The 57671-nt window shown below is 40.2% G+C and carries 51 protein-coding genes (2 of these 51 only partly in view); 35 read left to right on the top strand and 16 right to left on the bottom strand.

The annotated features are described in order from the left end of the window. The 6 genes in view from msbA to tcdA are tightly spaced (at most 2 nt apart) and all read left to right on the top strand, a layout consistent with a single transcriptional unit that may run on beyond the window. A protein-coding gene (gene msbA, locus AC1HJP_RS05705) for a lipid A export permease/ATP-binding protein MsbA (protein ID WP_480360941.1) crosses the window boundary here: on the top strand, positions 1-1715 show its 3' portion. The gene continues 34 nt to the left of window position 1, outside the view; 1715 of the gene's 1749 nt are visible here — the last part of the coding sequence; its start codon lies off the left edge, out of view; its stop codon occupies positions 1713-1715. Between the two features lie 2 nt (positions 1716-1717). Next, positions 1718-2698 carry a tetraacyldisaccharide 4'-kinase gene (gene lpxK, locus AC1HJP_RS05700; protein WP_480360939.1) on the top strand — a complete coding sequence of 327 codons (981 nt, stop codon included), beginning with the start codon at positions 1718-1720 and terminating at the stop codon, positions 2696-2698. Beyond that, a complete protein-coding gene (locus AC1HJP_RS05695; protein WP_130253800.1) occupies positions 2688-2885 on the top strand; it encodes a Trm112 family protein in 198 nt (65 codons plus the stop codon). The genes lpxK and AC1HJP_RS05695 overlap by 11 nt, the downstream gene beginning before the upstream one ends. Next, positions 2873-3631 (top strand): 3-deoxy-manno-octulosonate cytidylyltransferase, encoded by a 759-nt coding sequence (gene kdsB / locus AC1HJP_RS05690; protein WP_480360937.1) that lies wholly within the window; start codon positions 2873-2875, stop codon positions 3629-3631. The genes AC1HJP_RS05695 and kdsB overlap by 13 nt, the downstream gene beginning before the upstream one ends. Further along, on the top strand, positions 3624-4283 hold the full coding sequence (locus tag AC1HJP_RS05685; protein ID WP_480360935.1) for a pseudouridine synthase: 660 nt from the start codon (positions 3624-3626) through the stop codon (positions 4281-4283). Before kdsB ends, AC1HJP_RS05685 begins: the two co-directional genes overlap by 8 nt. Before the next feature lies 1 nt (position 4284). Beyond that, a complete protein-coding gene (tcdA, locus tag AC1HJP_RS05680; RefSeq protein ID WP_480360933.1) occupies positions 4285-5082 on the top strand; it encodes a tRNA cyclic N6-threonylcarbamoyladenosine(37) synthase TcdA in 798 nt (265 codons plus the stop codon). On the opposite strand, the gene AC1HJP_RS05675 is transcribed toward tcdA, so the two are convergent. The 3 genes from AC1HJP_RS05675 to AC1HJP_RS05665 all read right to left on the bottom strand — a co-directional run bounded on the left by AC1HJP_RS05675 (position 5079) and on the right by AC1HJP_RS05665 (position 8068). Then, a complete protein-coding gene (locus tag AC1HJP_RS05675; protein WP_480360931.1) occupies positions 5079-5483 on the bottom strand; it encodes a SufE family protein in 405 nt (134 codons plus the stop codon). The two genes, tcdA and AC1HJP_RS05675, sit on opposite strands and share 4 nt — an antisense overlap. A gap of 3 nt (positions 5484-5486) precedes the next feature. Further along, positions 5487-6701 carry an aminotransferase class V-fold PLP-dependent enzyme gene (locus AC1HJP_RS05670; RefSeq protein WP_480360929.1) on the bottom strand — a complete coding sequence of 405 codons (1215 nt, stop codon included), beginning with the start codon at positions 6699-6701 and terminating at the stop codon, positions 5487-5489. Positions 6702-6781: 80 nt separating this feature from the next. After that, entirely contained in the window at positions 6782-8068 is a 1287-nt protein-coding gene (locus tag AC1HJP_RS05665) for a citrate synthase (RefSeq protein WP_480360927.1), read from the bottom strand. Between the two features lie 400 nt (positions 8069-8468). On the opposite strand from AC1HJP_RS05665, the gene sdhC reads away from it, so the two are divergent. From sdhC to sucD, 8 genes are all read left to right on the top strand, one after another. Further along, on the top strand, positions 8469-8846 hold the full coding sequence (gene sdhC, locus AC1HJP_RS05660) for a succinate dehydrogenase, cytochrome b556 subunit (protein ID WP_404394853.1): 378 nt from the start codon (positions 8469-8471) through the stop codon (positions 8844-8846). Then, on the top strand, positions 8837-9184 hold the full coding sequence (gene sdhD / locus AC1HJP_RS05655) for a succinate dehydrogenase, hydrophobic membrane anchor protein (protein ID WP_480360925.1): 348 nt from the start codon (positions 8837-8839) through the stop codon (positions 9182-9184). Before sdhC ends, sdhD begins: the two co-directional genes overlap by 10 nt. Next, positions 9185-10957, top strand: coding sequence for a succinate dehydrogenase flavoprotein subunit (sdhA, locus tag AC1HJP_RS05650; protein ID WP_480360923.1), 1773 nt, complete (start codon positions 9185-9187; stop codon positions 10955-10957). Positions 10958-10966: 9 nt separating this feature from the next. Next, on the top strand, positions 10967-11677 hold the full coding sequence (locus tag AC1HJP_RS05645) for a succinate dehydrogenase iron-sulfur subunit (RefSeq protein WP_138478605.1): 711 nt from the start codon (positions 10967-10969) through the stop codon (positions 11675-11677). Between the two features lie 84 nt (positions 11678-11761). After that, complete coding sequence (locus AC1HJP_RS05640) at positions 11762-14575, top strand: 2-oxoglutarate dehydrogenase E1 component (protein WP_480360921.1); 2814 nt, start codon at positions 11762-11764, stop codon at positions 14573-14575. 10 nt (positions 14576-14585) lie between these two features. Next, complete coding sequence (gene odhB / locus AC1HJP_RS05635) at positions 14586-16073, top strand: 2-oxoglutarate dehydrogenase complex dihydrolipoyllysine-residue succinyltransferase (RefSeq protein WP_480360919.1); 1488 nt, start codon at positions 14586-14588, stop codon at positions 16071-16073. Between the two features lie 175 nt (positions 16074-16248). Continuing rightward, the gene (sucC, locus tag AC1HJP_RS05630; RefSeq protein ID WP_058029927.1) at positions 16249-17415 is read left to right on the top strand and encodes an ADP-forming succinate--CoA ligase subunit beta; all 1167 of its coding nucleotides are present in this window, start codon (positions 16249-16251) and stop codon (positions 17413-17415) included. After that, entirely contained in the window at positions 17415-18287 is an 873-nt protein-coding gene (gene sucD / locus AC1HJP_RS05625; protein WP_058029926.1) for a succinate--CoA ligase subunit alpha, read from the top strand. Before sucC ends, sucD begins: the two co-directional genes overlap by 1 nt. 108 nt (positions 18288-18395) lie before the next feature. Here the strand turns inward: sucD and map are convergent, their stop codons facing one another. The 4 genes from map to AC1HJP_RS05605 all read right to left on the bottom strand — a co-directional run bounded on the left by map (position 18396) and on the right by AC1HJP_RS05605 (position 21954). Then, the gene (gene map, locus AC1HJP_RS05620; protein WP_480360916.1) at positions 18396-19169 is read right to left on the bottom strand and encodes a type I methionyl aminopeptidase; all 774 of its coding nucleotides are present in this window, start codon (positions 19167-19169) and stop codon (positions 18396-18398) included. Then, positions 19162-19365: a ParD-like family protein gene (locus AC1HJP_RS05615; protein ID WP_138478613.1), complete on the bottom strand. Its 204-nt coding sequence runs from the start codon at positions 19363-19365 to the stop codon at positions 19162-19164. The genes map and AC1HJP_RS05615 overlap by 8 nt, the downstream gene beginning before the upstream one ends. Positions 19366-19479: 114 nt before the next feature. Next, a complete protein-coding gene (locus tag AC1HJP_RS05610) occupies positions 19480-20703 on the bottom strand; it encodes a M24 family metallopeptidase (protein ID WP_480360913.1) in 1224 nt (407 codons plus the stop codon). 9 nt (positions 20704-20712) lie between these two features. Beyond that, a complete protein-coding gene (locus AC1HJP_RS05605; protein ID WP_480360911.1) occupies positions 20713-21954 on the bottom strand; it encodes an NAD(P)/FAD-dependent oxidoreductase in 1242 nt (413 codons plus the stop codon). 377 nt (positions 21955-22331) lie between these two features. On the opposite strand from AC1HJP_RS05605, the gene AC1HJP_RS05600 reads away from it, so the two are divergent. Both AC1HJP_RS05600 and AC1HJP_RS05595 read left to right on the top strand, forming a co-directional pair. Then, positions 22332-23333 carry a 4-hydroxyproline epimerase gene (locus tag AC1HJP_RS05600; RefSeq protein WP_480360909.1) on the top strand — a complete coding sequence of 334 codons (1002 nt, stop codon included), beginning with the start codon at positions 22332-22334 and terminating at the stop codon, positions 23331-23333. A gap of 61 nt (positions 23334-23394) precedes the next feature. Then, positions 23395-24897, top strand: a complete 1503-nt coding sequence (locus AC1HJP_RS05595) for an aldehyde dehydrogenase (NADP(+)) (RefSeq protein WP_480360907.1) — start codon at positions 23395-23397, stop codon at positions 24895-24897. A gap of 261 nt (positions 24898-25158) precedes the next feature. Here AC1HJP_RS05595 and rsmF read toward each other — a convergent pair whose 3' ends face one another. Beyond that, positions 25159-26601, bottom strand: coding sequence for a 16S rRNA (cytosine(1407)-C(5))-methyltransferase RsmF (gene rsmF, locus AC1HJP_RS05590; RefSeq protein WP_480361084.1), 1443 nt, complete (start codon positions 26599-26601; stop codon positions 25159-25161). 172 nt (positions 26602-26773) lie between these two features. Here rsmF and AC1HJP_RS05585 point away from each other — a divergent pair, with 172 nt between their 5' ends. The 4 genes from AC1HJP_RS05585 to lhpI all read left to right on the top strand — a co-directional run bounded on the left by AC1HJP_RS05585 (position 26774) and on the right by lhpI (position 32236). Further along, positions 26774-28801, top strand: a complete 2028-nt coding sequence (locus tag AC1HJP_RS05585; protein ID WP_480360905.1) for a DUF1800 domain-containing protein — start codon at positions 26774-26776, stop codon at positions 28799-28801. Positions 28802-28810: 9 nt separating this feature from the next. Next, positions 28811-30145 (top strand): DUF1501 domain-containing protein, encoded by a 1335-nt coding sequence (locus AC1HJP_RS05580; RefSeq protein ID WP_480360903.1) that lies wholly within the window; start codon positions 28811-28813, stop codon positions 30143-30145. Between the two features lie 69 nt (positions 30146-30214). Next, entirely contained in the window at positions 30215-31294 is a 1080-nt protein-coding gene (locus tag AC1HJP_RS05575; RefSeq protein ID WP_480360901.1) for a M24 family metallopeptidase, read from the top strand. A 9-nt stretch (positions 31295-31303) separates the two neighbouring features. Continuing rightward, entirely contained in the window at positions 31304-32236 is a 933-nt protein-coding gene (lhpI, locus tag AC1HJP_RS05570) for a bifunctional Delta(1)-pyrroline-2-carboxylate/Delta(1)-piperideine-2-carboxylate reductase (protein ID WP_480360899.1), read from the top strand. Positions 32237-32740: 504 nt separating this feature from the next. On the opposite strand, the gene fur is transcribed toward lhpI, so the two are convergent. From fur to AC1HJP_RS05545, 5 genes are all read right to left on the bottom strand, one after another. Then, a complete protein-coding gene (gene fur, locus AC1HJP_RS05565; RefSeq protein ID WP_480360897.1) occupies positions 32741-33184 on the bottom strand; it encodes a ferric iron uptake transcriptional regulator in 444 nt (147 codons plus the stop codon). Between the two features lie 102 nt (positions 33185-33286). After that, positions 33287-33814 (bottom strand): flavodoxin FldA, encoded by a 528-nt coding sequence (fldA, locus tag AC1HJP_RS05560; RefSeq protein ID WP_058029914.1) that lies wholly within the window; start codon positions 33812-33814, stop codon positions 33287-33289. A 14-nt stretch (positions 33815-33828) separates the two neighbouring features. Next, positions 33829-34107, bottom strand: a complete 279-nt coding sequence (gene ybfE / locus AC1HJP_RS05555; protein WP_058029913.1) for a LexA regulated protein — start codon at positions 34105-34107, stop codon at positions 33829-33831. Between the two features lie 2 nt (positions 34108-34109). After that, positions 34110-34331, bottom strand: a complete 222-nt coding sequence (locus tag AC1HJP_RS05550; protein ID WP_058029912.1) for a DUF2788 domain-containing protein — start codon at positions 34329-34331, stop codon at positions 34110-34112. An 85-nt stretch (positions 34332-34416) separates the two neighbouring features. After that, positions 34417-35175, bottom strand: coding sequence for an alpha/beta fold hydrolase (locus tag AC1HJP_RS05545; RefSeq protein WP_480360894.1), 759 nt, complete (start codon positions 35173-35175; stop codon positions 34417-34419). Between the two features lie 126 nt (positions 35176-35301). Here AC1HJP_RS05545 and seqA point away from each other — a divergent pair, with 126 nt between their 5' ends. The 11 genes from seqA (at position 35302) to AC1HJP_RS05490 (ending at position 50219) form a co-directional block, all read left to right on the top strand. After that, positions 35302-35844 carry a replication initiation negative regulator SeqA gene (gene seqA / locus AC1HJP_RS05540; protein ID WP_480360892.1) on the top strand — a complete coding sequence of 181 codons (543 nt, stop codon included), beginning with the start codon at positions 35302-35304 and terminating at the stop codon, positions 35842-35844. Between the two features lie 9 nt (positions 35845-35853). Continuing rightward, positions 35854-37491, top strand: a complete 1638-nt coding sequence (gene pgm / locus AC1HJP_RS05535; RefSeq protein ID WP_480360890.1) for a phosphoglucomutase (alpha-D-glucose-1,6-bisphosphate-dependent) — start codon at positions 35854-35856, stop codon at positions 37489-37491. Positions 37492-37562: 71 nt separating this feature from the next. Further along, a complete protein-coding gene (gene astE, locus AC1HJP_RS05530) occupies positions 37563-38597 on the top strand; it encodes a succinylglutamate desuccinylase (protein ID WP_480360888.1) in 1035 nt (344 codons plus the stop codon). 247 nt (positions 38598-38844) lie between these two features. Further along, the gene (locus tag AC1HJP_RS05525) at positions 38845-40062 is read left to right on the top strand and encodes a thiamine pyrophosphate-dependent dehydrogenase E1 component subunit alpha (protein WP_475160719.1); all 1218 of its coding nucleotides are present in this window, start codon (positions 38845-38847) and stop codon (positions 40060-40062) included. Next, positions 40062-41039, top strand: a complete 978-nt coding sequence (locus AC1HJP_RS05520) for a transketolase C-terminal domain-containing protein (RefSeq protein ID WP_058029906.1) — start codon at positions 40062-40064, stop codon at positions 41037-41039. Before AC1HJP_RS05525 ends, AC1HJP_RS05520 begins: the two co-directional genes overlap by 1 nt. A gap of 9 nt (positions 41040-41048) precedes the next feature. Then, positions 41049-42608: a dihydrolipoyllysine-residue acetyltransferase gene (locus tag AC1HJP_RS05515; protein ID WP_480360885.1), complete on the top strand. Its 1560-nt coding sequence runs from the start codon at positions 41049-41051 to the stop codon at positions 42606-42608. Positions 42609-42868: 260 nt separating this feature from the next. Beyond that, a complete protein-coding gene (locus tag AC1HJP_RS05510; RefSeq protein WP_480360883.1) occupies positions 42869-45856 on the top strand; it encodes a TonB-dependent receptor in 2988 nt (995 codons plus the stop codon). A gap of 98 nt (positions 45857-45954) precedes the next feature. Next, on the top strand, positions 45955-46980 hold the full coding sequence (locus tag AC1HJP_RS05505) for a proline racemase family protein (protein WP_480360881.1): 1026 nt from the start codon (positions 45955-45957) through the stop codon (positions 46978-46980). Between the two features lie 168 nt (positions 46981-47148). Beyond that, on the top strand, positions 47149-48159 hold the full coding sequence (locus AC1HJP_RS05500; protein WP_480360878.1) for an ArsJ-associated glyceraldehyde-3-phosphate dehydrogenase: 1011 nt from the start codon (positions 47149-47151) through the stop codon (positions 48157-48159). A gap of 5 nt (positions 48160-48164) precedes the next feature. Beyond that, positions 48165-49358 carry an organoarsenical effux MFS transporter ArsJ gene (gene arsJ, locus AC1HJP_RS05495; RefSeq protein ID WP_480360876.1) on the top strand — a complete coding sequence of 398 codons (1194 nt, stop codon included), beginning with the start codon at positions 48165-48167 and terminating at the stop codon, positions 49356-49358. 105 nt (positions 49359-49463) lie between these two features. Beyond that, positions 49464-50219 carry a substrate-binding periplasmic protein gene (locus AC1HJP_RS05490; RefSeq protein WP_480360874.1) on the top strand — a complete coding sequence of 252 codons (756 nt, stop codon included), beginning with the start codon at positions 49464-49466 and terminating at the stop codon, positions 50217-50219. A gap of 37 nt (positions 50220-50256) precedes the next feature. Here the strand turns inward: AC1HJP_RS05490 and AC1HJP_RS05485 are convergent, their stop codons facing one another. Next, the gene (locus AC1HJP_RS05485) at positions 50257-50778 is read right to left on the bottom strand and encodes an NADPH-dependent FMN reductase (protein WP_480360871.1); all 522 of its coding nucleotides are present in this window, start codon (positions 50776-50778) and stop codon (positions 50257-50259) included. Between the two features lie 170 nt (positions 50779-50948). On the opposite strand from AC1HJP_RS05485, the gene AC1HJP_RS05480 reads away from it, so the two are divergent. After that, complete coding sequence (locus AC1HJP_RS05480) at positions 50949-51677, top strand: energy transducer TonB (protein ID WP_480360869.1); 729 nt, start codon at positions 50949-50951, stop codon at positions 51675-51677. Between the two features lie 34 nt (positions 51678-51711). Further along, complete coding sequence (locus tag AC1HJP_RS05475) at positions 51712-52608, top strand: LysR family transcriptional regulator (protein WP_480360867.1); 897 nt, start codon at positions 51712-51714, stop codon at positions 52606-52608. A gap of 28 nt (positions 52609-52636) precedes the next feature. Here AC1HJP_RS05475 and AC1HJP_RS05470 read toward each other — a convergent pair whose 3' ends face one another. Both AC1HJP_RS05470 and AC1HJP_RS05465 read right to left on the bottom strand, forming a co-directional pair. Continuing rightward, a complete protein-coding gene (locus AC1HJP_RS05470; protein WP_138478653.1) occupies positions 52637-53287 on the bottom strand; it encodes an outer membrane protein in 651 nt (216 codons plus the stop codon). A 102-nt stretch (positions 53288-53389) separates the two neighbouring features. Beyond that, the gene (locus AC1HJP_RS05465) at positions 53390-54724 is read right to left on the bottom strand and encodes a serine hydrolase domain-containing protein (protein ID WP_480360865.1); all 1335 of its coding nucleotides are present in this window, start codon (positions 54722-54724) and stop codon (positions 53390-53392) included. Between the two features lie 142 nt (positions 54725-54866). Here AC1HJP_RS05465 and AC1HJP_RS05460 point away from each other — a divergent pair, with 142 nt between their 5' ends. Continuing rightward, positions 54867-56453: a winged helix-turn-helix domain-containing protein gene (locus AC1HJP_RS05460; protein WP_480360863.1), complete on the top strand. Its 1587-nt coding sequence runs from the start codon at positions 54867-54869 to the stop codon at positions 56451-56453. Between the two features lie 246 nt (positions 56454-56699). Next, positions 56700-57671, top strand: partial view of a S41 family peptidase gene (locus AC1HJP_RS05455; RefSeq protein ID WP_480360861.1) — the 5' portion only. The gene runs 459 nt beyond the window's last position; only the first 972 of its 1431 coding nucleotides appear in the window; the start codon lies at positions 56700-56702; the stop codon falls past the right edge of the window.

Raw genomic sequence — 57671 nt, 5'->3', positions numbered from 1 at the left:
TTTATAAACGTCTTTTTTCATATACCTATGATTTCAAATTAGCAGCCATATTCTCAGTCATTGGTATGCTTGGTTACGCGGCGATGGATGCCCAGTTTATTCGCTTAATGCAGCCGTTTATTGATGATGGCTTAACATCAAGAAATACAGAAGTATTAACTTGGGCCCCAGTGGTTGTAATTGTGCTTGTGCTAGGTCGTGGTGTATTTAATTACATGGCTTCTTATTGTTTAAGCTATGTCGGCTCAAGGGTAGTACAAAAACTAAGACAACAATTATTTGAGCATATGCTTTTCTTACCAGTTTCATTTCATGATCAGCATTCCAATGGAGAACTAATTTCTAAGATTACTTTTGACACTGAACAAGTTCAGCAAGCGATTACTAGAGCTCTGCAAGTTATTATTAGAGAGGGCGCGTTTGTTGTTTTCTTGTTGTACGTTATGTTCGAAGCGAACTGGAAACTATCATCTATATTCTTAACCGTCATTCCAGTTGTTGCTGTAATTGTGGGTGTGGTCGCAAAACGTTTTAGAAAAATATCAAAAAATATTCAAGACGCGATGGGTGGGGTAACGCGTGGCTCAGAACAAATGTTGGCAGGCCATAAAGTGATCCACGGTTATGGTGGTCAAGATAAAGAAATTGCCAATTTCGCCCAAGTAAATAACCAAAACCGTCAGCAACGAGTGAAAATGGATGCAACAAGAGCCATTAGTGTGTCTATCATTCAGTTTTTAGCGGCAGGTGCGATGGCATTAATTTTAGCCATTATCGCAATGCCAAGTGTTATCGATACGATCACTTCTGGCACGTTTGTGGTTCTGCTTTCATCAATGATGATGATGTTAAAGCCATTAAAACAACTGGCTAATGTGAACGTCGAATTGCAACGCGGTATAACAGCAGCACAAAGTATCTTTGAAATTTTAGATTTAGACATTGAAAAAGATACAGGCACACGTAAGCTCGAAAAAGCGCAGGGTAATATTGAAGTTAACAACATAACATTTACTTACCCTACGAAGGATGAGCCTGTTTTAAGCAATTTGTCGTTAAAGATAAAAGCAGGTGAAAATATCGCGTTAGTTGGTCGTTCTGGCTCTGGTAAATCTACACTGTCATCTCTACTTCCTCGTTTCTACGATTTTAAAGAGGGTGAAATCTTATTAGATGCTCACAATATTTCAGATTACCCGCTTAAAGATCTAAGGGCTCAATTTGCGATTGTTTCTCAGCAAGTGGTGTTGTTCAACGATACGCTGGCAAACAATATCTGTTATGGTGCAGATAGGGTTTTATCTGAACAAGACGTTATCGAAATAGCTAAAAAAGCCCATGTTTGGGAATTTGTAAAAGACTTACCGCAGGGCCTTAACACGGTAGTCGGAGAAAATGGCGTGATGTTGTCTGGTGGTCAAAGACAGCGTATTGCAATAGCACGTGCAATCGTAAAAGATGCACCGATTTTAATTCTAGACGAAGCAACTTCAGCACTCGATACTGAGTCTGAGCGTTTAATTCAAGCAGCCCTTGATGAACTGATGAAAGAAAAAACCTCAATTGTGATCGCTCATAGATTATCGACGATAGAAAATGCAGACTGTATCTATGTCCTTGATAAAGGCAAAGTGATTGAGCAGGGCGATCATAAATCGTTACTTGCACAAAAAGGCACCTATGCAGCGCTTTGCCAAATGCAGTATGGCGAATAATCATGAGCTATATTGAATCATCTTGGTATAAAAAAAAGTCATTGCTCACTTGGCTGCTTTCGCCATTCAGTGGCCTTTTTTTTATTTTATCAAGTTTTAGAAAATTGCTGTTTAAACTCGGTATTGCAAAATCTTTTAAGGCTGATATTCCAATCATCGTAGTTGGTAATATAGGTATTGGCGGCAATGGTAAAACTCCATTTGTATTATGGTTAGTACCGCATTTAGAGAGTATGGGGTTCAAAGTCGGTGTGATCAGCCGTGGGTATGGCGCTAAAGCACTGACTTACCCATATGAGTTATCAAGTGCATCAAGTGTAGAAGAAGCCGGAGATGAACCCTTCTTAATTTATAACCGCTTACAATGCCCGTTAGTGATAGGCGCAGATAGAGAAGCGAGTTATAAAGTACTCAAAGAAAAATACAAAGTAGATGTGATTGTTTCTGATGATGGCATGCAGCATTATAAAATGCCAAGAGCCATTGAGTTTTGTATTATCGACTCAAAAAGACGCTTTGGTAACGGTTTTTTAATTCCCGCGGGGCCATTACGAGAGTTACCTTCGCGTATTAACAGTGTTGATTTGGCTATAGAGAATGGCGGAGATTGCCTTTTCTCTTATCAGTTAGCGGCTTCAGGTTTCTATAGCGTAAAAGATAAAGTGTTCGCTGAGGACACACCGAGCGAAGGGGTTGCAGTCAGTGCTATTGGCTCTCCGCAACGATTTGAAAAAAGCCTTGAAGCGCTGGGTAAAAAGCTTGTTGAATGTAAGCATTTTCGTGATCATCACGCATATACTGAACAAGATTTTACAGACACAGAATCAAACGCTGTATTTATGACGGAAAAAGATGCCGTAAAATGTCAGCAGTTTGCTAAAAATAATTGGTATTACTTAAAAGTAGACGCCACACCAACCAAAGAATTGATTGATCAGATTAATCAATTATTAAAAGAAAAGGGTATTACACATGGCATTTGATAGAAAATTACTTGAGATCATTGCGTGTCCGGTAACAAAAGGAAAGTTACAGTACGATGCAGAAAATAAAGAATTGATCAGCACAGCGGCTAAGCTTGCATACCCTATAAATGATGATATTCCAGTACTATTAGAAAATGAAGCGCGTGAGCTTTCTGCTGATGAGGTAGAGCAGTGGAATTCGTAGTCGTTATTCCTGCGCGTTACGCATCGACTCGTTTACCGGGAAAACCTTTGGCCGATATCTGTGGTAAGCCAATGATCCAAAGAGTTTATGAGCAAGCGTGCAAATCAAAAGCTGCTGAGGTTTATATCGCTACAGATCATCAAGCAGTGTTTGAAAGCGCAAAAAGCTTTACAGACAATGTATTAATGACTAGAGAAGACCATCAGTCAGGTACTGAGCGTTTGTCGGAAGTGGTTGAGAAATTATCACTAGATAAAGATACAATCATCGTCAATGTTCAAGGCGATGAACCGCTATTAGAAGCTGAAAATATTGACCAAGTTGCAGAGTTATTATTTAACTCTCCAGCGCCAATGGCAACGCTAAGCGTTGATATTGTAGACGAAGAAGAGGTTTACAACCCGAATGCGGTAAAGGTTGTTCAAGATGTTAATAACAACGCTTTATACTTTTCTCGTGCGTCAATACCGTTTCAAAGAGACAGCATGTTAGCGAAAAAAGAAGCCATTCCTTTGCCGCATTTTCAAAGACATGTTGGTATTTACGCTTACAGAGCGGGTTTTATCTCTGAGTATCTTAATCTTGCTGTATCGCCATTAGAAGTTCAAGAGTCACTTGAGCAGTTACGCGTTTTGTACCATGGTTATCAAATAAAAATCACCAAAGCGTGTAAACCTGTTTATGCAGGCGTTGATACACCAGAAGACCTGGTTCGAGTTAATAACATTCTGAGTGGCAATGCTTAAAGTTATCTCTGACGAAGCTGATTTTATCGTTGCGGTGAAACCTGCTGGGCTGAGTTTTCATTCTGAGCAAGGTGCAGGTTTTGTTGCACTTTTAGAAGCACAGCAAGCATGCAAATTATATCCAGTTCATAGGTTAGATAAAGTCACCTCAGGTCTAATTGTTTTAGGGAAATCTAGCCAAGCAGCGGCTATGCTAACTGAGTTATTTTCGAATCGATTGATAGATAAGTTTTATCTGGCGATCACTGAAGGCAAGCCCAAGAAGAAGCAAGGTTGGATAAAAGGCGATATGTCAGCGTCAAGGCGTGGTACCTATAAGCTCGAGAAAACATCGAAGAACCCAGCTGTCACGAGATTTTACTCAACCAGTCTAGGTGAAGGTTTGAGAGGGGTGATATTAAAACCGTACTCCGGTAAAACGCATCAGCTGAGAGTAGCGATGAAAAGTATCTCAAGCCCAATATTGGGCGATACTGCTTATTCGGCCTCGTCTTCCGATAGGGTATATTTACATGCCTTAGCTTTGTCGTTTCAATGGCAAGGACAAGACAAGTATTTTTCTTATTTACCTGATACAGGTAAAGAGTTTAGTAAACTAGTAACAACAGATGCTTTTCAACAATGGAAAGCGCCTTTGAACTTAGATTGGTAACATGACAGAAGAGCAACAATTACGATTTGGTGGCATCGGCCGTTTATATGGTGCACAAGCCTTAACTTGGCTAGGTGAAGCACATTTTTGTGTTATAGGCATTGGCGGTGTCGGGAGCTGGGTTGCAGAGTCTCTAGCGCGTACAGGTGTTGGTAAAATCACCTTGATTGATATGGATGATATTTGTGTGACCAATATTAACCGACAGATCCATGCACTAACTGACTCTGTGGGTGAGCAAAAAATTGAGGCTATGGCTGCGCGTATTAAACAAATCAATCCAGAATGCGATGTTCAACTGATTGATGATTTTTTAACGCTGGAGAACATTCGTGAATATATTACTGGCTTTGATTATGTTATTGACTGTATCGATGCGGTAAATGAAAAAGCAGCGTTGATCGCGCACTGCAAAAGAAACAAGATCCCAGTTATCACTACGGGTGGCGCAGGTGGCCAAATCGATCCAAGTCAGATTTTATATGGTGATGTGGCAAAAACGACACAAGACCCGTTACTAGCTAAAGTACGTTACTTATTGCGCAAGAAGTATAACTTCACCACGAATCCTAAGCGTAAGTTTGCGGTGGACTGTGTATATTCAACTGAGCAATTGGCTTATCCCACAGCTGATGGTGAAGTTTGTTTAGCAAAGCAGGGCACTGAAGGCGCAAAGAACATGGACTGCGCGACAGGGTTTGGCTCTGCGACTATGGTCACAGCCAGTTTTGGCTTTTTCGCTTCATCCAAAGCGATAAAAAAATATTTAGAAAAAAAGAAAAAAACAGTGGCGGCTTAATGCCACTGTTTTACTTTCTCTTGAATGGTATCAGCAATGGCTTTGATACCATTGCCTCTTGATGGGCTTAAATGTTTGATCAAGCCTAATTGTTCGAATTCATCATATGTATTAATACTTAAGCTTTGCTCAGGCGTTTTACCTTGGTGCATAAGCATAATTAGTCCCATCAGACCTTTGACGATGCGCGTGTCAGAATCACCAATCAGCACAAGAATTTGATCATCACTCAATTCAACTCTCAGCCAGACTTTACTTTCACAGCCTTTAATCAAAACATCGTCAGTTTTTAGTAGCTCAGGCATTTCTGGTAAGCTCTTACCGAGCAACATGATTTCTCGGTACATTAATTGCCAAGATTTTAAATCAGACAGTTTTTCTTTAAATTCTTTATACGTCATTCTTTAGATTTCAAGTAGGTCAATGGACTCTTTTAATGCGTGAATAAATGCATCAATATCGTCACGATTATTATAAAAGGCCAGGCTTACACGGATTGTACCGTCAATATCGAGCGCCTTCATTAAAGGCTGTGTACAGTGGTGCCCGCTACGTATGGCTACGCCATAGCCATTAAGCAAAGTAGCCAAGTCAAAATGGTGTTCATTTTTATATCTAAAGCTTATTGTGCCGATGTTATTTTCAGTATCACCATAAATGATAACGCCATTAATGCTGCGCAATTTAGTTAGCAAGTAGTGATAAAGCCCTTGCTCGTATTGTTGTAATTTTTTGTAATCAATTAAATTTAAAAAATCGAGTGCAGCAGAAAAACCAATGACAGCTGAAATATTTGGAGTACCTGCCTCAAACTTGCTTGGCGCATCTTGAAATGATGTCTTTTCAAAAGAGACTTCTTTGATCATTTCTCCACCGAATCTTAAAGGATTAAGCGCATTTAATTGGTCATATTTACCATACAAAACTCCTAATCCAGTCGGTCCTAGTGCTTTATGTGCAGAAAATACATAAAAGTCGCAGTCAAGTTTACGAAGATCAGGACGAAGGTGCATAAAGGCTTGTGCGCCATCTAGAACCGTTATTGCCTCAACTTTACGTGCTGCTTCAATAATTTTCTCTACAGGTTGAATATTTCCTAAGGCATTTGAAGCATGACTTATGGCAACAATTTTTGGTTTATATTCGAAAATTAGGTCAACAGATGATTTTAGATCTAAAATCCCTGATTCTGTGACAGGTAAAACTTTAAGAAGACATCCTCTTTCTTTACATAATTCTTGCCAAGGTACGATGTTTGCGTGATGTTCCAAAGCCGATACACATATTACCTCATCTTGGCTTAGCTGAGCTTTAATACCATTAGCAATAATATTAATACTATCTGTCGCACCTGCCGTCCAAACAATTTCTTTACTCTGAACATTTAAAAACTTAGCGACTTTTTCACGGGCTTGCTCAAATGCTGAGGTGGCTTCGGCGCTTAGCGTGTGTAAACCTCGGTGTACATTTGCATTTTGCTCGCGATAAAAAGAATCTATAGCCTTGATAACTTGTTGTGGTTTTTGGCTCGTTGCACCTGAATCGAGATAGATAAAAGGGTCTTCATTCTTTGAATTCAAGATAGGAAACTGTTGTCTTAGTTCAGAGATAGTGCACATACTAAAAAGATTAAGTAAAATTTCGCAAATTATAACAATAAAAAAGGCCGCGAGTGCGGCCTTTTTTGAATGTTAAAGCATTATCTTTCAGATTTTGCTTTGTAGTCACGCTGTGTGTAGCCAGTGTAAAGCTGACGAGGACGACCAATTTTGTGACCAGCTTGTGATAGCATCTCATCCCAGTGTGAGATCCAACCAACTGTACGAGACATTGCAAAGATCACAGTAAACATACTTGTTGGGATACCAATCGCTTTAAGAATGATGCCTGAGTAGAAATCTACGTTAGGATATAGTTTCTTCTCGATGAAGTATGGGTCTTCAAGGGCAATTTGCTCTAGACGCATCGCAACGTCTAGTAGCGGATCTTGAATGTTTAGCTCTTCAAGTACTTGGTGACAAGTTTCACGCATTACTGTTGCACGAGGGTCGAAGTTTTTGTAAACGCGGTGACCGAAGCCCATTAGACGGAATGGGTCGTTCTTGTCTTTCGCTTTAGCAACATACTCGTCAATGCGATCAACTGAACCGATCTCTTCTAACATGTTCAAACATGCTTCGTTTGCACCACCATGAGCCGGACCCCATAGTGACGCGATACCAGCAGCGATACACGCATACGGGTTAGCACCAGAAGAACCAGCAAGGCGAACAGTAGATGTCGAAGCGTTTTGCTCGTGATCAGCGTGAAGCATGAAAATACGGTCCATTGCTTTAGCAAGAACTGGGCTTACTTCATACTTTTCAGCCGGTACTGAGAACATCATGTGTAGGAAGTTTTCAGCGTAGCTTAGGTCGTTACGTGGGTAAACGAATGGTTGACCGATGTTGTACTTGTAACACATAGCCGCAATCGTAGGCAGCTTAGCGATTAGTTTAACCGCACTACGGTGACGCTGCTCAGCATCTGAGATGTCTAAATCGTCGTGGTAGAATGAAGAAAGTGCACCAACAACACCACATAGCATAGCCATTGGGTGTGAATCTACACGGAAACCTTGGAAGAAAGCAGCAATCTTCTCGTGCATCATAGTGTTGGTTGTGATTTCTTCAGCAAACTCAGCGTGTTGTTCTTCTGTAGGAAGTTCACCGTTAAGAAGTAAGTAGCATAACTCGATGTAGTTTGAGTTTTCAGCTAACTGCTCGATAGGGTAACCACGGTGAAGTAGAACACCTTTGCCACCATCGATGTAGGTAATAGATGACTCACAAGAGCCAGTAGACATAAAACCTGGGTCATATGTGAAGTGGCCGTGAGCGCCTAAGGTACGAACGTCAATTACGTCTTGACCAGCTGTGCCAGAGTAAATTGGAAGTTCGATTGGATCATGACCATCAATATGGACTGTGGCTTTTTTATCTGCCATCTATTTATCTCCTATGAAATAACAATGTCGATTGTTATGTTGTGATACTAATGTTAAGCAAATTCAGATCATTTTAACGTATAACTGGGGTATAAAGTCAATTTTTCTAAGGATTATGCAAAAATGGATAATAAATATTCTACTCAAGTTTAAATATTATACCATTGGCTAATTCGCAAGCTTCTCAATCTAAACAAGAATTGTAAAAGCACTCACGGCCTTATATACTGTATGCGGTTTAATACCATGTCGTCTGTGGGTAAACCTATTTTTACAACAGAAATTCGTTTCTGTTGTAAAAAAGGTTTACTTAGAGTGTGTCATTTATACATTCGGTATAAATGGTTTTATAAAAACAAGTAGATGAAGCTCCTTATGTGGGCAAGATGGGCAAGTAACTGTGAAAAAGCAAAGACCTGTAAATCTAGATCTTACGACTATATCTATGCCAGCAACTGCTAAAGCATCAATCCTTCACCGTATTACGGGTGTGGCATTGTTCATTGCTTTAACTTTTGTTATCTGGGCTTGGTCTGAGTCTCTTTCTTCTCCTGAAGGGTTTGAATTTGTAAAAGAGCTATTCACTGGCTTTATTGCAAAATTCATTGCATGGGGCACCTTCGCGGCGCTTTCATATCACCTTATCGGTGGTATTCGCCACATGATCCAAGATATGGGTCACTGGGAAGAATTAGAATCGGGCAATAGCAGCGCTAAAATTGCGATTGCACTTTGGGTAATCGTTGCAATTCTAGCTGGAGTGTGGATATGGTCTTAAATCAAGCAACTCTGAAGCGTGATGGTGTACAAGATTATGTATCATTACGTGCTACCGCGTTAATCATTGCAGCATATGCATTCTTTATCGTTGGTTATTTATTCCTTACCCCTGAACTTACTTATGAAGCTTGGACGGGTTTATTCTCAAACCTTTTCGTTAAAGCAGCAACGTTTATTACTTTAGTGTGCATTATGGTTCACACTCGCATTGGTCTTTGGCAAGTGCTAACAGACTATGTAAAAGCATCTGCGTTGCGTTCAGTTTTAGGTTTCGTATTAAACCTTATGGCCTTTGCTTACGTAGCAATTGGTCTATTCGTTTTATGGGGTGTTTAAGTGAAATATAATGTTCGTGAATTTGATGCAGTAGTAGTAGGTGCCGGCGGTGCTGGTATGCGTGCTGCTCTAGCGATTTCTGAATCAGGCAAAAGCTGTGCTCTGATCTCTAAAGTATTCCCAACACGTTCGCACACAGTGTCTGCGCAAGGTGGTATTACAGTTGCTCTTGGTAATTCTCATGAAGATAACTGGGAATGGCACATGTACGATACTGTTAAAGGTTCTGATTACATCGGTGACCAAGACGCTATCGAATACATGACTAAGACAGGTCCTGAAGCTATCACAGAACTTGAAAACATGGGTCTACCTTTCTCTCGTTTTGAGAACGGCCGTGTTTACCAACGTCCATTTGGTGGTCAATCTAAAAACTTTGGTGGCGAACAGGCTGCACGTACAGCAGCTGCAGCTGACCGTACAGGTCACGCACTTCTTCACTGTCTTTATCAACAAAACGTTAAAAACAAAACAAACGTATTCTCTGAGTGGTATGCGTTAGACCTTGTTAAAAATGACAAAGATGACGTTGTTGGTGTAACAGCCATCTGTATTGAAACAGGTGAAGTTGTTTACTTCAAATCAAAAGCTGTTGTGCTTGCAACAGGTGGTGCTGGTCGTATTTATGCGTCTACAACGAATGCACACATTAACACTGGTGACGGTGTTGGTATGGCAGTTCGTGCTGGCATTCCTATGCAAGACATGGAAATGTGGCAGTTCCACCCAACGGGTATCGCTGGCGCAGGTACACTTGTAACTGAAGGTTGTCGTGGTGAAGGTGGTTACCTTCTAAACAAAGACGGCGAACGCTTCATGGAACGTTATGCGCCAAACGCTAAAGATTTAGCAGGTCGTGACGTTGTTGCACGTGCAATGATGACAGAAATTCGTGAAGGTCGTGGTTGTGAAGGTCCTTGGGGTCCACACATCAAACTTAAGCTTGATCACCTTGGTGCTGAAATGCTTAACCTACGTCTTCCTGGTGTTTGTGATCTATCAAAGACATTCGCACACGTTGACCCTGCAGAAGAGCCAATTCCAGTAATCCCAACATGTCACTACATGATGGGTGGTGTACCGACTAACGTAAATGGTCAAGTACTAAACGTGAATGAAAACGGTGACGAGCGCATTGTTGAAGGTCTATTCGCAGTTGGTGAGATTGCATGTGTATCTGTACACGGTGCAAACCGCTTAGGTGGTAACTCACTACTTGACCTTGTTGTATTCGGTCGTGCAGCAGGTAACTTCCTAGGTACTTACCTAAAAGACTTCGAGTCTACAGGTGATGCGACGCAAGATAACATTGACGAAGCATTTGCTCGTTTCAACCGATGGGAAAACTCTGAACCTGGTAAAGGTGAAGATCCAGCGCAAATCAAGAAAGATTTACAAGAGTGTATGCAGCTTAACTTCTCGGTATTCCGTGAAGGTGACTCAATGGCTGAAGGTCTTGAGCAGCTTAAAGCTATTCGTGAGCGTCTTAAGCATGCGCGTCTTGACGATAAGTCGTCAGACTTCAATACACAACGTATCGAATGTCTTGAGTTAGACAACCTTATGGAAACTGCATACTCTACAGCAGTAGCTGCAAACTTCCGTACTGAAAGCCGTGGTGCTCACTCTCGCTTTGACTTCCCAGAGCGTGACGATGCAAACTGGCTATGTCACTCATTACATCACCCAGAGTCAGATGTGATGACTAAACGTGATGTAAACTTTGCGCCGACTACGCGTGAAGCATTCCCACCTAAAGCACGTACTTACTAGGAGTTAACGATGGCAACATTAGAATTTTCTGTTTATCGTTATAACCCTGATGTGGACAATGCGCCACGTATGCAGGATTATAAACTCGAGGTAGAAGAAGGCCGTGATATGATGGTTTTGGATGCACTTTTATTATTAAAAGAGCAAGATCCAACACTTTCTTTCCGTCGCTCTTGCCGTGAAGGTGTATGTGGCTCTGATGGTTTAAACATGAACGGCAAAAACGGCCTTGCATGTATTACTCCGTTATCTGCATTAAAGGGCAACAAAGTAATTTTACGTCCTTTACCAGGTTTACCAGTCATTCGTGACCTTGTTATCGACATGACTCAGTTCTACACTCAATATGAGAAAGTTAAACCTTTCTTAATTAATGATAAGCCAACAGGTGGTATTGAACGTCTTCAAACTGTTGAAGATCGTGAAAAGCTTGATGGTCTTTATGAGTGTATTTTATGTGCTTGTTGTTCAACATCTTGTCCTTCATTCTGGTGGAATCCAGATAAGTTCATCGGTCCTGCAGGTCTATTACACGCTTACCGTTTCTTAGCGGATAGCCGTGATACTGCAACTGAAGAGCGTCTGAAAGATTTAGATGATGCATTTAGCGTATTCCGCTGTCACAGTATCATGAACTGTGTAAGCGTATGTCCAAAAGGCTTAAATCCAACTAAAGCCATTGGTCAGATTAAATCTATGTTGTTAAATCGTTCGGTTTAATCCATAGTTAAATCCACAAGATGGCATCTGCAGATGCCATCTTGTTTTTAGTTTAATTTCTGCGCGAATAAAAAGGGCTAATTAATGCACGAAGGTGTGATGAAGGCATGGCTAGAATCTTCGCATTTATATGGCGGAAACGTAGCTTATGTAGAAGAGCTTTATGAAGCGTATCTAGACGATGCGACTTCTGTGCCAGAAGAATGGCGTGAAGTGTTTGATCAACTTCCTAAAGTTGATGGTGTGGATGTTGATGTAAAACATTCAGAAGTGAAAGCACAATTTGCTGAACTTGCGAAAAACAAACACAGAGAAGTAGTTGTTGCAGCAGCTGGTACTACAGATGCTAAACAAGTACGTGTACTACAGCTTATCAATGCGTTTAGATTCCGAGGCCATCAAAATGCAAACCTTGATCCGTTAGGTTTGTGGCAACGTGAACGTGTTAGAGATCTAGATTTATCTTACCATGATCTAGACAATGCTGACTTAGACAAAGAATTTAACGTTGGCTCTTTTGCTTGTGGCAAAGATACAATGAAACTAAAAGACTTGTATGCAGCCTTGAAAACCACTTATTGTGGTTCTGTTGGTGCTGAATACATGCATATCACTTCTACAGAAGAAAAACGTTGGTTACAAAAACGTTTAGAATCTACCTTCTCACAGCCTCAATTTAGCAAAGAAACTAAACTTAGAATTCTTAAAGGTCTAATTGCAGCTGATGGTCTTGAAAAGTATTTAGGTGCAAAATTCCCTGGTGCAAAACGCTTCTCTTTAGAAGGTGGTGATGCATTAGTACCTATGCTTAAAGAGCTTATTCATCGTGCAGGTGAAAGCGGCCAAGAAGAAGCTGTAATTGGTATGGCACACCGTGGTCGCTTGAACGTTCTTGTAAACGTACTAGGTAAAAATCCACAGGTTCTTTTCGATGAGTTTGCTGGTAAATACGGTGAACTAGCAGGTTCGGGTGATGTTAAGTATCACATGGGTTATTCGTCTGACTTCGCGACCAACGGTGGTGATGTTCATATGGCGCTTGCATTCAACCCATCTCACCTTGAAATCGTTAATCCTGTAGTGATGGGGTCAGTAAGAGCACGTCTTGACCGTTTAGGTTGTAAGAATGGTTCTAAAGCACTGCCTATTACTATCCACGGTGACTCTGCAATTGCTGGTCAAGGTGTTGTTCAGGAAACATTCAACTTATCGCAAACACGTGCATTTGGTGTTGGTGGTACAGTTAGAATCGTTGTAAACAACCAAGTAGGTTTCACAACGTCTAAGCAAGAAGATGTGCGTTCAACAGACTATTGTACTGACATTGCTAAGATGGTTCAGGCGCCAATTTTCCACGTGAATTCGGATGATCCAGAAGCTGTTGCGTTTGTAACTCAACTAGCGCTTGATTTCCGCAATCAGTTTAAGCGCGATGTTGTTATTGACTTAGTTTGTTACCGTCGTCACGGTCACAATGAAGCAGATGAACCTAATGCAACTCAGCCATTAATGTATCAGAAGATCAAAAAGCACCCAGTTCCTCGTCAGCTTTATGCAGACAAACTCGCTGCTGAAGGTGTGATTTCTGCTGATGAGTCAAAAGCGCTTGCGAATGAATACCGTAATGGCTTAGACAACGGTGTATGCGTTGTTGAAGAAGTTAAAGAAGAAACTAAGCACTCGTCTGATTGGTCTAAGTTTGTAGGCCATGATTGGGATGTAGCTTACGATCCTAAATTATCTGTTGAGAAGCTGAAAGAGCTTGGTAATGTGCTTGCTGTATATCCAGAAAACCACAAAGCACAGTCTCGTGTTAAGAAAATTTATGACGACCGTAAAGCAATGGCAAGCGGTGATAAATTACTAGACTGGGGTATGGCTGAATCTTTAGCGTATGCAACTTTAGTAGATGAAGGCACAGACGTCCGTATGACAGGTCAGGATTCTGGCCGTGGTACTTTCTTCCACCGTCATGCTGTTGTTCACAACCAAGAAGATGCATCTGTTTACCTACCTCTACAGAATATCCGTGAAGGTCAGGGCGCATTTGAAGTTTACGATTCAGTTTTATCTGAAGAAGCTGTATTAGCGTTTGAATATGGTTATGCAACAGCAGAGCCTACTTCACTTGTTCTTTGGGAAGCGCAGTTTGGTGACTTTGCTAACGGTGCTCAGGTTGTATTTGACCAGTTCTTAAGCTCAGGTGAGCAAAAGTGGGGTCGTTTATGCGGTTTAACTATGCTTCTACCTCATGGCTATGAAGGTCAAGGTCCAGAGCACAGTTCTGCACGTTTAGAGCGTTACCTACAACTATGTGCTGATCATAATATGCAGGTGTGTGTTCCTTCAACACCAGCTCAAGTTTATGCAATGCTTCGTCGTCAATCTGTTCGTCCTTTACGTCGTCCATTGATTGTAATGACACCTAAGTCACTATTACGTCATCCTCTAGCTGTTTCTTCTCTAGAAGAGCTTTCGGAAGGTGTTTTCCACAACATGATTGACGAGATTGACGATATCAATCCTGAAAATGTTGAAAGAGTGGTTTTCTGTAGTGGTAAAGTTTATTACGAACTACTACAAGAGCGTCGTAAGCTTGAATTAAACAATGTTGCTATTGTTCGTGTTGAACAGCTATATCCATTCCCTCATCAGGAAATGGAAGACATCATGTCTCGCTATCAACATGTTAAAGATTTCGTTTGGTGTCAAGAAGAGCCACAAAACCAAGGTGCTTGGTATTGTTCTCAACACCACTTCTGGGAAGCAATCCCAGCAGGTGCAAATCTTTCTTACGCAGGACGTAAGGCTTCAGCTGCTCCAGCATGTGGTTATATGTCTACTCATACTAAAGAACAAAACGCGTTAGTTGCTGACGCATTAACAATTAAGAAATAAGGGATAAGAGATGACAACCGAAATTAAGGTTCCAGTTCTTCCTGAGTCAGTAGCAGACGCTACTGTCGCGACTTGGCATGTTAAAGTTGGTGACGCTGTATCACGCGACCAAAACTTAGTTGACATCGAAACTGACAAAGTTGTTCTAGAGGTAGTTGCACCAGAAGATGGTGTAATTGTATCTATCTCTGAAGATGAAGGCGCAACTGTATTAGGCGAGCAAGTGATTGCTCAACTTGGTGCTGCTGGCGAAGCTGCTGCACCAGCTCAACAATCAAATGAACAAGCTGCACCAGTAGCTGCTGCAGCAACAGAAGGTAAAGACGTGGAAATTAAAGTACCTGTACTTCCAGAATCAGTAGCAGACGCTACAATTGCAACTTGGCATGTTCAACCTGGTGAAGCGGTAAGCCGTGACCAGAACCTTGTTGATATTGAAACAGACAAGGTTGTACTAGAAGTTGTTGCACCTGAAGACGGTGTGATGGGTGAGCAGATCCATGCTGAAGGTGAAACTGTACTTGGCGAACAAGTGATTGGTAATATCGTTGTTGGCGCTTCTGCTCCAGCGGCGGCACCTGCTGCTGAAGCTGCACCAGCTTCTGATGAGTCTTCAGACGTATTAACACCTTCAGTTCGTCGTTTAATCGCTGAAAAAGGCCTTGACGCTTCACAGATCAAAGGTTCTGGTAAAGGCGGTCGTATCACTAAAGAAGATGTTGATGCGTTCCTTAAAGCACCAGCGGCTAAGCCAGCTTCAACACCAGCAGCATCTGCACCTGCAGCACCTTTAGGTGACCGTTCACAGAAACGTGTACCTATGACACGTCTACGTAAGACAATTGCTAACCGTCTTCTTGAAGCTAAGAACTCAACGGCAATGCTTACTACGTTCAACGAAGTGAACATGAAGCCAATCATGGATCTTCGTAAGCAATACAAAGATGTATTTGAAGAGCGTCACGGTATCCGTTTAGGTTTCATGTCTTTCTATGTGAAAGCAGTAACTGAAGCACTTAAGCGTTTCCCTGAAGTAAATGCGTCAATCGACGGTGATGACATTGTTTACCACAACTATTTTGATATCAGCATCGCGGTTTCTACACCACGTGGTCTAGTTACACCAGTACTTCGTGACTGCGACAAGCTTTCAGTGGCTGAAATCGAAAAGGGTATTCGCGAATTAGCGCTTAAAGGTCGTGACGGTAAACTAACTGTTGACGATATGACAGGCGGTAACTTCACAATCACAAATGGTGGTGTATTCGGTTCATTACTTTCTACACCTATCATCAACTTACCTCAGTCTTCAATTCTTGGTATGCACAAAATCCAAGAACGCCCAATGGCTGTAAATGGTAAAGTTGAAATTTTACCTATGATGTACCTAGCGCTTTCTTATGACCACCGTCAAATCGATGGTAAAGAATCAGTAGGCTTCTTGGTTACAATTAAGGAACTTCTTGAAGATCCAACTCGTCTTCTTCTAGACGTATAATCGTTATTGTTTAGATATTAAGCTGTATGACACATCATACAGCTTTTTTTTTGCGGCTTTGGTCTAACTAGGGTTTTCATACTTAGCCTTGGGATCTATACTAGGGGCGCAATTTGGGATAGCTATTTATGAAATGTAGATAGCTTTAATAGTATAAGAAATTGGATAAAGCATCATGAATTTGCATGAGTATCAGGCAAAACAACTTTTTGCCGACTATGGTTTACCTGTATCTGAAGGTTTCGCTTGTGATACACCACAAGAAGCAGTTGAAGCTGCTGGTAAAATCGGTGGTGACAAGTGGGTTGTTAAATGTCAAGTGCACGCAGGTGGACGTGGTAAAGCTGGCGGTGTAAAACTAGCTGACAGCAAAGACGAAATCCGCGCATTCGCAGAAAACTGGTTAGGTAAAAACTTAGTAACTTACCAAACAGACGAAAAAGGTCAGCCAGTTGCTAAAATCTTAGTAGAAAGCTGCACTGATATTGCAAATGAATTATACCTAGGTGCTGTTGTAGACCGTGCTTCACGTAAAATCGTGTTCATGGCTTCAACTGAAGGTGGTGTTGAAATCGAGCAAGTTGCTGAAGAAACACCTGAACTAATTCACAAAGCAGAAATCGATCCACTTGTAGGCCCTCAGGCATACCAAGGTCGTGAGCTAGGCTTCAAGCTAGGTCTAACTCCTGCACAAATCAAACAGTTCACTAAGATCTTCTTAGGTCTTGCGAACATGTTCATCGATCACGATTTCGCACTTCTTGAAATCAACCCTCTAGTAATCACAGACGCTGGTAACCTTCACTGTCTAGACGGTAAAATCGGTGTAGACGGTAACGCATTATTCCGTCAGCCTAAGATCCGTGAATTCCACGATCCTTCACAAGAAGACGCGCGTGAAGCTCACGCAGCAAGCTTCGAGCTAAACTACGTTGCTCTAGACGGTAACGTCGGTTGTATGGTTAACGGTGCAGGCCTTGCAATGGGTACTATGGACATCGTAAACCTACACGGTGGTAAGCCAGCTAACTTCCTAGATGTTGGTGGCGGCGCTACTAAAGAGCGTGTTGCTGAAGCATTCAAGATCATCCTTTCTGATGACAATGTTAAAGCAGTTCTAGTTAACATCTTCGGTGGTATCGTACGTTGTGACATGATCGCAGAAGGTATCATTGGCGCTGTTAAAGAAGTTGGTGTAAACGTACCAGTTGTTGTACGTCTAGAAGGTACTAACTCTGAACTAGGTCGTGAAGTTCTTGCTAACTCTGATCTTGACATCATTGCAGCTGAGTCTCTAACTGACGCTGCTGAGAAAGTAGTTGCTGCTGCGGAGGGCAAATAATGTCTGTTTTAATTAACAAAGATACTAAAGTAATCTGTCAAGGTTTCACTGGTGGTCAAGGTACTTTCCACTCAGAGCAAGCGATCCAGTACGGTACACAGATGGTTGGTGGTGTTTCTCCAGGTAAAGGTGGTACAACTCACCTAGGTCTTCCTGTATTCAACACTGTACGTGAAGCTGTAGAAACTACTGGCGCAACAGCATCAGTAATCTACGTTCCAGCTGCATTCTGTAAAGATGCTATCTTAGAAGCAATCGATGCTGGTATCCAGTTAATCGTTTGTATCACTGAAGGTATCCCTACACTAGACATGGTTGACGTGAAAGAGAAGCTTGAGCAAACTGGCGTTCGTATGATCGGTCCTAACTGCCCAGGTGTTATCACTCCAGGTGAAACTAAAATCGGTATCATGCCTGGTCACATCCACAAGCCAGGTAAAGTAGGTATCGTATCACGTTCTGGTACGCTTACTTACGAAGCAGTTAAGCAAACAACTGACGCTGGTTTCGGCCAATCAACATGTGTTGGTATCGGTGGTGACCCAATCCCAGGTACTAACTTCATCGACGTACTTGAGATGTTCGAGAAAGACGAGCAAACTGAAGCTATCGTAATGATCGGTGAGATCGGTGGTACTGCTGAAGAAGAAGCAGCAGAATACATCAAGCACAACGTAACTAAGCCAGTTGTTTCTTACATCGCTGGTGTTACAGCTCCTCCAGGTAAGCGCATGGGCCACGCTGGTGCAATTATCTCTGGTGGTAAAGGTACAGCTGACGAGAAGTTCGCTGCACTAGAAGCTGCAGGTGTTAAGACTGTTCGTTCACTAGCTGACATCGGTGTTGCACTTAAAGAAAAAGCGGGTTGGTAATCTAACCTTGCTTAAAAAAGGCTCCTTAGGGAGCCTTTTTTGTATTTAAATTTCGATAGCTAGAAGCTAGAAGCTAGAAGCTAGAAGCTAGAAGTGTAAAATAAAAACTTAAATTTGTTCTTCTTCGCGCAGTGTGAGTACTTCAAAACCGTCTCTTGTGACAAGAATAGTGTGTTCAGCTTGTGCTGAAAGTTTTCTGTCTTTAGTCACTACAGTCCAACCATCTTTCTTTGTTTTAACGCGAGCTGTGCCTTGGTTGATCATAGGTTCAATGGTGAAAGTCATGCCTTCTTTTAAAGTTAGGCCAGTGTTAGCGCGGCCATAGTGTAAAACATTTGGCTCTTCATGCATTTCTCGGCCTATACCGTGGCCGCAATACTCTTTTACAACCGTGTAGCCAAATTTACTCACATAATTCTGTATTGCAAATCCAATATCTCCTAGCTTTGCACCTGGCTTTACGGTTTTTATACCTAACCACATCGCCTCAGTTGTGACATTGACCAGTGCCCTGGCATCAGGTTTAGCATCTGGCATGACATACATTTTGCTTGAGTCTGTGATAAAACCATTTTTCTCTAAGGTAATGTCTATATTGACGATATCAGTACTTTTTAAAATCTGGCTTGCACTAGGTACGCCGTGACAGACTACTTCGTTAATTGAGCTATTTAGACAATACTGATAGCCGTATTGTCCTTTTGAAGCCGGGCGCGCCTTTAATTCATTAATGATATAGTTTTCAACTTGCGAATCTATATCGAGCGTTGAAACTCCTGGTTTGATGAAATCATCCAACATTTTAAATACTTGGGCGAGCAGCTTGCCTGATTCTCTCATCAGTGCTATTTCATCTACCGATTTGATTGTTACTTCATTCATTCAGTGACGCCTCTTTTTGTCGCTGTAACATGAGCTCTTGTTGAATTAACTCGTTAAATGTTTTGTCAGGATGCATTTCGCATAAGCGACCGATTTTTATCCAAAATTCGGCTTGTGAGTTGATAGAGCGAGACATAACTGAAGACGTCGTACGAATTTCTTCGTGTAGTTCATCTGAAATTTTTACAATACCCACTATATATTCCATATATAAAACATATGTACATTGTATATCGTAAAATAAAAAAAGGAAGCGTATGCTTCCTTTGGTTTGCTTAACATTACATCTAAAATGCTTTTTTAACTTTTGCTATTTTCCCAATCCAAATGGGTCATCAATACTATGACTTGGCTCAGTAAACCATTTAGGACCGTTTTCCGTCATATAGAAGTGATCTTCTAGGCGAATACCAAACTCATCAGGGATCACTAGCATAGGCTCGTTACTAAAGCACATGCCTGGTGCTAATAGTTGCGGGTTATTCTTTACTAGATAAGGCCATTCATGAATATCTAAGCCGATACCGTGGCCAGTTCTGTGCGGACACCCCGGTGTTTGATAATCAGGACCAAGATCTACTGATGCTAAATAATCTCTTGCTGCTTTATCAACGTCACCACATGTATTACCGATTTGTGCCGCTTCAAATGCAGCAGCTTGCGCATTCTTCTCATGTTGCCACATTGCTCTTTGGCGCTCTGTAGCATCACCAAATACAAATGTGCGTGTAATATCCGATAGGTAATCATGTACTTTACAGCCAGTATCAATTAGAACCACATCACCTTCTTTTAAAGTTTGTGGGTCTTTCACACCATGAGGAAACGAGCTTGCTTTACCAAACAGTACAATCACGAAATAGTTTCCGGATGGTGCGCCCACTTTTTTATGAGCTTCATTTATGAAGGCTTCAACTTCAGTCGTGCTGACCCCTTCATGTAACATACTCGCCGTTGCTTTATGAACTTCTAAAGTCATGTCCATAGCACGTTGAATAAGCTTCAATTCGTTGTCTGATTTATGCATTCGACAATGTGCTGTAACTTCCTTACCGTTAATTAGGTCAAGAGAAGGAGCAAGGTTGCGAACGCCATCAAAAATAAAAAATGCCGCGCTTTCATCAATGGCAACTCTAGCATCAGAGCCAATGCCATGCTGTTCAAGCACGCTTAAGAATAATTGGTAAGGGCTCTGTTCTTCTTGCCAGCCGTGAATTGGACCTTCAACGACTTGATAGTCTAATAGTGTGCCAATTTCAAAATAAGGTGCGATGAATTGCACATCACCTTTTGCGGGTAAAATAGCACCAACCATACGCTCACTGGCATACCACTGCATACCGGTAAAATATTTTAAATTAGTGCCTGCATTCAAATATAAAGCTGCAATATCGTTGTCTTGCATATAGCGCTGTGCTTTTTCAATACGCTGCTGGTATTCTTCGATGCTAATTGGCTTTAAGTCATGAGTCATATTTTGTAATGACTCTAAAGCTTCTTGTTTGGTTTTCGTACCAACGCCTAATGGCTTCATATTTTGCTCCTAGAATCTGTCTATTCTGTAAGGGGTTAAATCTATGCTAGTTTTCTCACCTAAGCAAAGTTGTGAGACAATTTGTGCTGTAATTGCCGCTTGGGTCAGACCCAAATGTTGATGACCAAAAGCAAATACAATATTTTTATTATTGGGTGCTGTATTTAATACAGGTAATGAATCAGGAAGAGAAGGGCGATGACCCATCCACGTGGTTTTAACAGTTTGTTTTTCGATACCGTTTACAAGCGCTTTAGCGTGATCTAAAAGCATGGTTGCTCTTGTCATGTTTTCAGTTGCTTCTAGTCCTGCAAACTCTACGGTTCCAGCTAGTCTAAGTCCCTGCTTCATAGGGGTAATAATGAATTGTCTATCGGCTGAGGCAACTGGGCGTTGCAAACTAGTCGAATTATCAATCATGGCATGGTAACCACGCTCAGTATCTATCGGTACTTTAAAACCAAGTTGTTTTGCTAAAGGTTTACTCCAAGCGCCGGTCGAAACTACCACTTTAGCAAACTGATGTTTGGCGCCTGATGCGAGCTCTATCATCACCCCATTATTGTTCGGGATAATTCGTGTCACTTTATCATTTTTAAATACTAAGCCCTGAGCCTCTGACATTTTATAAATGGCTTGGCATAAGTCATATGGGTCAACGCTGTGGCCAACATCTGAAAAATATAACGCTTGCTTAATGTTTTTGGTTAGGCTTGGCTCTAACTCAAAAATCTCATCACCTTTTAAGTGTTTAACTGCAACGCCATTTGCTCGAAATGATTCAGCCATTGTCGCAGCCAATTTAAAATCTTCATGTTCAAAGCTCAGTAGGCTGCCATCTACATGGATCAACTTTTCGAAGTTTTCTTCACCTAATAAATTTTTATAGGCAGGTAGTGAGGCTTCGTTTAATTGTCTAAGTGCTTTGGTATGCGCACTAAATTTTGATTTAGACATATTGATTAAGAAGCGAGTGAACCAAGGTAAGGCTTTGAATAGATATAACCAATCTATTCTTAAAGCGCCCTTTGGATTTAACAACATACTAGGAAGTTTGGGTAATAAACTCGCTTGTGCGAGTGGGAAAACTTGTTCAGTAGCAAAGTGACCGGCGTTACCTTTCGAACATTTTTCTGCAATACCGTGCTCATCAAATAATGTCACTGAAAAGCCAGCATCAGTCAGACTTTTCGCATTGCAAAGCCCAATGATCCCAGCGCCGATAACAGCAATATGTTGCTTTTCTTGCATCGATTGTCTCCAAAATACCTTGAAAGCCTTATTTCAAGATATTGCATGTCTCTATTTTTTAGTTTGCATAGAAAACTTAGTTCGTCTTCAAACTGTTAGTTTTTATTAATACTTTCAGTTGTTTAATCTTTTAAATGTCAATATGTCTTCAGACCGATAAAAACTTTTAAAGAAAAATACACAGTGGAATATTGAACATTGTATACAATATGCTTAAGATGTAAACCATAAAAGGTAAAGAGGAAAGACAATGAACATTAATTGCCAAGTTCAGTATTCAGTAGTTGCTCCGCAATTAAATGAAAGTTTTACGAATCAACTCCACAATGCTGTGAACACGAATACGGTTCTTAGCTTAGGCAAACAGGGTTATTAATATGCGTAAAGGGACATTTTCTTGTATCGATGGCCACACTTGCGGCAACCCAGTACGCTTAATTACCAGTGGTCACCCATATCTTAAGGGTGAGACTATGAGCGAAAAACGTCAGCATTTTCTTGCTGAGTTTGATTGGATCCGTCAATCACTGATGTTTGAACCGCGCGGCCACGATATGATGTCAGGTTCATTTATTTATCCACCAACAACCGTTGATGGCGATGCGGCGATTTTATTTGTTGAAACCTCAGGCTGTTTACCTATGTGTGGTCACGGCACCATAGGCACTGTAACGTTTGCACTTGAAAACGCTCAGATGCACCCAAAAGAACCTGGTAAATTAAAGCTAGATACGCCAGCAGGGCGTGTAAATGCCGAGTATTCAATGGTTGATGGAAAAGTTGAGTGGGTAAAAATATTCAATGTGCCAGCTTTTTTAGCCTATGAAAATATTGAAGTTGAAGTGCCAGAGCTGGGCAAGTTAAAGGTAGACATTTCTTATGGTGGTAACTACTACATTATTGTCGAGCCACAGGAAAACTTCCCGGGTATTGAAAACTGGTCTGCCGCAGAAATTCTTAAATATAGCCCGCTTGTTCGAACAGCAATCAATGATTTGCTTGAGTGCGTGCACCCTGAAGATCCAACCGTAAAAGGTGCGTCGCATCTTCTTTGGACTGGCAAACCAAAGCACGCAGAATCAAGCGCAGCCAATGCGGTTTTCTATGGTGATAAAGCCATAGACAGATCGCCTTGTGGCACAGGCACCAGCGCAAGAATGGCGCAGTTATTTGCCAAAGGTAAATTACAGCCGGGTGAAGATTTTGTACACGAAAGTTACATCGGCAGCCAGTTCGTAGGTTGCATCGAAGGTGTTACGGAAGTAGCGGGTAAAACAGCAATTCTACCAAGTATCAAAGGATGGTCGAAAGTAACGGGCACTAGCAACATTAGCGTGGATGATAGTGACCCGTATGCTTTTGGCTTTCAAGTTGTATAACAAATTTAAACTAGACTAAAACCAGCAATTAGTAGCTGGTTTTTTCATTGAGGAGAAAAAGATGGAAATTAGCGGTGCAAGTTTTATCGCAGGTGAATGGTTAAAGGATGCGGACGCATCAGTATTTCATGCCTTTTCACCAAAGCGCCATGAGCCAATCGATACTCAGTTTTTCGAAGCAAGCCAAGACATGCTTGCAACAGCGATCAATGAAGCTGAAAAAGCATTTAAAGTTTATAGAAAGACTTCTCTTATTGAGCGTGCAACATTCTTACATGCTATTGCAGATGAAATAGAAGCCCTTGGTGATCAACTACTAGAGGTGACTCACGAAGAGACAAACTTGCCGTTTGCCCGTTTACAAGGTGAACGCGGTCGTACTATGAGTCAGTTACGTGCTTTTGCACAAGGTTTAGAGCAAAGCCAAAACGGCATTGTTAACCTAAGTGTATTAGACGAGGCAGATCCTGTACGTGCACCGTTAGCTAAGCCGCGCACCCAACTTGATTTTATTCCTGTTGGTGTTGTTGCTGTTTTCGGGGCTTCAAACTTCCCTTATGCGTTTTCGACGCTAGGTGGTGATACAGCATCAGCACTTGCAGCAGGTTGCCCAGTTGTTATGAAGAGCCATACTGCGCACCCAGCAACCAGCGAGTTAATGACCCGTGCTATTGAAAAAGCCATTGAGAAATGTGATATGCCAAAAGGCGTATTTTCAATGATCCAAGCGAAGAAATACGACATGGCACATGCACTTGTTGCAGCAGAGCCGATTAAAGCTGTTGGTTTCACAGGCTCAATGTCTGTAGCGAGTAAATTAATCGACACGATTAATACTCGTAAAGAAGCTATTCCATTCTATGGTGAATTAGGCAGTATCAACCCGCAGTTTGTGTTACCAGAAATGGCAGAACAAAATGGCGAAGAACTTGGTGCGAATTTATGTAATTCAATGCTGATGGGTAATGGCCAGTTTTGTACCAGTCCAGGTCTTTGGTTAGTGCCAAATAACTCAGATGCGCTACTAGAAAGTGTTAAGAAAACTGTGGCTGCAAGCAGTTCAGATACTTTATTATCCCCAAATATTCTGAATAGTTTCAAACAAGCTATGGTTGAGCGATCAGCTATTGAAGGTGTAGAGCTATTGGCAGTGGCAGAATTATCTGAAGCGTTTCATGCAAATGTCCATATCTTTAAAACGGATATCGACACCTACTTGAATACACCATCATTACATGAAGAGGTATTTGGTCCTGCTGCGATGTTGGTGACCTACGACTCTTTTGCTCAGCTAGAAACCTTGGTTGACGCTCTAGAGGGTCAGTTAACTGCATCAATCCATGGCACGGTCGGTGATTTGGCGTCTGCGTCTGATCTAAGTGAAGATCTACAATACAAAGTAGGGCGTTTAATTGAGAATCAAATGCCTACAGGCGTTGAAGTTTGTGCATCAATGAACCATGGTGGTCCATTCCCATCTTCAACAGATGTACGTTCAACCTCAGTTGGCTTGAATGCGATTCAACGTTTTTTACGTCCAATATGTCGTCAAAGTGCGATGTAATCTAAGTATTGTATTGCTTTATTCGCATATTTAATGCAAAAAAAGACCCAGAGTACAGGTTACTCTGGGCTTAGGGGACGGCTCATTTGAGCCAATGCGTTAACTTAAAACACCTTTCTAACAATCAGGGAGAAGTAAGAAAGTAATTTAATTGTAGTTAACTCTTAACAAAAACTACAAATAAACAACATAAAATAAAATCCATAATAATCAGTGGTATATATGCTTATAAGAATTTAGTCTAAAAACTGAATTCGACTGCTAACGCGACCATTCAATAACTCTATTATTCATAACCAAATCCCTAGGTAATGAGTTTTTAATTTTATTTTTTTGCCATTTCCCCAACCCTATTGGCGAACCACAAAGGGTTAAAATAACCTCACCACTATGGTTGGTAACTGTTTCAAGTCGAATATCCTTGCCTTGATAATAATCTGCCGCTTGTGATTGTGTCAGCGCATAGGTGTTATTTTCTGCAAGTTGCCCTAGTGCTGTTGCAAATTCATGTTCAAGTCGTACGCCATTTTTATGGGTTGTGCCTAACTTGATCCCAATACGAGAATATTTGATCTTGTTTTCAATTTCAGAGAACCGTTCAGGAAAAAGCCAAAGCTCTTTGTCTCGAACTGTCAGCTCACCAGGTAGTGATTTAATACCGAATTGTTTTTTGATTGCTGACATAAAGGCTTGTGTTAACTTTTTATCAGCTGGTGAAAACGGGAAAGCGCCTTTTTTGGTTTTTAAATTCGGGTTATCAACCGATTTTAATTTTTTAAATTTAGCGATGAAAAAGCCTTCGCTGTCAAAAATCTGAGGCCACACATGCAAATAGCCTTCTGAAGTACAGGCTTTATCTGCATTTTCAAACAGTGCATTTAATGGTTCTATTTCAACGCTCTCGCCAAATTGGTCAAGCAGATACTGACAAACCGTTTGGTTTTCAACAGGCGTGAGTGTACAAGTGGAGTAAATTAAAGAGCCTCCAGGTTTCAGAGCAAAGAATGCGCTCTTGATAAGTTGTTTTTGTACATTGGCAATATCAATATTTGACTCAACAGACCAATTTTTCAAAGCATCAGCATCTTTTCTGACTGTGCCTTCACCAGAACAAGGTGCATCAAGCTGAATGTTATCGAAACACTCAAACATATAATCGCCAAAAACAGCACCGTCAAAATGAGACAGAGCACAGTTATGCACGCCCATACGCTTCATATTGGCAGCAAGTACTTTTAGTCGTGAAGATGAAAGCTCGTTCGCAACCAAAATTCCTTGGTTATACATCATTGCAGCTATTTGCGATGTTTTTGACCCGGGGGCAGCAGCCATATCTAGGACTATGTCGTCTTCTTTTAAACTTGATTTAAGTGCCATAGGTGGCAACATTGAGCTGGCTTCTTGAACATAAATACCACCACTTAAATGAATATCAGTGCTGCCAAGAGGAAGGGTCTCTTCCTCTTCAGCACTTCGCTCAAGCCAAAAACCTGTGTCACACCAAGGAACAGCTTCAATTATCCAATTATTCGATGAACAATACTGCTTAAAATCAGTAACTGTCATTTTCAATGTATTCACTCTGACTGAGCGCCTAAGCGGTTTTTGGCAATACTCAATGAAAGATTCAATACTTAAGCTGTTAGGCAAATAGGTTTTTACATCGTCGATGAAATTCTGTGGAATGTGGGTAGATTTATTCAATGTAGTCTCTAGCAAAATTGCTTTTGACATGATTTTATCATTTAAAGGTTAAATTTCTTTCAAATAAAAAAGATGTTTAGCGTAAAAATCTAAATTTACTCAAATATTCGTATTTCAACATGTGTCGGTTAGTACTAAAGTTTGTTTATTGTTCGAGTTGGAATAATTACACATGACCATTAGGTACGTTTATTTAATACTGATTGCCTCCTTGATAACAGGGTGTGGTGGCGGATCGAAATCTGAAGAGCCAGCACCAGAGCAACCTGCAATAGCTGATTCTGATAACGGAAATAGCTCAGGTTCTGATGGGGACGGTTCTAGTGATGACTCTAGCGATGAGTCTGACCAGAATTCAGACAACGATTCTGATAATGATAGTAGTGATGAAGCAAAAGCACCTGTTATTGCCATAAAAATAGATTCAGATACCTTCAAACAAGGTGAAATAGTCAAAGTTAAGGTCGAGGTATCAGAGCAAGACACACAACAAGTTAGCTTTGCATGGGAACAATTATCAGGACCAGACATCGCACTGACAACGACTGATTCGTTAGAATTTACTGCTTCTAACAATTCTACAGCTTTAGATGAAAAGTATCATTTCTTAGTGACAGTCACCAATTCAGCTGGTCTCTCCGCACAACAAGAAGTTAGATTTTCAGTATTGAAGGATATGAACGAGGCACAAGCTTCAAGGCTTCTCCATCAGGCAAGTCTTGGACCGACTTACAATGAAATTCTGGCAGTTACAGGTAAAAGTTACGAACAATGGCTTGATGATCAAATTAACCTCCCGATTACGTATCACAGTCCACTCGTCGAAAATTATCCAGACCGTGATGAGCCCAATCAAATCAATCGTATTGATGCTTGGTGGAAAGCAAGTTTAAACGCAGAAGATCAGTTAAGGCAGAGAGTGGCATTTGCTCTGAGTGAAATATTAGTAGTCTCAGATCTAAATACATCACTCAGTGGTGAGCCAGAAGGCATGGCTGCTTATTATGACATTTTACTTGAACACGCTTTCGGAAATTATAGAGACTTATTAGAGCAAGTCTCATTATCACCTGTAATGGGCGTATACCTAAGCCACCTAGGAAATGAAAAAGCTGATCCTGAGCGCAATATTCGCCCTGATGAGAATTATGCGCGTGAAGTCATGCAGCTGTTTACAGTAGGTTTAAACGAATTAAATCTAAACGGTTCGAATAAATTAGATGAGAGTGGTGAAATCATTCCAACTTATGGGCAAAGTGAAATTGAAGGGTTTGCCAAAGTCTTTACAGGCTGGACATTTGCATATAGCGCAAGATGGAGCAGACCAAGTAGAAACTATACTTTGCCAATGCAAGCTTTTGAAGACTATCACTCGAGCGCTGAAAAAACATTGCTTAATGGTGAGGTTATTCCAGCAAATACGAGTGCGGAACAAAGCCTAGAAATCGCGTTAGATAATTTGCTTAATCACGATAATGTCGCACCATTTATTTCAAAGCAGCTAATACAACGATTAATTACTTCTAATCCAAGCCCAGGTTACGTAGAGCGGGTCGCTATGGTATTCAATGATAATGGTGAGGGGGTAAAGGGAGATTTAGCTGCCACAGTGAAAGCGATTTATTTAGATAATGAAGCTAGAGGTCTTGGAACACCGCTTGCCCATTTTGGCAAAATAAAAGAGCCTTTACTCAAAACTGTGCAGTTCTGGCGGGTTTTTAACGCTAAAACCCTTAATAACCGTTATTACACTTGGAATTTATCCTCAACTTATGGTCAGGGCCCTTTGCAATCGCCTTCGGTATTCAACTTCTTTAGACCTGACTTTAAACCTGGGGAACTGGCAAGCACTGAATTTGTTGCTCCCGAACTGCAAATCGCTAATGACGCAGCGTTAATCGGTATTATTAACACGCACTATGCAGATCTCGTTTGGCGTGTGGCTGAGCGTCATGAACAATTAAATGAAAACAGCCTTTATTTATATATGCAAGCAGACCACGACTTAATCAATATGAATGGGCTGAGTGCAGTTTTAGATAAATACGATTTGCTATTTTTCGCCGGTAATATGTCACAAGAAATGAGACAAGCACTGATCGATATGGATGAGTTTTTTGCAAGCCGCGACAGTTATCAACGTATTTCCAATCTTGTTTATTTAATTTCAATTTCACCTGAATTTAGCTTGCAGCAGTAGGAGACAGACATGAATAGAAGAAAGTTTTTATCTTATTGTATGAAAGGTGGTGTATCGGTAGCCGCATTAACTCAATTGCAACTACAGGCTTTTCAGGGATCTTTGTCATATAGCTTTGACGATCATAAAGCGCTTGTCTGTGTATTTCTATTCGGTGGCAATGATTCCCTAAATATGTTGGTGCCTTTAGAGGGCGAACAGCGGACTTTATATGAATCAAGTCGGCAAAACTTAGCGGTGACAGATGCACTCCAACTATCTCCCGTTACTGAATTTGCTGGTGGAGTAGGTCTTCACCCTGCTATGGGTTCAATAAAAAATATTTTTGATAATAGAAATTTAGCTTTTATATCCGGTGTAGGCAGCTTGATTGTGCCAACTAGCAAAGCAGACTATCAAAATGAAAGTGTGCCTCTTCCTAAGCATTTATTCTCTCATAACGATCAGCAAGCTACTTGGATGCATGGCAGAGAAAAAGTATCTTTAAACAGTGGCTGGGGCGCAAGACTATTAGAGCGAATAGAACAAGGTGGTTCATTCGTGAACAACATTTCACTGGCGGGAACCAATCCGTGGCAAACTAGTGTTAATCAAACGCCATTCTCATTACATAGAAGTGGTGTCAGTAAAATAAACCCAATTAATGGTACTGGAAATCGCGCAGCCCATGTAAAAAGTATAATGAATAGGGTGCTTGCCCAGTCAACCCATCCTCTAGCGAGTGCATATGGTATAAAAATGCAAAAAGCGATCACAAATACCGAAGCAATGAATAGCGCCATTGAGTCCAGCGAAGATCTAAGCAGTTATTTTTCTGATAGTAGTTTGTCACAACAACTGCATACTGTGGCTAAATCAATCTCAGTTAGAGAAACACTCAATGCAAAAAGGCAAATTTACTTTGTGAGTATGGGGGGCTTTGATACACATGATAATCAGCTCACAACTCATCCTGCATTATTAGGCGCTCTATCTCAGTCTTTGTCAGAGTTCAATGCTGCTATGTCATCCATCAATGCAAACGATGATGTAACCTTATTTACGATGAGTGACTTTGGCCGCACTTTGACGTCGAATGGTGACGGTACTGATCATGGTTGGGCGGGAAATCAAATCATTATGGGCGGCGCGGTCAATGGCGGAGAAATTTATGGTTCACTGATGACGCAACATCTTGATGGCCCTAATGATACGCGGGGTGGTCGTTTGATCCCACAAGTTGCCAATGAGCAATACTTTGCGTCTTTGGCGCAGTGGTTTGGTTTAGATAACACAGAATTGGTTGATATTTTTCCAAACTTATCCAACTTTAACTCGCATACCTTGCCATTTATACGAAGTTAATAAAAGGATATTGTATACAATTATTGTTTGGGTTATGTTATTGCCATTATTGGCGGTGGTATAACTCAAATGCAAACACGATATCTTCAACGTCAGCAACGTTTATTAGTAGCTTTACAAGAGAAAGACGTAAAAAACTTGTTGGTGTTTAATTATGAAAACATCTTATACCTAACAGGTTACAGTGGTAACGCAGCTTACCTCATCGTTTCAACACAAGGTCTATGGCTGATCACTGATTACCGATATTTCGAGCGGGCAAAATCAGAAAGCAATGGTTGTGAAATTATTTGCAGAGACAGAGATTCAGAATCATTGGGCGCGTGTATCAAGCGTTTATTACCTCGCGAAAAGACGGGATTTGAAAGCCAAGCCGTCAATTATGGCGTTTGGTTATCCATTGCGAATGAATTAGCCTCATATGACGTTTCATCACTCGATGGCTGCATCGAAAAACTCAGGATGGTTAAAGACGAGTTCGAAGTTGCTTCAATTAAAAAAGCAGCAGCTATTGCAGATTTGGCCCTTGCGGATTTGCTCACACAAGTTTCAAAAGGGGTGACTGAATTAGATTTGGCAACTGAGCTTGACTACAAAATGAAAAAGCTTGGATCTGATGGTGTAAGCTTCGACACCATTTTATTGTTTGCTGAGCGCAGTGCATTGCCGCATGGAAAGCCTGGAGAAAGAAAGCTTAATTATGGTGACTTATTACTGATTGATTTTGGTGCTGTGGTAAATGGCTATCGTTCAGATATGACGCGTACTTATGTATATGGCGAACCAAACTCCCGTCAACAAGCTATGTATGAAGCTGTCTTGGCATCTCAAAGCAAATCTTTAGAAAGTCTTAAAGCAGGAGTTGATTGTCAGCAGCTTAACCAGATTTCATTAGATGTATTGGCTCAATCTGGGTTCGAACAATATGCAGGAAAAGGACTGGGTCATGGCGTTGGTTTGGCATTACATGAAGTGCCTTTCATAAACCCTGTTACTGAATATCGCTTAGAAGTAGGAAATATTATCACTATTGAGCCTGGGGTTTATATTCCTGACTTTGGCGGTATTAGAATTGAAGATGATGTGCTCATTACTAATGACGGTTTTGAGTTTATAACCCATGCACCAAAATCGTTTGTGATTAATTAAGGAAAAGAAATGGAAATAGTTTCCGAACAACAAGTACATGCTAGTTTAAATTTCAACAAGGTTATCGACGCATTAAAAGAAGGCTTTTCAAGACCTGCAGGCACACCGACCAGGCAAGTGTTTGAATTATCAGAGTCTGAAGAGACCCATGATGCTTTTGCCGTTTTACCTGCATGGAATGAAGAAGTAATCGGCGTTAAATCTTTTACTTATTTTCCTTCAAATGCAGAACATGGCTATAAAAGCTTATATTCAAAAATTATGTTGTTTGACCGCTGTCACGGTGAGCCATTGGCGTTGGTAGATGGGACGAGTGTGACACTTTGGCGAACGGCAGCAGTGTCCGCGCTAGCAAGTCAATACCTATCAAGACAAGATAGTGCTCATTTGGTGTACTTTGGGTCAGGGAACTTGTCACATTACATGATTGAAGCCCATATGAGTGTACGTGATATTAAAAAAGTAACCATCATTGCTAGAAACACAGATAAAGCAGAAAGTTTACGATCGTTACTAGCTGAAAAATATTCACAAGTAGAATTTCTACTTGGAGAGTCAAATCAAGCAACAATTAGTTCGGCTGATATCATCAGTTGTGGTACGGGGGCGCATGACCCTTTGTTTGATGGAAATTGGGTATCAGATGGCGCGCATATTGACTTAATTGGAAATCATCACAGACAGTATAGAGAGTGTGATTCAGCTTCTGTTGTTCGTTCTAAAGTGTTTGTAGATAGTAGAAAGAACGTGCTTAATGAAGCAGGGGAGATCCTCATTCCTATTTCAGAAGGCGTTTTTTCTGAACAACAGATCATCGCTGAACTTAGTGAAATGCATCAACTTGACACTTTAAGAGCTAAAACCGACATTACCTTATTTAAATCAGTTGGCACTGCGCTAAGCGACCTTATAACAGCACATTTGGTGTATAAAACACAGTGATGATCTGGTTAAGTGTACTCGTTACCTCGTTATGTTTTGCCGCTACATTTATTATGTGGCAAAGCAAAAAGAAACTATTAAACAAGCGGATATGGCGACAGGTGCAAGTTGATAACTTGGTTAAAGTAAAACAGCATAAAGCCGGACCATTAGAAATGTTAGGGGAGTCGAGTCTTTTAGTTGAATTTACTTTTAATAATATTAGCTATTGTTGTCAAACTGCCTTTAGACCCGACTTATATGAATCGTTTAAAGCTCAAAAGGCCACTTTCATTTTGATTGATCCTGAGAACCCCAAACAGTGTTATTACAATGCTTGTCAGCAAACGAGATATGTAAAGTTGTGGGTGAATCTTTCACTTTGTCTTAGTGCTTGTTTAATTCTAATCGCTGTATTCAAAAATACTTAGAAGTAAGTGTTAAAAGATAGGTAAGTAGTTATATCGGAAGGACTTATATTTACATTAGAGCAATAAAAAGCCGACTTACGTCGGCTTTTCAAATTTAGCTATTTTCTTCAGCGTATTTTTTACACGCTTCTGCATCTTCACATTCACCGTAAAGATATAAAGAGTGGTTAGTCAATTTGATACCATTTTGAGTCGCAATCTCAATTTGTCGGGTTTCGATAACTTCATCTTCAAATTCAACAACCTTGCCACACTTCAAGCATACTAGGTGATCGTGGTGAGTGCTGCCCGCTAATTCAAAGACAGATTTACCACCTTCAAAGTGGTGGCGAGTAACAATGCCTGCATCATCAAACTGGTTTAAAACTCGATAAACTGTTGCAAGGCCAATTTCCTCGCCTTTATCTAATAAAATTTTATAAACGTCTTCAGCGCTGATATGTTGATTATCAGGAGACTGCAAGATTTCTAAAATTTTAATTCGTGGCAAAGTAACTTTTAACCCTGCTTTCTTCAACTCTAAGTTATGATCAGTCATTATCTGTCTCAGTAATTTTATTAATTCTATTTTACTCTAGCAATGAGCACGACTTCATTACTAAAGGTAACGTGCATTGACTATAAGTGCAAAACTTATTGATTAGTCAACAAGTTCACTTAGGCACATTTCATCAAATACTTGTGCACACCATGCTTTAACACGTTGCTCTGTTAACTCTGGTTGACGGTCTTCATCAATACCCAGACCAACAAAGTGATTATCATCAGCCATCGCCTTAGAAGCTTCGAAGTCATAGCCTTCAGTAGACCAGTGACCTACAACAATAGCACCTCGCTCAGTAACGATATCGTTGATCATGCCCATTGCATCAAGGAAATACTCAGCATAATCTTCTTGGTCACCACAACCGAAAATAGCAACTAGCTTGCCTTCAAAATCAACTTCTTCAAGCTCAGGGAAGAAATCATCCCAATCACACTGTGCTTCACCGTAATACCAAGTTGGAATACCAAACAGGATTAAATCAAACTCAGCAATTTCTTCTTTACTACTTTTAGCGATGTCTTTTACATCAACAAGCTTTTTACCAAGCTCTTTTTGAATCATCTTAGCAACGTGTTCAGTGTTACCAGTATCGCTACCGAAAAAAATACCTACGCTTGCCATGTAATACTTACCTTCTATCTATTATTCGCTAATTTCTCTTGCAAAATGGTTTCTATCAGTGCGCTTCTACTGATATTTTGCGCTTGTGCCATATCACTTAGAGCTTGGTAAAGCTCAGAGGATACTTTGAACTCAATACGCTTTAACCCTCTTGCCTTATCACGTTTGATCTGGTTCCGCTTATTAACTTTTAACTGCACTTCACGTGGAAGCGGGTTAGTTTTAGGACGACCAGGACGTTTTTCATTTTCAAAAAGATCGATTGTTGTACGATCTGTTTCTGACTTGGCCATGTTTATCCTACGCCAGCGCCTTGCCAAAATGCTTGTATAAGCCCTTTCGCAATAAAACCTGAACAGCCTAGAAACAATACGAGCCAAACAATATATCGACCAAATTTAGGCACATCACCTTTTTTTAAAACATCGTTGATTGCCATTCCGATAAAGAAAAAGATGCCTGCTAAACCGAAATACAGTCCCATAGTTTCAAACTGTTGAATATACTGATTGGCCATACTTGCTCTAACTAATATTTAAACGGCGGCTACTATACCATAACCGAGTATCATAATTTAATAGTGTGAGTGAAAAACTCGCTAATTATTGAAGAAAATCAATAATTGACCGATTTACGGCTTGTGGTTTTTCAGCATGCAGCCAATGACCAGCGCCATGGATGACTTTTGCTTTCGAATTTGGAAATAATGAGACAATTGCTTCTCTATGTTCAGGCAATATATAGTCTGAATTATTCCCTTTAATAAACAAGGTATCACATTGGCAAGAATGAGTCTCATTAATATTTGAAATGATATTTGAATAGTTTTCAACAATGGTATTTAAGTTGAATTTCCAAGCGTAACCGTTTTCAAATTTAGTCAAACTTTTTAATAAGAATTGTCTAACACCCATCTCATCTATAAATTCTTTCATTATTGTGTCTGCTTCACTTCGCGAGCTTACACCTTTTTCCTGAACAGATTGCAGCGCATTAATAATTGCATTATGGCGAGGGTGGTAATCAACAGGTGCAATATCAAGCACCACAAGCTTGTTAACACGTGCTTCATCAAGCATGGCTAATTGCATTGCAACTTTGCCGCCCATGGAATGGCCGATTATATGCGCTTTTTCTATATTTAATTCATCAAGCAAATTGAGCACATCTCGAGCCATAGCAGTGTAACTCACTTCATCTTCATGGAAAGATGCCCCATGATTTCTTAAATCTAAATTAATGACAGTGTAATGTTCGCTAAGGGCTTTTGCGATAACGTTAAGGTTCTCTAGTGAACCGAATAGGCCATGCATGATCACGACAACGGGACCAGCACCTGTTTGCTTGAAATTTAATAGCATTTTGCACTCCGATAAATTATGAGGTAATTTTGCCAGTGTATTGGTGAAATGCAAAGGCATAGTGTCTTGGCTCATTTCATTATATAATCAGCTCGATGCACCAAAATCAGTAATGACAGGAAAAGCATGAAAAAAATAGAAATAGATGACGAGCTTTATCAATATATCGCCAGTAATACACAAAGCATTGGTGAAAGTGCCTCAGACATTCTGCGTCGTTTATTAAAGTTATCACCTAACACATCTTCAGAAGTTGATGATGTTGTCTTAGAAGAAGAATCACAGCAAGAGACAGTTGAAGAACAAAGCGTCACAAAAGTGACCACTAAAACTGCTAATGTTTTTAATATTCTTAATAAAGAAGAGCTCGCAATGCAAAAAGGTGTAGTAGGCCGCTTCTTATTTATTTTAAGTGCATTACACCGCACCCATAAAGACAGCTTTGATTCAGTATTAGAAATCAAAGGCCGTGATAGAATTTATTTTGCGAAAAGTAAAGAAGCTTTATTAGAAAGTGGCAGCAGTATGAACCCTAAGAATATCGCAGACAGTGAATATTGGGTCATGACCAATTCTAATACCACACGTAAGAAGATGATGTTACATGAGGTTGCCCTAGGTTTAGGGTACAAAGAAGCTGAAGCTGAAACTATTAGAGATTACCTATAAGGACGTTTTATGTCTATCCATCCAGGTGCTGGCAAACCAGCAAAGCACGACACATTAGTGAACATACCAAAACTTGTCTCGGCTTATTATTTAAATGAACCCGATTTAGAACAAAACCCTGAGCAATGTGTTGCTTTTGGCACATCAGGCCACCGTGGATGTTCGTTAAATGTTAAGTTTAACGAGTCTCATATTTTAGCTATTACACAAGCTATTTGTGATTATCGAAAAGCAAATAATATCTTTGGCCCATTATTTTTAGGCAAAGATACGCACGCATTATCAGAAGCTGCGTTTAACTCAGCCATAGAAGTGTTAGTAGCGAATGAAGTACAAGTCATTACGCAAGAAAATGATGACTATACACCAACACCTGTGATCAGCCATGCGGTCGTGTGTTACAACAAAGCGCATCCACACGAATTAAGTGATGGTATTGTTGTCACGCCCTCGCACAATCCACCTGAAGATGGTGGTTTCAAATATAACCCACCAAATGGTGGCCCGGCTGATACTGATATCACCAAGTGGATCGAAGACAGAGCCAATCAGTTATTGCTGGAAGATTTAGTCGAAGTTGAGTTATTTCCTTTCGCTAAGGCTAAGCAATCTGGCTTCATTAAGTACGAAGATTTAATCACACCTTACGTTGATGATTTAATCAATATTGTTGATCTAGACGCTATTGCAAAGGCAGGTGTAAAAATTGGTATTGACCCACTAGGTGGTTCTGGTATCAATTTCTGGCCTGTAATTAAAGAAAAGTACGGCCTAGATTTAACAGTTGTAAACCCTGAAGTTGATCCGCGTTTTGCATTTATGCCTTTAGATAAAGATGGCAAGATCCGTATGGACTGTTCGTCACCTTATGCGATGGCAAACTTAATTGCGTTAAAAGATGACTTCGATATTGGTATCGGTAACGATCCAGATTATGACCGCCATGGCATAGTAACCAAAGATGGTTTGATGAATCCAAATCATTTCTTAGCAGTGGCGATTGATTATCTACTTACTCATCGTGATTGGGCGAAAGACATTAAAGTGGGTAAGACATTGGTGTCTTCGGCAATGATCGACAAAGTAGTTAAGTCACTTGATAAAGAAGTGTTTGAAGTACCAGTAGGCTTCAAATGGTTTGTAAAAGGTTTAAGTGAGCAGTGGCTTGCATTTGGTGGTGAAGAAAGTGCCGGCGCGTCATTCTTGCGTCGTGATGGTAGTGTTTGGAATACCGACAAAGATGGCTTTATTTTAGGCCTACTTGCAGCTGAAATATTAGCTGTAACCGGTAAAACACCATCAGAGCGTTATAAAGAACTTGAAGCAGAATTCGGTGCGCCTCTTTATAAACGTATCGATGCCCCCGCTAATGCTGCGCAAAAAGCGAAATTAAAAGCGCTGAGTGCTGCAGATGTGACTGCAGATACACTAGCAGGTGACAAAATTGTTGAAAAACTAACTGAAGCACCAGGCAACAAAGCTGGTATTGGTGGTTTAAAAGTCGTGACTGAATCTGGCTGGTTTGCAGCTCGTCCATCAGGCACTGAAGACATTTACAAAATTTACCTTGAATCTTTCAAAGGTGAAGCGCATTTAGCGTTACTAGAGCAAGAGGCCAAAGCACTGGTTGATTCAGTAATTAGCTAAACAATTTATTCTATAAAAGCCATGCTCAAGCATGGCTTTTTTATTTATACACTCTCACAAAAGGGGACAGTATGTACCTTGAAACACTTAAAAAGTCTGGTGACTTTTTATCGATCACTCGTGAAAACGAATTTCATTTAGAGCCAACTTCATTTGTCCTATCAAATGGTACGCAAGTTGATGTACTTGATACGGGCGTTATTAAATTCACACCTAGTGCAAAAACAACAAAAGATATTGTTTTATCAAGCGCGGTTCACGGCAATGAGACTGCACCCATTGAAATTTGTGATGAACTGATCCAAAACATTATCTTAGGAAAATTAGAACTTAAGCAGCGTGTGCTATTTATTTTTGGTAATCCTAAGTCAATTAATATTGGTGAGCGATTTGTAGAAGAGAACTTGAACCGTTTGTTCAGTGGTTCGCATAGCAAAGGGGATGTGCACAATGCAGAAAGAGACAGAGCAAAAAAATTAGAAACTTATGTGTCTGACTTTTTTAATGAGTTAGAAGCTGGACGTTATCGTTGTCACTATGATTTACACACAGCTATTCGAGGTTCAAAAAACGAGAAATTTGCAGTTTATCCGTTTTTAAATGGCAAGCCTTGGAAAAAGTCACAACTTCAGTTTTTACTTTCTTGTGGTGTTAACACCGTGTTAATGATGGCAGCACCTGCAACGACATTCAGTTATTTTTCTTCAAATGAATTTGGCGCTGATGCGTTTACCATAGAGCTGGGTCAAGTTAAGCCTTTTGGTGAAAATGATATGGCGCGCTTTGAGAAAACCAAACAAACTCTGACTGCATTAATTAGCCAAGAAAAAGTCGAATATAAGGAATTTAATTCTGATGACTTTGAGTTGTTCGAAGTGTATCGAACGATTAATAGAACACAAGAAGCATTTAGCTTTACTTTCCCTGACAGCGCAGTGAACTTTACAGGCTTTGCAAAGGGTGAGTTGTTAGCAAATGACGGCGAAAAGCAGTATTTTGCAGAAGTTGAAGGTGAAGCCATTATTTTCCCAAATGCTAAAGTTGCACTAGGTCAACGTGCATTATTAACCGTTATTCCTATGCAAATTAATGAAAACTTCATATAAGTAACTGAATTAAAAGCTAATAACATAGCGTATTCTTTTCTTTCCAGTAATATTTATGCAAATTAAGTGTTATTCATCTATGATCAGTTGAATAACACTTTACGTTAACGTAAAGTGTCGATAGGTTTAATTTAAACCAATTGCATAAATCGCACAGATTATTCATAAAACAACATAGCGAACGAATAAATACTTTTGAGTAGTTATTTGCATGCAAATGGATAATGACAACAAGAGAAGGTAGGTTATGATTAACCCGAATAACATATCTCTAAATATCAGCCACGCGCTGGAATTTATTGATGGCCATGCATTGAATATCCCCACCTTAAAAATTCTCGGTGACAATGGTGAGATCCTTGATGGTGCAACCGCACCAGAGCTAGATAAAGAAACAGCATTAAAAATATATAGCACTATGCGCTTCATTCGTTTACTAGATGAACGTATGCAGGCTGCACAGCGTCAAGGTCGTGTTAGTTTTTACATGCAATGTCTTGGTGAAGAAGCCGCAGTGACAGCAAGTGCTGCAGCGCTTAAACATGATGACATGATCATGGCCCAATACCGCGAACAAGCAGCGCTTGCTTATCGTGGTTTTAGCCTAGATAACTTTATGAATCAAATGTTCTCAAATGAACTAGATTTGGGTAAAGGCCGTCAGATGCCAATCCACTATGGCTCTAACGAACTTAATTATATGACGATTTCTTCACCACTTGGTACGCAAATCCCGCAAGCGACTGGCTATGCATATGGTCAAAAACTGAATCATATTGATGCTGCAACCGGTGAACTAGCGTCTGAAATCGATAACGTGACGATTTGTTATTTCGGTGAAGGTGCTGCATCTGAAGGTGACTTCCATGCGGGGTTAAACATGGCTGCTGTCCACAAAGCACCAGTTGTTTTCTTTGCGCGTAATAATGGTTATGCGATTTCAACACCAGCAGATGAACAATTTAAGGGCGATGGTATTGCTGCGCGTGGTGTCGGTTATGGTATTAAGACTATTCGTGTTGATGGTACTGACACACTGGCGGTTTATGCAGCAACACAAGCAGCACGTAAAATCGCAGCAGAGCAGGGCGAGCCAGTATTAGTTGAATCGATTGCTTATCGTTTAGGCGCTCACTCAACATCAGATGATCCATCTGGCTACCGTAGTAAAGATGAAGAAGCAGAATTCAGAGCAGCTTGTCCAATCGAGCGATTCAAAAGCTGGCTATTAAAGCAAGGCTGGTTAAACGAAGCAGAAGACGAAGCGGCAAAAGATAAGATCCGTGAAGAAATCCTAGCTGCATTGAAGGTTGCCGAGAAAGTTCAGAAACCAGCATTAGAAGAATTAGTTTCTGATGTATACGACACGCCAATTCCAGCGCTTCAAAAACAATACGAAGAATTAAAAGAACATATCAAGCAACATCCAGAAGCGTACCCAGTGACTGCAGGGAGAATCAAATAATGGCTAAAATGAACATGCTACACGCCATTAACTCGGCGCTAGACATTACCATGGCAGAGCATCCGCAAGCGTGTATCTTCGGTGAAGATGTGGGTTATTTCGGCGGTGTGTTCCGTGCGACATCAGGTTTACAAGAAAAATACGGCAAGCACCGTGTATTCAATACACCTCTGACAGAGCAAGGTATTCTTGGTTTCGCAAACGGTTTAGCTGCTTTTGGTGCACCGGCACTGGCTGAAATTCAGTTTGCTGATTACATCTTCCCGGCGTTCGATCAAATCGTGAACGAATCAGCTAAATTCCGTTACCGCAGTGGTAATGAGTTCAATGTTGGTAATTTAACAATTCGAACCCCTTACGGCGGTGGTATTGCGGGCGGTTTATACCATTCACAATCTCCAGAAGCATACTTTGCGCATACACCAGGTTTGAAATTAGTTGTACCTCGTAACCCTTACCAAGCTAAAGGCTTATTACGTGCATGTATTAAAGACGATAACCCGGTTATTTTCTTTGAGCCTAAGCGTTTATATCGTGCCTCAGTGGGTGAAGTACCTGAAGAAGATTACGAAATTGAACTAGGTAAAGCTGAAGTTGTAAAAGAAGGCTCAGATGTGACACTACTTGCTTGGGGTGCTCAGATGGAAATCATCGAGCAAGCTGCTGAAAAAGCAGAAGAAGCAGGTATTAGTTGTGAGATTATTGACTTACGCAGTATTCTGCCTTGGGATGTTGAAACCATTGCTAAATCCGTGACCAAAACAGGTCGCTTGATCATCAGTCATGAAGCACCGATCACCAATGGCTTTGGTGCTGAGGTTGCTGCAACTATTCAGCAAGAATGTTTCTTACATCTAGAATCGCCGATTTTACGAGTATGTGGTTTAGATACTCCTTACCCACTGGCACTTGAAAAAGAATATGTACCAGATGCACTTAAAGTGTTCTCTGCGATTAAAAAATCGGTTGAGTTTTAAGGATTAGTCATGTCAAAAGAATTTATCTTACCAGACATTGGTGAAGGCATTGTAGAGTGCGAAATTGTAGAGTGGTTAGTCTCAGTCGGTGATGAAGTAAAAGAAGATCAGCCAATTTGTGACGTGATGACCGACAAAGCGCTAGTACAAATTCCTGCTGTCCACGATGGTGTGATTACACAGTTACACTATGAAAAAGGTGAAATTGCTAAAGTGCATGAGCCGCTTTTTGCAATGGATGTAGCGGGTGCAGCACCTGCCGAAGTAGCTACTGATACTCAAACATCATCAGACACTTCAGGTTCACATTTAGAAGACTTTATTCTTCCAGACATTGGTGAAGGTATTGTTGAGTGTGAAATCGTAGAGTGGTTAGTCAGCGAAGGTGATACAATCGTTGAAGACCAGGCAGTTTGTGATGTGATGACAGACAAAGCCTTAGTGCAAATTCCAGCTAAATACGATGGTGTGGTTGAAAAGCTTTACTATCAAAAGGGTGAAATTGCGCAGGTACATAGTCCGTTATTCCAAATGCGTTTAGCTGGTGGTAATGGTAATGTTCAAACTTCTTCTGTAGCTGAAAGTAAGCCAGCAGCAAAAGCTGAAACACGAAATACAGCAGTCAAAACACAGTTACCTAAAAACGGCAAAGCAATCGCGTCTCCAGCTGTTCGTCGTTTAGCGCGTGAGCAAGATATCGATATTAATTTGGTACCTGGCTCTGGTAAAAATGGCCGAGTGTATAAAGAAGATATTGCTCGTTTTGTTAATGGTGAAGCTGAGCAACAAGCAGTTGTTGAAACTAAACCAGTTGCAACAAACACTGCGCCAGTTTCTGAGGTTGCTCAAGCAGTTACTTCAGGAGGCACGCGTGTAGAGCCTATTCGTGGCATGAAAGCAGCAATGGCAAAGCAGATGGTTGCATCGGTATCGACCATTCCACACTTTACATTCAGCGATGAAATCGACTTAACTGACCTGATCGCGCTTCGCAAAGAGCTCAAAGAGCAGTATGCGAAAGAAGGTATTAAGCTGACTATGATGCCATTCTTTATTAAGGCACTTTCGCTTGCGATTAAAGAGTTCCCAATTGTTAATTCACAAGTAAACGATGATTGCACTGAGATCACCTATTTTGATGACCACAATATCGGTATGGCTGTAGATTCAAAACTTGGTTTATTGGTGCCAAATATTAAAGGTTGTCAGAGTAAATCTATAGTTGATGTTGCCCAGGATGTAACACGCTTAACTGATGCAGCTAGAGAAGGACGCGTTTCACCTGATGATTTGAAGGGCGGCACAATTTCGATTTCGAATATAGGTGCAATTGGTGGTACAACTGCAACGCCAATTATTAATAAGCCTGAAGTGGCGATTGTGGCATTAGGTAAATTACAGCACTTACCGCGTTTTGATTCACAAGGTAATGTCGTTTCTCGTGCAATTATGCAAGTCAGTTGGTCTGGCGACCACAGAGTTATTGATGGTGGCACAATTGCTCGATTCAATAATCTATGGAAGGCTTACCTAGAAAACCCTGCGAAAATGATGATGGCAATGCGCTAAGTTATTTTCAAAATATACTTTAAAAGCCCCGCCCTGTGCGGGGTTTTTTGTTAATGCCCACTTCACGTTTTTATTCTAATTCTACCTTGCCGATATTTCTTTTTTGTACCTGTTAAGCCTTAATTTATGAGCAAATGTATATTTTGTTACATATTCCAGTTAACAAAAGATCAAATAAAATATTGTATACAATATAAATTGTATGTATTGTGTTAAGCGTCATTATGAAAAACGCAAAACTCACAGGAGTAGGACAACTCATGAAGTACAATAATAAAAAAGGTAACTATCTAAGTAAAAGCCTTGCAGCTACTGCAATCGCTGCAGCATTAAGTTGGCACGCGCCGACTTTAGCTGTAGATGGTAGCAGTCTTGTTAAGGGTCATATCGAAGCAAGTACGGGTTCTGATATTATTGGTGCAACATTGACTTTCAAACACAAAACTAAAGGTTTGAAATATACAGTGACAACCAATGCTGAAGGTGAGTACTTGTTACGTAATGTACCTGTTGGTACTTACGACGTAACAATCGTCAAAGATGGTTATCAAAGTGTACTACAAGAAAATGTAAACGTTACCATTGGTCAATCTATGATCATTGATGCACAAATGTCGCAAGCTGGTCAAAATATTGAACGCATCGCTGTAACAGGTGCTTCAATTCGTCGAGTTGATTTAAGTAACTCGACATCAGGTGTGACATTCAGTGATGAAGAATTAAACATGATGCCTGTAAATACGGGTTTCGAAAGCATTGCACTACTTGCACCGGGTACGTCTGCGCCTGGTGGTAGCAGTTTTAATGGTGCATCAAGCTTTGGTGGTGCGTCATCAGCTGAAAATGGCTACTACTTCAATGGTTTAAATGTTGCTTCAATTAAAACAGGCCTAGGTTCAATTCGCTTACCTTGGGAAGCAATTTCTCAAACGCAAATCAAAACGGGTGGTGTAAGCCCTGAGTTTGGTGGTGCAATGGGAGGTATCGTTAACGCAGTATCTAAATCGGGTGAGAACGATTTTGATTTTGGTGCAGAAGTGCGCTGGGATCCTTCAAGCTTAGAGTCTCATCATGATTCTATCTTCCAAAGCAATGGCACTATTTCTACAAATAATCAACGCGATGAATACGACTTTAAAGAGTTTCAGGTATGGGCTTCAGGCGCATTAGTTGAAGATAAACTTTTTGCCTATGCATTATTTTCACCACGTCGTTCAGATAGTGAAGGCGCAGGACAAACAACCTTTAGCTCAACATCAACAGAAGAAGACCGTTGGTTTACTAAGTTAGACTGGTTCATCAATGAAGATCATTCATTTGGTTTCTCAGCGATGAATAACAAGCGTACTTGGGATACAACTAACTTTGTCTATGATTGGCAAACGAATGTCATTGGCGATCAAAAAGGGGTTGCTGCACCAGGTGAAGATGGTGGTAAAGTTTTCAGTGTGAACTATAACGGCTACTTAACAGATACTATGTCAGTGTCTGCTGTAGTTGGTCAGGTTACTGAGAATGTTGAAAATGTGGTTGCATCGACCGATCCTGGTGTATGGGATTCGAGAAATGGTTGGACAACATTAAGCCAACATACAACATCAACTGTATCTGAAGAGGAATATGTTCGTGAGCAAGCGCGTGTAGATTTTACGCTTGATTTAGATGAGCATGCTTTACAGTTCGGTATCGACTATAACAAAGTAAAAGTTAAATTTAGCTCAGGTCAAAATGGTATTGGCGATGGTATGGGCTGGTGGGAAATCAAAAACGCAGGTGTTGATGATATCTCAGGCGCGGCTGAAGGTGACTCTTTCATCGAACGACGTGTTAGAACACGTGATGTAGATTCTGATTCAACTTCAATTGCGTTCTATATTAATGATACTTGGCAAGCAACTGACAATTTAGTGCTTAATTTAGGTCTACGTTATAGTGAATTCGAAAACACGGTAACAGATGGTCGTGCATACGTTGATATGAAAGACCAAATTTCGCCTCGTCTTCAAGCAATCTATGACTTACACGGTGATGGTACAGCTAAAGTGTTCGCAACATTTGGCCGTTATTACCAACCTGTTTCTGCAAACATGAATATCACGCAAGGCTCTGCGTCAGTTGAATGGTTCGAATACCATGAAATGGGCGATGTAAATGCAGATGGTACGCCAGTACTGTTAGCTGATGGTTCACCAAGTCGTGGCGATATGTTACGTGACCGTCGCTGGCGTCAACGTGGTATTACTGAACCTGGCCTTATCGCTTCTTCAAGCTTGAAACCTATGTATTCTGATGAAATCACCATTGGTTATCAGCAGGAAATTTTTGACACTATGTCAGCGGGTGTACGTGTGGTTCACCGTGACCTAGGTCGCAGTGTAGAAGATACAGATGTAGGTCCTGTACTTGCTAAGAAATTAGCTGAAATGGGTATCACAGATAATGTGGGTCAAGGCTCATATTATGTGTTGAACAACCCAGGTGAAGCGATTGAAATGTCTTATGACTTTGATGGCGATGGTACAGTTGATGTAATTAACTTATCTGCTGAAGAGCTAGCTTTACCTGCAGCAGTACGTAAGTACACAGCGGTTGAGTTCACTTTAGATGGCAACGTGACGGATGATTTAAGAATTAATGCATCTTACACTTGGTCTAAAAACTACGGTAACACAGAAGGCCTAGTTAAAACTGATAATAACCAGGCAGATCCAGGTTGGACGACGTCATACGACTATGCTGACCTAATGGACCATGGCTACGGTAACTTACCAAATGACCACCGTCATGCATTCAAATTTTCTGGCTCGTACAATATCACGGATAACCTAATTGCTGGTTTAGTTGCTCGTACTACTTCAGGTCGTCCGCAAAGTTATTTCTCAGTACACCCTAAGAATGTCGATAGTTGTGCAGAAGGTAACCCTTGGGACGCATGTATCAGTCGTTACTATGATCATGCCTCACACTATGACGAAAATGGTAACCCAGCACCTCGTGGTAGCGCAGGCACACTACCATGGGTAACGAATGTTGACCTTTCAATGTCATATTTCACAGAGCTAATGGGTAATGAAGTATCACTGAAAGCCACCGTTTATAACTTATTGAATGCTGATAGTGCATTAAACATCAACGAAGAACGTACTCGTTATGGCGATGATGGTATTGAGTTAAACCCAGACTACGGCATGGTGACAGGTCGTCAAGCGGCACGCTATGTCTCACTGACTGCACGTATGGTTTTCTAATCTCCCTGAAAATACCCGTGCGCGCTGAGCGAAGTACCTACGCTCAGCATTCACCCAATGCCAAGCTTGCTTGGCATTTTTCGATCTAAGGAAGTTTCATGTCAGATTTTATTAAACAATTAGAAACACTAAACATTCAGTCTGGGACACAAATAAAGTGCATTGATATGCATACAGGTGGTGAACCGCTTAGAGTTATTAAAAGTGGCTTTGCGCCCATTAAAGGTAAGCGCATCCTCGATAAACGGCTTGAATGTCTTGAACATCAAGATCAATTAAGAACAGCCATTATGGGAGAGCCAAGAGGTCACTCAGATATGTATGGTGCTTTGATCACTGAAAGTGAAAGAGTAGACAGTGATTTTGGTGTGTTATTTTTGCATAACGAAGGTTATAGCACTATGTGTGGTCATGCCATTATTGCACTGGCTACATTGGCTGAAAAATCAGGCCATTTTAAAGTAAAAGATGCACTAAAAATTGACTCACCAGCAGGGCAGGTAACTGCCTATTATAAAAATGGGCAGGCGTATTTTGATAATGTTGCAAGTTTTGTAGTGAAACTCGATCACCAAATTAATCATCCTGTTTTTGGGTCTTTTACAGCTGATGTTGCTTTTGGTGGCGCCTATTATGCTTATGTAGATGCAGACAAGCTGGATATCTCGTTGTCAAAAGCAAATGCCGCTAAATTATCTGAGCTTGGTGAAGAAATTAAAGCTTTAGTTAACGCCTCTTTAGCGCTTTCACACCCAGAAGATGAAAGTTTGAGTTTTTTATATGGTGTGATTTTTTACTCGTCATCTCAAACAAAAGACAAAGAAAGCCATAGCAAACATGTATGTATATTTGCTGATGGTGAGCTTGATAGAAGCCCAACAGGCACTGGTGTGAGCGCAAGAGCGGCAATACTTCATGCTAGGGAGCAAATAAAAGTGGGTGACAAAATTACCATTGAAAGTATTGTTGATAGTAGTTTTGATATAACAATCCAAAAAGAATCACAATTTCATGGTTATAACGCTGTAATACCACGAGTATTTGGTACTGCATATATCACTGCATTCTCTAACTTCGTTTTAGAAGACTCAGATCCATTCAAATATGGTTTTTTTCTAAAATAATCCGCTCTAATCACCCAGAACGAAAATTAAACTTGAATATATGGAAAATCGAATATATGATTTTTCATATATTTTGAAGGTGACACCTTTTTCTTCAAAATTAGTAACCACATTTTCAAGAAAGTTGACCATAATCGATGTGTCTTCGTTTAATTTCTGGGAGTTAACATGAGTATAAAAGTTGGAATTAATGGCTTTGGCCGTATGGGTCGCTTAACTATGCGTGCCTTATATGACACTACAGGTATCGAGATAATTCAGATCAATGACCCAGCAGGCAATGCTGAAACACTGGCGCATCTGATGAATTTTGACTCGGTGCATGGTCGTTGGAGCCATGAAGTGGATTTTGCAGGCGATACTATGGTTATCAATGGTCACAATATTTCAGTTACTCATAATAAAACCATTGAAGCGTCTGATTGGTCAAGCTGTGATTTAGTGATTGAAGCGTCAGGTGTGATGAAAACAAAGGCTAAGCTACAAGCTTATTTTGAACAAGGTGTGAAGCAGGTCGTCGTAACTGCGCCTGTGAAAGAAGAGGGTGTATTAAACGTAGTGTATGGCGTAAACCATGATTTATATGATGTTGAAAAGCACAATATTGTGACCGCAGCGTCATGTACAACGAACTGTTTAGCACCGCCAATTAAAGTATTACAAGAAAAAATTGGTATTGTGCATGGTTCAATGACCACTATTCACGATATCACCAATACTCAAACCATCCTTGATGCGCCACACAAAGACCTTCGTCGTGCAAGAGCATGTGGTATGAGTTTGATCCCAACAACGACGGGGTCTGCAACTGCAATTACACATATATTTCCAGAATTGAAAGGTAAACTAAACGGCCATGCTGTTCGCGTACCGCTGGCGAATGCATCAATCACAGATTGTGTATTTGAAGTAAGCCGTGCGACCACTGCTGAAGAAATCAATGAATGGATGAAAGAAGCGGCAGAAGGAGAGCTAAAAGACATTCTAGGTTTTGAGACTCGTCCACTTGTGTCGATTGATTATAAAACTGATCCAAGAAGTAGTGTGGTTGATGCGCAGTCAACCATGGTCGTGAATGGTACGCAAGTAAAAATGTATCTGTGGTACGACAACGAATGGGGTTATGCAAATAGAACTGCAGATCTAGTTCGTTATGTTATTGAGCAAAAGTGGGGATAATCTAGATGTTGTCCAAACTTTCGGATGACATAAAACAATATTTACTCATCACCAGTAATTATTGGGCGTTCACATTAACAGATGGGGCGCTCAGAATGCTGGTGGTGTTGTATTTCTATCAGCTTGGTTACAGTGCACTTGAAGTCGCCATGTTGTTTTTGTTTTATGAATTCTTTGGTGTTGTGACTAACTTAGTCGGTGGCTGGCTAGGCGCGCGCCTTGGTTTAAACAAAACCATGAATCTGGGCTTGTGCATTCAAATCTTCGCACTGGTCATGCTTGCTATTAACCCTGAGTGGTTAAGTGTTGTTTATGTCATGTGTGCTCAGGCATTATCTGGCATTGCAAAAGATCTCAATAAAATGAGCGCCAAAAGTGCCATAAAGAAATTAGTCCCTGAAGACGCTGATGGCGTTTTGTATAAGTGGGTTGCAATCTTAACGGGTTCTAAAAATGCGCTAAAAGGAGTGGGTTTCTTTCTAGGCGGCTTACTTCTGACCTTGTTTGGGTTTCAAGGTGCGTTGTGGTTAATGGCGAGTATGTTAACACTTGTTTGGCTATTAAGTCTGTGGCGATTAAAAGCAGATTTGGGTAAGAAGAAAGCAAAACCTAAATTCACCGAAATGTTTTCAAAAAGCCCGCAAATCAACAGACTTTCAGCTGCGAGATTATTTCTATTTGCAGCAAGAGACGTATGGTTTGTAGTTGCTCTGCCGGTGTATTTTGTCAGTGAACTAGGCTGGCAAAGTAGCACAGTAGGTACGTTTATGGCTGTGTGGGTCATTTTATATGGCTTAGTACAGGCAAATGCTCCCAAAGTAACTGGCAGAGATATGGCGTTAACGCAAAGTAAGCAATCAGCGCTGTCATGGGTAACAACCCTTGCAGTTATTCCGGCAATGATAGTATTGGGTTTAGATTCAAGTTTCTCACCAGAGCTTATTCTTGTTGGTGGTTTGCTAATTTTTGGTGCTGTATTTGCGATTAACTCATCATTGCATAGCTACCTGATTGTCAGGTGTGCAGACAGTGACGGCGTATCAATGGATGTAGGCTTTTATTATATGGCTAATGCTGCAGGGCGCTTAACTGGTACTGTATTATCTGGTGTTATGTATCAATACTATGGCTTAAGCGCCTGTTTATTGGTTTCGTCAGTGATGTTAGGCATTGCTATAGTGCTAACTAAGCGACTTTAATCTCTTTTATAAAACCCAGAAGCTTAGATTCTGGGTTTTACTTCCACTTTTTATCCATAATTATCAACTACAGTTAATTTAGGCTTGATAACGATTGGTGTCACATTGAAAAAGTTAATATATATCTGCGTATTATTCTTAGTATCTATACTTTCAATTTTACCTGTTTCGGCGAAACAAATCACTTTGTCAGTTGGAGAGTGGCCGCCTTATATGGGCAGTGATTTACCGAATAACGGTGCCATTGCTGAGATAATTACCGAGGCATTTTCAGATATCGGATATCAAGTTGATTTTGAATTTTACCCGTGGGCGAGAGCGATGGAGCAAGCACAATTAGGGAGAGTTGATGGCACCGGTTTATGGCTTAAAACTGAGTCTAGAGAAAGTGAATTCTATTTTTCAGAGCCAGTATTAGAAGAAAAGCATGTATTTTTTTACAACCGAACTAATAAGCCGAAACTAGATAGCTTTGAAGCATTAAAGTCGTATAGCTATGTTGGCCTTGAAGATTTCAGTTATGGCATCGATCTAGATAACATTATTCGAGCGAAACAAATCAACATGCACAGAGTGTCTAATGATGAACAAGCATTTGGCATGTTATTAAAAAACAGAGTATCGATTTACCCACAAGAAATGGCGGTAGGTTACTATTTGTTGCGTCAGCATTTTTCAGAGCAAGATATGAAAAAAATAGGGCATATCGAACAGCCGTTCATGCGAAAAAACAGCCACATCATTTTATCGAAAGCTGATAAGAATAATGCCGATATTTTGAAAATGTTTGATGAGGCTTTACTAAGAATGAAACAATCAGGTCGATATGAACAACTTTTATCAAAAGTAATCAAATTCTAAATTTGAGCTGTGTTTAATACACAGCTCATAGAAGGTTTTATAGTGACGCAGTGATAGTTTTGATTTGATCTACAAGCTCTTGGTTTGTTAACTGACCGGTTTCTAAGTCGAAATTATCATAGAAACTCGGCACAGAAAGTGAGCCTTTGACATCCATCGCAAAAAACTGAGATGAACCAACTGCAGAAGCGAGTACGCTTTGCGCACCACCAGGACCTGGTGAAGTTGCTAATAAAATGACCGGCTTGCCTTGGTAAACTTTCATATCAATACGTGACATCCAATCAAAGATATTTTTATAAGCCGCGGTGTAAGAGCCATTGTGCTCAGCAAATGAAATAACAATGGCATCTGCTTCACCAATTTTTTTGAAAAAAGTTTGCGCTTGTTCTGGAATACCTGATTCATTTTCACGATCTGAGCTGTAGATTGGCATTTCAAAATCGTTTAAATCTAATAATTCAACGTCTGCGTTTTCAATTTGGTTTGCCGTGTACTGAGCCAGTTGTTTGTTAATTGATTGACGGCTGCTACTTGCTGCAAATGCTAATACTTTCATGATTTCTTCCTCATTTATTAAGTGATGAGTCTTCAATTCATTGCTCGACTCGATGAAATATAGTCTATATTAAGAATCTAATAAGTTTAATAGCTGGTTTATACTTTCACTATTTCCATATGAGTGCTAATGTACCTATTTGAGAAGAAATACTATCTATGCGAGGGAATATGAAACGCTTTTTATTTATACCAGCCACTTTAATACTTGCAGCTTGTCAATCTACGCAGTCAACACCGAGTTATTGTGAACAAAATCCGCAAGCATCTATCTGTGATATCAATAGTTATTCTAGCAGCGCTTTGGACGCGCTATTTGAGTTGCAAGACAAGCCAAAAAAACGGGCTTTTGCGATGTTCCATAGTGGGAATGGTGGCGAGGCAATGGGATATGCGTATGGATATCGTGCCCAAAGTGATGCAGATGCGCGAGCTCTTAAAGAATGTAATCGCCGATTACAAAAGATGAAGATGACAGGTGAATGTCAATTAATTGATCTTTCATCAAAATCTGGAGTCAATTATGCAGATGTGCAAATTAGTGATTTAACACAAAACAAAGTAGAACAAAATTGGAAGTATTATCAACAAAATACACCATTATACCCAGTTGCACTTGCAAAAAATGGTATTTCAGGGTGTGCAGTGTTTGAAGCAAAAGTTACTGAAGGTGGTAAGTTGGTTAACCCAGAAATCATAGCGAGTAATAACAAGCCTAGGCTTAATAAAGAAGCGCATTCATTATTAGAGGAGTCATTGTGGTTACCTGTCAATAATGAAACTAGGGATAAAGAAGTAAAAAAGATGAGAGTAGATTATTGTATGGGCGGAAAATCACTCATTGAAGCTAAAGCACTATGTAATAAACAGGTTCAACAGGCTTGTTCAAGCAAGCTATGACTAGCTAACGTTGTTAAGGGCTTATATATTTTACATGCAGCAAACAAAGTTATTTGAAGGCATCGAGATTTTCTCTGAAGTGGTTAAGCGCGGCAGTTTTGCAAGTGCCGCTCTGCAATTAGGTCATTCTAATTCTCATATTTCTAAGGAGATTAATAAATTAGAAGCACGGTTAGGAGTGAGATTGTTAAATAGAACCACACGTTCTTTGGCACTCACACCTGAAGGTGAGGCTTATTATCAGCAATGCTTACAATTAATAAGTGACGCACAAGACGCCTTCAATCTTGTCACGCAGGGAGACGATACGCCAAAAGGTAATTTAAAATTGAGTTGCCCAATTGGACTATATCGCTCCCATATACAATCGATATTGGTGAAGTTTTTAAAGCTTTATCCAAATATAACACTTGATTTAGATCTAAGTGATAAACGGGTCGATTTGGTTGCAGATGGTTTTGATCTTGTGATCCGAGCAACGCCTGCATTAGATGAATCTAGCCTCATTTGCAAAAAGATTTACGCCTGTCCAACTTATGTTGTCGCATCAAAATCTTACATCGAACAATACGGGCAACCTTATCATCCAAAAGAGCTAATTAATCACCACTGTATAGGTTACAGTAACCATAAGAACCCTGGTAAATGGACATTTATGCCAGTCGATGGCGAGCAATTTACTGTTGATGTGAAACTCAAAGCACTTTGTAATAATGGAGAAGCTGAAACCGCGCTGGTCGAGGCAGGCATAGGGATCACGCGTTTACCTGAGTTTTATCTATCGGATGGTATTGCATCTGGGAACTTACAGATCCTTTTCGAAGAATATCAACAACCAACAGTGAATGTTTACGCGGTTTACCCAAGTAGAAAGCACCTGTCTTCTAAAGTCAGGCGCTTTATTGATATGTTAAGCAATGAGCTTCAGTAATGTTTTAGAAACTTGCTTAAGACTGAGGTTAGAAGTTAACGCCAACAAAAATTGCAAAGTTACTTACATCATAGTCTAAGTTTACTTTTTCTGTAAATTGACCATCTTTTTCTGTTTTGTCCGATGCCATATTAGTAATAGAGTATTCTAAACCAAGATAGATGTTTTCAGACGCTAAGTATTTAAGCCCGAAACCATAGTAAAGGTCATTGCCATCTTCGCTATCTTCTTCAACAACACCAGGAAAATAACTATCTGTACTTTTCGCTTTTAAATCCCATGCAGCAATACCTACTCGGCCATTGATAAAAAATTTATCGTTGATTGGCCATTGAGCATTAACCCCCAGTGTGGTTGACGAACTTTTGATTTTATCGTTAATGGTGTCATTAAATTCGTCAACATAGGTATGATCAGTTTCGCCGAATTGATTGTGACCAATTTCAACACTAAAGTTGTTAGTAAATTGATAGCCTAGTCTTACGCCAAAAGAGGTTGTATTTTGACTCGGTTGCTTATAATACTCTTTACCAGAATCATAAGGGCTTGAATATTCGAAACTTGATTCGAATTCTTGTTTTGCTTTACCAAGAAGAATGTCTGTGTAAATGTTATTATTTGCAAAAATTGATGGTGATAAAAAAAGAGCAGAAGTAAGAGCTATAACTGTTTTACGCATTATTGTCCTTTTTACGTTTAATTCTTATGTTAAAAGTTGGCCCTAATAAGGGTGCGGGGATTATAGTTAAAATTAATAAAATGTACACCGAAAATAATGAGACTAAAGCGAGATTACCCTTTTTAATGCTTGCTTAGCACGAGTTGATTCTGGGTTGAGATCAGCATTTAGCTTTAAAAATGCTAGAGCAGCTTGTTGTTCGTTAGCATCAACCAGCTCATATGCAAATCTGATTAATTGACGCTCACTAAACCCTTCGTGTTTCGCTACCAATGTCTTATACCAAGCGATTGAAGTAGAGTTTCCTTGCTCTATGATCATTCTATAGAGTTTTTGTGAAAGCCTTAATTCAGGTTGTTTATATGCTTTGTCATAGATAATACTCAGCACCTTTTCGGTGATTGGTGTCATGGGCGCACCGCCCGTATTATCAAGCAATACAACTAAAGTGTCGTCCTCTAACACACGACTGATATTGGCATTAAAGCCAGGGATCATACCGCCATGATGTACTCGAGTGAGAGGTTTACCAAATTGCTTTTCTGGGTAGTTATCAACCAACCAGCCCGCTGCATAGTTTCTATGTTCTGTGACTTGATACAACACTGAGGTTAAAGGTTTAGATAAGATTTTGTTTTCAGCTAAGCCTCGGTCCCAAAGGTACAAATCCATGGCTGTTGAATACATACTGCCAGCAGAAAAGGGCACGGACATGTCTATATGGCTTGCGTGTTCTAAACGATTTAAATGTCGTTCATAACCAGTCACCCGATTGTTTATGACAGAATATTGTTTGTTAAACCCAGAGTTATTCATATCTAGCGGCTTTAGAATCTGCTGTGTTAAAACTTCACTATAAGATTTACCCGTTACTTGTTCGATGACTTTACCTAAAATGGTATAACCCGCATTGCTATATCTGAACTGGGTACCTGGATCGAAGTTTAAATCTTCGCTGCAAAATTTTGAGATAAACTCGTCAAGTGTGAAAGGATTTCTTGCTTCAACGGCTTTGTAGCCATCAAGGTGAAAGAAGTTGCCAAGGCCCGATGTGTGATTTAGTAACTGTCTAATTGTAATTTTCGAGCCAGTATCAACTCTGTAACTTGGATAGTATTCGATTAGCTTTTCATCCAGCTTTAGCTTTTTTTGCTCAACAAGTTGAAGTATCAACATGGCTGTAAATTGCTTAGTTATTGAAGCGATTTTGAATTTACCTTCAGCAGTATGACTAATGTCCCATTCAAAGTTAGCTTTGCCATAGCCCTTATTAAAGAGCACCTTTCCTTTATGACTGACCAACGCGACACCGTTAAATTGTTCTAATTGGTGATATCGAGTCAGTAGCTTGTCTATTTCTTTGCGCTTGATTTCATTTGCTACGCTTAAAAATGAAGCAAAAAATATAAGTAAACAAAGTATTTTTGTACGCATCATGCATTTCCCTAAATTAAACACATATTTAATCTAACGACTTTCAAACTAATTGAAGAGTGATTTAAAGTGAGTTAGGGTGACGCACAGTGACAAAAGAACTTATCTAATAATAAGAATTAGTTAAGGGTATTTAAGGAATAAGATGTCAATTTATAAAGTCGGAGACAACCTAACTTTAAACCTTGATGAACGAAAATTATTTCAAGGTTCTACAGAGGTTACTTTGCCTGAGTTATCTTATCGATTATTAGTGTGTTTGGTTGAACGCGCGCCGAATGTCGTTTCTCATGACATTCTCTTAGACTTTGTATGGCAGGGGAAAATCGTCTCAGAAGACACCATTAAAAAGCGTGTATCTCGTCTTAGGGAAGTTTTGGCAGTCGAAAAAGAACAAGACCTTATTATTGCAGAACGAGGCCTAGGATATCGTTTAAATTTATCAGTTAAGATTGTAGAACATACAGTTAGCCAACTAGAAGAACAACAAAATCCATCGAAACTTGTAAGTCCACAATTACATTTTTTTACTAGGCATCGTGTCATACTTGGTGGATTAGTCATCTTTGGGATCATTGCGTTAGGTGTTTTTAAGCAAACTGAACCGAGCAAGATACAGCAACCAGAACAAGAAAATATAAGCCTATCATCTCACGATGCATCGAGAGAGCTAGATGTGGCGCGATTTATGGGGATACAAGACCTATCACAAATAGATAGTGGGATTAGTGACCTAGAAAACTCAATCAAACACGCCAGCAATAAAGTCGCTATTTTTTCAATATTAAGTGAATTGTATTTAAATAAACATAAGTTACATGGCGCAAATCAGGCTGATTTAATACAAGCTTATCAATTTGCATTAAAGGCAGTTAACGCGTCGAACAGCCAACCTTGGCCTTATGTTGCGCTTGGGAATGTGCAAATTGAGCAGGGAAAATATAAAAACACCATTGAAAGTGCGAACAAAGCCATATCACTCTCACCCAAATGGGTGAACGCGCATGCCGTTAAATCTAGCGCCCTGAATCACCGTGGTGATATTTCAGGAGCGTGGCAAGCGATTCAAATTGCACATAAATTACAACCAGACAATCCGCTTGTACAAGATATACGGGCTCAGGTTTTATTAAATAAAAACATGTTTAGTTGGAGTGACCGTCATTTAGAGTCATTGATAGCATCTTCTCCGAATGATGCGTTTTATGTACTGAGCCAAGCTGAGTATTTCTTGGCAATTAAGCATTATAAAAAAGCTGAGAAAACCTTAACTGATTTACTGACATTAAGGCCTAACTTTATTGAAGCCCATCTACTTTTGGCAAGCGCTTTAGAGTTACAAGGAAATATAGAAAAGTCACTATTTCATTTAGAGCGAGTTGCTAATAGCCAAAGTAAATATGCACAGCTAGCGCAGTTGTTCGCCAATTTAGTTGACGGTAAAAATAGAATTGTGAAGGGAAAAACCTCAGAAGGTGATTCATACTCCAATCAATTTATCGCTTCGCTCATCGCGTTAAATAACAAAGATCCTGAGCAATTTTTACATTTAGTAGATAAAGCCGTACAAAGCGGGTTTTCTAAAGAGTATTTATTAGAATCCAATATTATTTATACTTCGTTAGAGCAACAAGTGCATAATGATAAGCAACTCAAAGACTTCCAAGACCTTAAAACAAACCTGTTTAATATCAAGCAAGCACGGCGAGTAAAGCGGGTGCCTATCCTGTAGTTGAAATTAAGTATTAGTATTTCACGACAAAACCTTCACAAACACTTTGCTAACTTTGTGATACCAATCCTCTTAATCAAGTGATCTATTTTTAGGCAAAGAAAACTTGTCGATAGCAAGGCGAAGATTTTGCTATTTAGTTGTTCTAAAGAAGATATTTCTAACGAAGCTAGCGTCAGTTTTAGTCCCTCAAAATGATTGAGTATTTTTGAGGATTGGTATGAGATACCGCAAAGGAGCAAAGTGATGTTGAAAAAAATTCTAAAACCTCTCAATAAATCATTGATGATGGCATGTATGCTACCTATGTTAGTAGCCTGCCAAGGTAGTCATTTAGAGATAATGCCTGACTTGTCTGATGAGTCTTTACTTACAGAGCATTTATCCGTTGAGCAAATGCATCAAGATATTGATGCTCTGTTAAAAGGCGCACTGGAGCGTCACCCAAACCTTGAAAAATACACTCAAGTCTCTGAGCTAAAAAGCTATACCGAAGTACTCAAGTCGCAAATTACTCGGCCTTTAATGCGAACCGAGTTTTACAAAATAGTAGGTCAACTCAGCCATAAATTTAATGATGGTCATGCGTTTTTGATTTGGCCTTACCAAGAATATAGCTTGCTTAAAGAACAAGGTGCGAAACCTTTTCCTTTTGAAGTATTTATCAATTCCAAACAAGAGCTATATATTCAGCACGACTATCAGTCTGGTAGTGAACGCGTCTTGAGCGAAAGCAAAATCGTATCAATTAATGGTATATCGACAGAAAAACTAATCTCGACAATGCAAAGATATACAGGTGGAGAAAGTCGGCTACTTAGAGAAAAAGTCGTGGCAGCGAGATTCCCAGTTAATTTATGGGCTGTATACGGATTTATTAATGAATTTAAACTTGAAATAGAAGTCGAGGGGAGAGCCAAAACCCTGCAGATCACCCAAGCCCAAGATTGGCAACAGACAGCAACTGCTATTTCAGGAAAAACAAATCAAGACCATTACTTTAAAGAGTTAGAAAAAGGTGTAGGTTTATTATATTTAGATCACTTTGATATAAAACCAAGCGAGTTTGAAGATTTTGTTGACGAAAGTTTTGAGCAAATTAAAGCGTTAAACATTCACTCTCTCATTATTGATATTAGAAACAACCCCGGCGGTAATACGGATACAGTCGCTTATTTAAGTCGTTATCTTGCAAATAAGCCATTTAGATTGGTCTCT

This window comes from Pseudoalteromonas sp. NFXS53 (assembly GCF_056629255.1).
This window is presented reverse-complemented; position numbering and strand designations above follow the sequence as displayed.

Coding starts and splice junctions, on each gene's coding strand:
- lpxK (WP_480360939.1), top strand. CDS start 1,718: ATGAGCTATATTGAATCATCTTGGTATAAAAAAAAGTCATTGCTCACT.
- AC1HJP_RS05695 (WP_130253800.1), top strand. CDS start 2,688: ATGGCATTTGATAGAAAATTACTTGAGATCATTGCGTGTCCGGTAACA.
- AC1HJP_RS05685 (WP_480360935.1), top strand. CDS start 3,624: ATGCTTAAAGTTATCTCTGACGAAGCTGATTTTATCGTTGCGGTGAAA.
- tcdA (WP_480360933.1), top strand. CDS start 4,285: ATGACAGAAGAGCAACAATTACGATTTGGTGGCATCGGCCGTTTATAT.
- AC1HJP_RS05675 (WP_480360931.1), bottom strand. CDS start 5,483: ATGACGTATAAAGAATTTAAAGAAAAACTGTCTGATTTAAAATCTTGG.
- AC1HJP_RS05670 (WP_480360929.1), bottom strand. CDS start 6,701: ATGTGCACTATCTCTGAACTAAGACAACAGTTTCCTATCTTGAATTCA.
- AC1HJP_RS05665 (WP_480360927.1), bottom strand. CDS start 8,068: ATGGCAGATAAAAAAGCCACAGTCCATATTGATGGTCATGATCCAATC.
- sdhD (WP_480360925.1), top strand. CDS start 8,837: ATGGTCTTAAATCAAGCAACTCTGAAGCGTGATGGTGTACAAGATTAT.
- AC1HJP_RS05645 (WP_138478605.1), top strand. CDS start 10,967: ATGGCAACATTAGAATTTTCTGTTTATCGTTATAACCCTGATGTGGAC.
- AC1HJP_RS05640 (WP_480360921.1), top strand. CDS start 11,762: ATGCACGAAGGTGTGATGAAGGCATGGCTAGAATCTTCGCATTTATAT.
- odhB (WP_480360919.1), top strand. CDS start 14,586: ATGACAACCGAAATTAAGGTTCCAGTTCTTCCTGAGTCAGTAGCAGAC.
- sucC (WP_058029927.1), top strand. CDS start 16,249: ATGAATTTGCATGAGTATCAGGCAAAACAACTTTTTGCCGACTATGGT.
- sucD (WP_058029926.1), top strand. CDS start 17,415: ATGTCTGTTTTAATTAACAAAGATACTAAAGTAATCTGTCAAGGTTTC.
- map (WP_480360916.1), bottom strand. CDS start 19,169: ATGAATGAAGTAACAATCAAATCGGTAGATGAAATAGCACTGATGAGA.
- AC1HJP_RS05610 (WP_480360913.1), bottom strand. CDS start 20,703: ATGAAGCCATTAGGCGTTGGTACGAAAACCAAACAAGAAGCTTTAGAG.
- AC1HJP_RS05605 (WP_480360911.1), bottom strand. CDS start 21,954: ATGCAAGAAAAGCAACATATTGCTGTTATCGGCGCTGGGATCATTGGG.
- AC1HJP_RS05600 (WP_480360909.1), top strand. CDS start 22,332: ATGCGTAAAGGGACATTTTCTTGTATCGATGGCCACACTTGCGGCAAC.
- AC1HJP_RS05595 (WP_480360907.1), top strand. CDS start 23,395: ATGGAAATTAGCGGTGCAAGTTTTATCGCAGGTGAATGGTTAAAGGAT.
- AC1HJP_RS05585 (WP_480360905.1), top strand. CDS start 26,774: ATGACCATTAGGTACGTTTATTTAATACTGATTGCCTCCTTGATAACA.
- AC1HJP_RS05580 (WP_480360903.1), top strand. CDS start 28,811: ATGAATAGAAGAAAGTTTTTATCTTATTGTATGAAAGGTGGTGTATCG.
- AC1HJP_RS05575 (WP_480360901.1), top strand. CDS start 30,215: ATGCAAACACGATATCTTCAACGTCAGCAACGTTTATTAGTAGCTTTA.
- lhpI (WP_480360899.1), top strand. CDS start 31,304: ATGGAAATAGTTTCCGAACAACAAGTACATGCTAGTTTAAATTTCAAC.
- fur (WP_480360897.1), bottom strand. CDS start 33,184: ATGACTGATCATAACTTAGAGTTGAAGAAAGCAGGGTTAAAAGTTACT.
- fldA (WP_058029914.1), bottom strand. CDS start 33,814: ATGGCAAGCGTAGGTATTTTTTTCGGTAGCGATACTGGTAACACTGAA.
- ybfE (WP_058029913.1), bottom strand. CDS start 34,107: ATGGCCAAGTCAGAAACAGATCGTACAACAATCGATCTTTTTGAAAAT.
- AC1HJP_RS05550 (WP_058029912.1), bottom strand. CDS start 34,331: ATGGCCAATCAGTATATTCAACAGTTTGAAACTATGGGACTGTATTTC.
- AC1HJP_RS05545 (WP_480360894.1), bottom strand. CDS start 35,175: ATGCTATTAAATTTCAAGCAAACAGGTGCTGGTCCCGTTGTCGTGATC.
- seqA (WP_480360892.1), top strand. CDS start 35,302: ATGAAAAAAATAGAAATAGATGACGAGCTTTATCAATATATCGCCAGT.
- pgm (WP_480360890.1), top strand. CDS start 35,854: ATGTCTATCCATCCAGGTGCTGGCAAACCAGCAAAGCACGACACATTA.
- astE (WP_480360888.1), top strand. CDS start 37,563: ATGTACCTTGAAACACTTAAAAAGTCTGGTGACTTTTTATCGATCACT.
- AC1HJP_RS05525 (WP_475160719.1), top strand. CDS start 38,845: ATGATTAACCCGAATAACATATCTCTAAATATCAGCCACGCGCTGGAA.
- AC1HJP_RS05520 (WP_058029906.1), top strand. CDS start 40,062: ATGGCTAAAATGAACATGCTACACGCCATTAACTCGGCGCTAGACATT.
- AC1HJP_RS05515 (WP_480360885.1), top strand. CDS start 41,049: ATGTCAAAAGAATTTATCTTACCAGACATTGGTGAAGGCATTGTAGAG.
- AC1HJP_RS05510 (WP_480360883.1), top strand. CDS start 42,869: ATGAAGTACAATAATAAAAAAGGTAACTATCTAAGTAAAAGCCTTGCA.
- AC1HJP_RS05505 (WP_480360881.1), top strand. CDS start 45,955: ATGTCAGATTTTATTAAACAATTAGAAACACTAAACATTCAGTCTGGG.
- AC1HJP_RS05500 (WP_480360878.1), top strand. CDS start 47,149: ATGAGTATAAAAGTTGGAATTAATGGCTTTGGCCGTATGGGTCGCTTA.
- arsJ (WP_480360876.1), top strand. CDS start 48,165: ATGTTGTCCAAACTTTCGGATGACATAAAACAATATTTACTCATCACC.
- AC1HJP_RS05485 (WP_480360871.1), bottom strand. CDS start 50,778: ATGAAAGTATTAGCATTTGCAGCAAGTAGCAGCCGTCAATCAATTAAC.
- AC1HJP_RS05480 (WP_480360869.1), top strand. CDS start 50,949: ATGAAACGCTTTTTATTTATACCAGCCACTTTAATACTTGCAGCTTGT.
- AC1HJP_RS05475 (WP_480360867.1), top strand. CDS start 51,712: ATGCAGCAAACAAAGTTATTTGAAGGCATCGAGATTTTCTCTGAAGTG.
- AC1HJP_RS05470 (WP_138478653.1), bottom strand. CDS start 53,287: ATGCGTAAAACAGTTATAGCTCTTACTTCTGCTCTTTTTTTATCACCA.
- AC1HJP_RS05465 (WP_480360865.1), bottom strand. CDS start 54,724: ATGATGCGTACAAAAATACTTTGTTTACTTATATTTTTTGCTTCATTT.
- AC1HJP_RS05460 (WP_480360863.1), top strand. CDS start 54,867: ATGTCAATTTATAAAGTCGGAGACAACCTAACTTTAAACCTTGATGAA.